Annotated in this window: 56 protein-coding genes (2 of these 56 only partly in view); 24 read left to right on the top strand and 32 right to left on the bottom strand. The window is 70.6% G+C overall.

Annotated features, from left to right (window positions below; translation table 11 throughout):
- Positions 1 to 673, top strand: the 3' portion of a protein-coding gene (locus tag DX116_RS09595) for a response regulator transcription factor (RefSeq protein ID WP_119703870.1). Its footprint begins 8 nt before the window's first position; the window shows 673 of its 681 coding nt (coding positions 9-681); the start codon falls outside the window, past its left edge; it ends in the stop codon at positions 671 to 673.
- Between the two features lie 165 nt (positions 674 to 838).
- Here the strand turns inward: DX116_RS09595 and DX116_RS09590 are convergent, their stop codons facing one another.
- The 4 genes from DX116_RS09590 to mshA are packed head-to-tail and all read right to left on the bottom strand — an operon-like array spanning position 839 to position 3,992.
- On the bottom strand, positions 839 to 1,582 hold the full coding sequence (locus DX116_RS09590; protein ID WP_119703869.1) for a phosphoglyceromutase: 744 nt from the start codon (positions 1,580 to 1,582) through the stop codon (positions 839 to 841).
- 17 nt (positions 1,583 to 1,599) lie between these two features.
- On the bottom strand, positions 1,600 to 2,205 hold the full coding sequence (locus tag DX116_RS09585) for a DsbA family oxidoreductase (RefSeq protein ID WP_158591960.1): 606 nt from the start codon (positions 2,203 to 2,205) through the stop codon (positions 1,600 to 1,602).
- Between the two features lie 60 nt (positions 2,206 to 2,265).
- Positions 2,266 to 2,760 (bottom strand): type III secretion system chaperone family protein, encoded by a 495-nt coding sequence (locus DX116_RS09580; RefSeq protein ID WP_119703867.1) that lies wholly within the window; start codon positions 2,758 to 2,760, stop codon positions 2,266 to 2,268.
- On the bottom strand, positions 2,757 to 3,992 hold the full coding sequence (mshA, locus tag DX116_RS09575) for a D-inositol-3-phosphate glycosyltransferase (protein WP_233556625.1): 1,236 nt from the start codon (positions 3,990 to 3,992) through the stop codon (positions 2,757 to 2,759). Before mshA ends, DX116_RS09580 begins: the two co-directional genes overlap by 4 nt.
- Before the next feature lie 93 nt (positions 3,993 to 4,085).
- Here mshA and DX116_RS09570 point away from each other — a divergent pair, with 93 nt between their 5' ends.
- On the top strand, positions 4,086 to 4,823 hold the full coding sequence (locus DX116_RS09570) for an SDR family NAD(P)-dependent oxidoreductase (RefSeq protein ID WP_119703865.1): 738 nt from the start codon (positions 4,086 to 4,088) through the stop codon (positions 4,821 to 4,823).
- Here the strand turns inward: DX116_RS09570 and DX116_RS09565 are convergent, their stop codons facing one another.
- The 3 genes from DX116_RS09565 to DX116_RS09555 all read right to left on the bottom strand — a co-directional run bounded on the left by DX116_RS09565 (position 4,824) and on the right by DX116_RS09555 (position 8,508).
- Complete coding sequence (locus DX116_RS09565; RefSeq protein ID WP_119703864.1) at positions 4,824 to 6,332, bottom strand: acyl-CoA synthetase; 1,509 nt, start codon at positions 6,330 to 6,332, stop codon at positions 4,824 to 4,826.
- Positions 6,333 to 6,439: 107 nt separating this feature from the next.
- Complete coding sequence (locus DX116_RS09560; protein WP_119703863.1) at positions 6,440 to 8,056, bottom strand: DHA2 family efflux MFS transporter permease subunit; 1,617 nt, start codon at positions 8,054 to 8,056, stop codon at positions 6,440 to 6,442.
- On the bottom strand, positions 8,053 to 8,508 hold the full coding sequence (locus DX116_RS09555) for a MarR family winged helix-turn-helix transcriptional regulator (RefSeq protein ID WP_119703862.1): 456 nt from the start codon (positions 8,506 to 8,508) through the stop codon (positions 8,053 to 8,055). Before DX116_RS09555 ends, DX116_RS09560 begins: the two co-directional genes overlap by 4 nt.
- Before the next feature lie 161 nt (positions 8,509 to 8,669).
- On the opposite strand from DX116_RS09555, the gene typA reads away from it, so the two are divergent.
- Positions 8,670 to 10,535, top strand: a complete 1,866-nt coding sequence (gene typA, locus DX116_RS09550) for a translational GTPase TypA (protein WP_119703861.1) — start codon at positions 8,670 to 8,672, stop codon at positions 10,533 to 10,535.
- A 1,139-nt stretch (positions 10,536 to 11,674) separates the two neighbouring features.
- On the opposite strand, the gene DX116_RS09545 is transcribed toward typA, so the two are convergent.
- The gene (locus DX116_RS09545) at positions 11,675 to 12,298 is read right to left on the bottom strand and encodes an alpha-ketoglutarate-dependent dioxygenase AlkB (RefSeq protein ID WP_119704213.1); all 624 of its coding nucleotides are present in this window, start codon (positions 12,296 to 12,298) and stop codon (positions 11,675 to 11,677) included.
- 60 nt (positions 12,299 to 12,358) lie between these two features.
- Here DX116_RS09545 and DX116_RS09540 point away from each other — a divergent pair, with 60 nt between their 5' ends.
- Positions 12,359 to 12,652 carry a hypothetical protein gene (locus DX116_RS09540; RefSeq protein WP_119703860.1) on the top strand — a complete coding sequence of 98 codons (294 nt, stop codon included), beginning with the start codon at positions 12,359 to 12,361 and terminating at the stop codon, positions 12,650 to 12,652.
- A gap of 27 nt (positions 12,653 to 12,679) precedes the next feature.
- Here DX116_RS09540 and DX116_RS09535 read toward each other — a convergent pair whose 3' ends face one another.
- From DX116_RS09535 to DX116_RS09515, 5 genes are all read right to left on the bottom strand, one after another.
- A complete protein-coding gene (locus tag DX116_RS09535; protein WP_233556623.1) occupies positions 12,680 to 14,344 on the bottom strand; it encodes a BCCT family transporter in 1,665 nt (554 codons plus the stop codon).
- An 80-nt stretch (positions 14,345 to 14,424) separates the two neighbouring features.
- The gene (locus DX116_RS09530) at positions 14,425 to 14,691 is read right to left on the bottom strand and encodes a DUF2516 family protein (protein WP_119703858.1); all 267 of its coding nucleotides are present in this window, start codon (positions 14,689 to 14,691) and stop codon (positions 14,425 to 14,427) included.
- A 71-nt stretch (positions 14,692 to 14,762) separates the two neighbouring features.
- A complete protein-coding gene (locus DX116_RS19925; protein ID WP_158591959.1) occupies positions 14,763 to 15,500 on the bottom strand; it encodes a DNA-binding protein in 738 nt (245 codons plus the stop codon).
- Positions 15,497 to 15,943 carry a helix-turn-helix domain-containing protein gene (locus tag DX116_RS09520; protein ID WP_119703857.1) on the bottom strand — a complete coding sequence of 149 codons (447 nt, stop codon included), beginning with the start codon at positions 15,941 to 15,943 and terminating at the stop codon, positions 15,497 to 15,499. The genes DX116_RS19925 and DX116_RS09520 overlap by 4 nt, the downstream gene beginning before the upstream one ends.
- A gap of 80 nt (positions 15,944 to 16,023) precedes the next feature.
- Complete coding sequence (locus tag DX116_RS09515) at positions 16,024 to 16,953, bottom strand: asparaginase (RefSeq protein ID WP_119703856.1); 930 nt, start codon at positions 16,951 to 16,953, stop codon at positions 16,024 to 16,026.
- A 231-nt stretch (positions 16,954 to 17,184) separates the two neighbouring features.
- Between DX116_RS09515 and DX116_RS09510 the strand changes: the two genes are divergently transcribed.
- From DX116_RS09510 to DX116_RS09500, 3 genes are all read left to right on the top strand, one after another.
- Positions 17,185 to 18,432: an endonuclease/exonuclease/phosphatase family protein gene (locus DX116_RS09510; RefSeq protein ID WP_119703855.1), complete on the top strand. Its 1,248-nt coding sequence runs from the start codon at positions 17,185 to 17,187 to the stop codon at positions 18,430 to 18,432.
- A gap of 203 nt (positions 18,433 to 18,635) precedes the next feature.
- The gene (locus DX116_RS09505) at positions 18,636 to 20,105 is read left to right on the top strand and encodes an endonuclease/exonuclease/phosphatase family protein (protein ID WP_119703854.1); all 1,470 of its coding nucleotides are present in this window, start codon (positions 18,636 to 18,638) and stop codon (positions 20,103 to 20,105) included.
- 4 nt (positions 20,106 to 20,109) lie between these two features.
- Complete coding sequence (locus tag DX116_RS09500; protein WP_119703853.1) at positions 20,110 to 21,186, top strand: mannose-1-phosphate guanylyltransferase; 1,077 nt, start codon at positions 20,110 to 20,112, stop codon at positions 21,184 to 21,186.
- A 1-nt stretch (position 21,187) separates the two neighbouring features.
- Here the strand turns inward: DX116_RS09500 and manA are convergent, their stop codons facing one another.
- The 5 genes from manA to DX116_RS09475 form a co-directional block, all read right to left on the bottom strand.
- Positions 21,188 to 22,393 carry a mannose-6-phosphate isomerase, class I gene (gene manA / locus DX116_RS09495; protein WP_119703852.1) on the bottom strand — a complete coding sequence of 402 codons (1,206 nt, stop codon included), beginning with the start codon at positions 22,391 to 22,393 and terminating at the stop codon, positions 21,188 to 21,190.
- 63 nt (positions 22,394 to 22,456) lie between these two features.
- Complete coding sequence (locus DX116_RS09490; protein WP_119703851.1) at positions 22,457 to 24,304, bottom strand: DEAD/DEAH box helicase; 1,848 nt, start codon at positions 24,302 to 24,304, stop codon at positions 22,457 to 22,459.
- A gap of 170 nt (positions 24,305 to 24,474) precedes the next feature.
- Entirely contained in the window at positions 24,475 to 25,020 is a 546-nt protein-coding gene (locus tag DX116_RS09485; protein WP_199715977.1) for an arsenate reductase/protein-tyrosine-phosphatase family protein, read from the bottom strand.
- Positions 25,017 to 25,964 carry a CAF17-like 4Fe-4S cluster assembly/insertion protein YgfZ gene (gene ygfZ / locus DX116_RS09480; protein WP_119703850.1) on the bottom strand — a complete coding sequence of 316 codons (948 nt, stop codon included), beginning with the start codon at positions 25,962 to 25,964 and terminating at the stop codon, positions 25,017 to 25,019. Before ygfZ ends, DX116_RS09485 begins: the two co-directional genes overlap by 4 nt.
- Complete coding sequence (locus DX116_RS09475; RefSeq protein WP_119703849.1) at positions 25,957 to 26,451, bottom strand: FABP family protein; 495 nt, start codon at positions 26,449 to 26,451, stop codon at positions 25,957 to 25,959. Before DX116_RS09475 ends, ygfZ begins: the two co-directional genes overlap by 8 nt.
- 53 nt (positions 26,452 to 26,504) lie before the next feature.
- Between DX116_RS09475 and dtd the strand changes: the two genes are divergently transcribed.
- Positions 26,505 to 26,927: a D-aminoacyl-tRNA deacylase gene (gene dtd / locus DX116_RS09470; RefSeq protein WP_119703848.1), complete on the top strand. Its 423-nt coding sequence runs from the start codon at positions 26,505 to 26,507 to the stop codon at positions 26,925 to 26,927.
- Positions 26,928 to 26,930: 3 nt separating this feature from the next.
- Here the strand turns inward: dtd and DX116_RS09465 are convergent, their stop codons facing one another.
- The 8 genes from DX116_RS09465 to DX116_RS09430 all read right to left on the bottom strand — a co-directional run bounded on the left by DX116_RS09465 (position 26,931) and on the right by DX116_RS09430 (position 32,703).
- Positions 26,931 to 28,739, bottom strand: coding sequence for a DUF4012 domain-containing protein (locus tag DX116_RS09465; protein WP_147393639.1), 1,809 nt, complete (start codon positions 28,737 to 28,739; stop codon positions 26,931 to 26,933).
- Between the two features lie 29 nt (positions 28,740 to 28,768).
- Positions 28,769 to 29,095, bottom strand: a complete 327-nt coding sequence (locus DX116_RS09460; protein ID WP_119703846.1) for an LPXTG cell wall anchor domain-containing protein — start codon at positions 29,093 to 29,095, stop codon at positions 28,769 to 28,771.
- A gap of 156 nt (positions 29,096 to 29,251) precedes the next feature.
- Positions 29,252 to 29,548 carry a DUF1416 domain-containing protein gene (locus tag DX116_RS09455; protein ID WP_119703845.1) on the bottom strand — a complete coding sequence of 99 codons (297 nt, stop codon included), beginning with the start codon at positions 29,546 to 29,548 and terminating at the stop codon, positions 29,252 to 29,254.
- Positions 29,548 to 30,396 (bottom strand): sulfurtransferase, encoded by an 849-nt coding sequence (locus tag DX116_RS09450; protein ID WP_119703844.1) that lies wholly within the window; start codon positions 30,394 to 30,396, stop codon positions 29,548 to 29,550. Before DX116_RS09450 ends, DX116_RS09455 begins: the two co-directional genes overlap by 1 nt.
- 76 nt (positions 30,397 to 30,472) lie before the next feature.
- Positions 30,473 to 30,913, bottom strand: a complete 441-nt coding sequence (locus DX116_RS09445; protein ID WP_119703843.1) for a DUF4395 domain-containing protein — start codon at positions 30,911 to 30,913, stop codon at positions 30,473 to 30,475.
- Between the two features lie 258 nt (positions 30,914 to 31,171).
- On the bottom strand, positions 31,172 to 31,609 hold the full coding sequence (locus tag DX116_RS09440; RefSeq protein ID WP_119703842.1) for a TlpA family protein disulfide reductase: 438 nt from the start codon (positions 31,607 to 31,609) through the stop codon (positions 31,172 to 31,174).
- A 13-nt stretch (positions 31,610 to 31,622) separates the two neighbouring features.
- Positions 31,623 to 32,432 (bottom strand): hypothetical protein, encoded by an 810-nt coding sequence (locus DX116_RS09435; protein ID WP_119703841.1) that lies wholly within the window; start codon positions 32,430 to 32,432, stop codon positions 31,623 to 31,625.
- 25 nt (positions 32,433 to 32,457) lie between these two features.
- Positions 32,458 to 32,703: a MoaD/ThiS family protein gene (locus DX116_RS09430; RefSeq protein WP_233556621.1), complete on the bottom strand. Its 246-nt coding sequence runs from the start codon at positions 32,701 to 32,703 to the stop codon at positions 32,458 to 32,460.
- Positions 32,704 to 32,857: 154 nt separating this feature from the next.
- Here DX116_RS09430 and DX116_RS09425 point away from each other — a divergent pair, with 154 nt between their 5' ends.
- The 3 genes from DX116_RS09425 to mshD are packed head-to-tail and all read left to right on the top strand — an operon-like array spanning position 32,858 to position 35,873.
- A complete protein-coding gene (locus DX116_RS09425; RefSeq protein WP_119703839.1) occupies positions 32,858 to 33,574 on the top strand; it encodes a winged helix-turn-helix transcriptional regulator in 717 nt (238 codons plus the stop codon).
- A 35-nt stretch (positions 33,575 to 33,609) separates the two neighbouring features.
- Positions 33,610 to 35,034: a carboxyl transferase domain-containing protein gene (locus DX116_RS09420; protein ID WP_119703838.1), complete on the top strand. Its 1,425-nt coding sequence runs from the start codon at positions 33,610 to 33,612 to the stop codon at positions 35,032 to 35,034.
- Complete coding sequence (gene mshD, locus DX116_RS09415) at positions 35,031 to 35,873, top strand: mycothiol synthase (protein ID WP_119703837.1); 843 nt, start codon at positions 35,031 to 35,033, stop codon at positions 35,871 to 35,873. The genes DX116_RS09420 and mshD overlap by 4 nt, the downstream gene beginning before the upstream one ends.
- A 62-nt stretch (positions 35,874 to 35,935) precedes the next feature.
- Here the strand turns inward: mshD and DX116_RS09410 are convergent, their stop codons facing one another.
- Complete coding sequence (locus DX116_RS09410) at positions 35,936 to 36,979, bottom strand: alpha/beta hydrolase (protein WP_119703836.1); 1,044 nt, start codon at positions 36,977 to 36,979, stop codon at positions 35,936 to 35,938.
- 91 nt (positions 36,980 to 37,070) lie between these two features.
- Between DX116_RS09410 and DX116_RS09405 the strand changes: the two genes are divergently transcribed.
- Positions 37,071 to 39,197, top strand: a complete 2,127-nt coding sequence (locus DX116_RS09405; RefSeq protein WP_119703835.1) for an RNA degradosome polyphosphate kinase — start codon at positions 37,071 to 37,073, stop codon at positions 39,195 to 39,197.
- A 16-nt stretch (positions 39,198 to 39,213) separates the two neighbouring features.
- On the opposite strand, the gene DX116_RS09400 is transcribed toward DX116_RS09405, so the two are convergent.
- Positions 39,214 to 40,293 (bottom strand): hypothetical protein, encoded by a 1,080-nt coding sequence (locus DX116_RS09400; protein WP_119703834.1) that lies wholly within the window; start codon positions 40,291 to 40,293, stop codon positions 39,214 to 39,216.
- Positions 40,294 to 40,346: 53 nt separating this feature from the next.
- Here DX116_RS09400 and DX116_RS09395 point away from each other — a divergent pair, with 53 nt between their 5' ends.
- The 5 genes from DX116_RS09395 to pstB all read left to right on the top strand — a co-directional run bounded on the left by DX116_RS09395 (position 40,347) and on the right by pstB (position 45,431).
- On the top strand, positions 40,347 to 41,234 hold the full coding sequence (locus DX116_RS09395; RefSeq protein WP_119703833.1) for an NUDIX hydrolase: 888 nt from the start codon (positions 40,347 to 40,349) through the stop codon (positions 41,232 to 41,234).
- A 134-nt stretch (positions 41,235 to 41,368) separates the two neighbouring features.
- Positions 41,369 to 42,478 carry a phosphate ABC transporter substrate-binding protein PstS gene (gene pstS / locus DX116_RS09390; RefSeq protein WP_233556619.1) on the top strand — a complete coding sequence of 370 codons (1,110 nt, stop codon included), beginning with the start codon at positions 41,369 to 41,371 and terminating at the stop codon, positions 42,476 to 42,478.
- Positions 42,479 to 42,592: 114 nt separating this feature from the next.
- The gene (pstC, locus tag DX116_RS09385) at positions 42,593 to 43,540 is read left to right on the top strand and encodes a phosphate ABC transporter permease subunit PstC (RefSeq protein ID WP_119703832.1); all 948 of its coding nucleotides are present in this window, start codon (positions 42,593 to 42,595) and stop codon (positions 43,538 to 43,540) included.
- Positions 43,540 to 44,628 carry a phosphate ABC transporter permease PstA gene (gene pstA, locus DX116_RS09380; RefSeq protein ID WP_119703831.1) on the top strand — a complete coding sequence of 363 codons (1,089 nt, stop codon included), beginning with the start codon at positions 43,540 to 43,542 and terminating at the stop codon, positions 44,626 to 44,628. The genes pstC and pstA overlap by 1 nt, the downstream gene beginning before the upstream one ends.
- A 23-nt stretch (positions 44,629 to 44,651) precedes the next feature.
- The gene (gene pstB / locus DX116_RS09375) at positions 44,652 to 45,431 is read left to right on the top strand and encodes a phosphate ABC transporter ATP-binding protein PstB (protein ID WP_119703830.1); all 780 of its coding nucleotides are present in this window, start codon (positions 44,652 to 44,654) and stop codon (positions 45,429 to 45,431) included.
- A 197-nt stretch (positions 45,432 to 45,628) separates the two neighbouring features.
- Here pstB and DX116_RS09370 read toward each other — a convergent pair whose 3' ends face one another.
- The 4 genes from DX116_RS09370 to DX116_RS09360 all read right to left on the bottom strand — a co-directional run bounded on the left by DX116_RS09370 (position 45,629) and on the right by DX116_RS09360 (position 49,127).
- Positions 45,629 to 46,657 (bottom strand): inorganic phosphate transporter, encoded by a 1,029-nt coding sequence (locus DX116_RS09370; protein WP_119703829.1) that lies wholly within the window; start codon positions 46,655 to 46,657, stop codon positions 45,629 to 45,631.
- 2 nt (positions 46,658 to 46,659) lie between these two features.
- On the bottom strand, positions 46,660 to 47,277 hold the full coding sequence (locus DX116_RS09365) for a DUF47 domain-containing protein (protein WP_119703828.1): 618 nt from the start codon (positions 47,275 to 47,277) through the stop codon (positions 46,660 to 46,662).
- 86 nt (positions 47,278 to 47,363) lie between these two features.
- Entirely contained in the window at positions 47,364 to 47,516 is a 153-nt protein-coding gene (locus DX116_RS20115) for a hypothetical protein (RefSeq protein ID WP_199715976.1), read from the bottom strand.
- A gap of 171 nt (positions 47,517 to 47,687) precedes the next feature.
- Positions 47,688 to 49,127 carry an MFS transporter gene (locus DX116_RS09360; protein ID WP_233556617.1) on the bottom strand — a complete coding sequence of 480 codons (1,440 nt, stop codon included), beginning with the start codon at positions 49,125 to 49,127 and terminating at the stop codon, positions 47,688 to 47,690.
- 296 nt (positions 49,128 to 49,423) lie between these two features.
- Between DX116_RS09360 and DX116_RS09355 the strand changes: the two genes are divergently transcribed.
- The 7 genes from DX116_RS09355 to DX116_RS09325 all read left to right on the top strand — a co-directional run.
- Positions 49,424 to 50,611: an SGNH/GDSL hydrolase family protein gene (locus tag DX116_RS09355; protein WP_119703827.1), complete on the top strand. Its 1,188-nt coding sequence runs from the start codon at positions 49,424 to 49,426 to the stop codon at positions 50,609 to 50,611.
- Positions 50,612 to 50,669: 58 nt separating this feature from the next.
- Positions 50,670 to 52,259, top strand: a complete 1,590-nt coding sequence (locus DX116_RS09350; protein ID WP_119703826.1) for a phospholipase D-like domain-containing protein — start codon at positions 50,670 to 50,672, stop codon at positions 52,257 to 52,259.
- 27 nt (positions 52,260 to 52,286) lie between these two features.
- Positions 52,287 to 52,973 carry a ferredoxin--NADP reductase gene (locus tag DX116_RS09345; protein ID WP_119703825.1) on the top strand — a complete coding sequence of 229 codons (687 nt, stop codon included), beginning with the start codon at positions 52,287 to 52,289 and terminating at the stop codon, positions 52,971 to 52,973.
- Between the two features lie 62 nt (positions 52,974 to 53,035).
- On the top strand, positions 53,036 to 54,244 hold the full coding sequence (locus DX116_RS09340) for a sensor histidine kinase (protein ID WP_119703824.1): 1,209 nt from the start codon (positions 53,036 to 53,038) through the stop codon (positions 54,242 to 54,244).
- A gap of 251 nt (positions 54,245 to 54,495) precedes the next feature.
- Positions 54,496 to 55,023 (top strand): TasA family protein, encoded by a 528-nt coding sequence (locus DX116_RS09335; RefSeq protein WP_119703823.1) that lies wholly within the window; start codon positions 54,496 to 54,498, stop codon positions 55,021 to 55,023.
- Between the two features lie 60 nt (positions 55,024 to 55,083).
- Positions 55,084 to 55,671, top strand: a complete 588-nt coding sequence (locus DX116_RS09330) for a signal peptidase I (protein ID WP_119703822.1) — start codon at positions 55,084 to 55,086, stop codon at positions 55,669 to 55,671.
- A gap of 322 nt (positions 55,672 to 55,993) precedes the next feature.
- Positions 55,994 to 56,400: the 5' portion of a TasA family protein gene (locus DX116_RS09325; RefSeq protein WP_119703821.1), read on the top strand. Its footprint extends 121 nt past the window's final position; only the first 407 of its 528 coding nucleotides appear in the window; its start codon is at positions 55,994 to 55,996; its stop codon lies off the right edge, out of view.

Below are 56,400 nucleotides of genomic sequence, written 5' to 3'. Positions count from 1 at the left end.
GGTACTGGTCGTCGAGGACGAGACGAGCTACAGCGAGGCACTGTCGTACGTGCTGCGCAAGGAGGGCTTCGACGTCGCCATCGCCGAGACGGGCCCCGACGCGCTGACCGAGTTCGACCGTGGCGGAGCCGACATCGTCCTGCTCGACCTGATGCTGCCGGGCCTGTCGGGCACCGAGGTGTGCCGCACCATCCGGCAGACGTCGTCGGTGCCGATCATCATGGTCAGCGCCAAGGACACCGAGGTCGACAAGGTCGTCGGGCTCGAGCTGGGCGCCGACGACTACGTCACCAAGCCGTACTCGCCCCGCGAGCTCGTCGCCCGCATCCGCGCCGTGCTGCGACGGGGTGCCGGCGACGAGATCGACGACAGCGCCTCGCTCGAGGCGGGCCGTGTGCGCATGGACGTCGACCGGCACCTGGTGACGATCGACGGCTCCGAGACCAAGTTCCCGCTCAAGGAGTTCGAGCTGCTCGAGTACTTCCTGCGCAACCCCGGCCGCGTGCTGACCCGCGGACAGCTCATCGACCGGGTGTGGGGCGCCGACTACGTGGGCGACACCAAGACGCTCGACGTCCACGTCAAGCGCCTGCGCGCCAAGATCGAGCCCGATCCCACCAACCCCGTCACCCTGACCACCGTGAGAGGCCTCGGCTACAAGTACGACAGCTAGGGCGCGCGGCTCACTCAACCCGTTGCCCCAATCACAGGTCGAGCGAGCTCCAGCGAGCGAAGACAGACGCCCGGGCGAAGCCCGGCAGCGGTTGGGGGCACCTCCCGCGAGCGCAGCGAGTGGGGGAGGGACGAACCGCTGGGGCCGCGAGGGACGAGCGGCGCGTCAGCGCCCTTGGTTCGCCACGGCCGCGATGGCGGCCTCGGCGGCGGCGGGGTCGAGGTACTGGCCACCCTTGACGGTGGGACGCAGGTCGGCGTCGAGCTCGTAGACCAGCGGGATGCCGGTGGGGATGTTGAGCCCCACGACCTCCTCCTCGCCCAGCCCGTCGAGGTGCTTGACGAGCGCCCGCAGCGAGTTGCCGTGGGCCGTCACGAGCACGACCTTGCCGTCGAGCAGGTCGGGGACGATCGCGTCGTACCAGTACGGGAGCATGCGGTCGAGCACCTGGGCCAGGGCCTCGGTGCGCGGCAGCAGCTCGTCGGGCAGCGCGGCGTAGCGGGGGTCGGCAGCCTGGCTGAACTCGTCGTCGTCAGCGATCGCCGGCGGCGGCGTGTCGTACGACCGGCGCCAGGTCATGAACTGCTCCTCGCCGTACTGCTCGAGCGTGGCCTTCTTGTCCTTGCCCTGCAGCGCGCCGTAGTGGCGCTCGTTGAGTCGCCACGACCGCTTGACCGGGATCCAGTGCCGGTCGATGCCGTCCAGCACGATCTGGGACGTGCGGATCGCGCGACGCAGCAGCGACGTGTGCGAGACGTCGGGCAGCAGGCCGGCCTCGGCCAGCATGGACGCGCCCTTGTGCGCCTCGTCGACGCCCTGCTCGTTGAGGTCGACGTCGACCCAACCGGTGAAGAGGTTCTTGGCGTTCCACTCGCTGTGACCGTGACGCAGAAGGATGAGAGTGCTCATGCCTTGAGCCTATGGGGTCACGCGTCGGACGAGGAGTCGCCCTGCTGCTCGGAGTACATCTGGCTCAGCGCCTGCACGTAGTCGTTCTGCGACTGCATGCCCTCGAGCGTCCACCGCTGATCGACCACGACGTACGGGAGCGCGTCGATGGCGAGCGACTGGCCCGTCTCGTTCTGCGTACGCACCTCGTCGGCGTACTCCGTGCTGGCCAGCAGCGCCTCGGCGGTCTCGAGCTCGAGGCCCACGAGCGCGGCGCGGGTGGCGAGGGTGAACGGATCGGCGATGTCGGCGCCCTCGAGGAAGTGCGCCCGCCACAGCTGGTGCGCCAGGTCGCGCTGGAAGCCCGGCCCGGCCTCGTCGGCCCAGGTGAGCAGGCGCCACGCGTCGAAGGAGTCGGCCGCGAGGACGTCGTCGAAGTCGAGGTCGATGCCGGTGATCTTGGCTGCGGCCACCACGCGAGCGCGAGCGTCGTCGGAGTCGTCGACGGGCACCTGGAACGCCCGGAACGTCATCTCGACCGGCTCGCCCGTCAGGATCGAGAACATCGCGGCCGCCCGCTCGAATCGCGTGGCCCCGATGTAGGCCCACGGGTCCGTCACGTCGGCGAACACGATGACCTTCACGACGTCAACGCTACGCGACGCGGAGCCGTGCGGCACGGCCCGGTGCGCAGGGCCCGGACCTCAGGGCTTGAGGTGCTTGAAAGCGTCGAGGTTGCGGGTCGACTCGCCCCGCGACTCGCGCCACTGCCACTCCTTGCGGATCGAGCTGGCGAACCCCAGCTCGAGGATCGTGTTGAACGACTCGTCGGCGTACGTCAGCACCGATCCGAGCAGGCGGTCGAGCTCGTCGGGCGTCACCGACTCGAGGGGCACCCGGCCGTCGAGGTAGATGTCGCCCGCCGTGTCGACCGCGAACGCGACCCCGAACATCTTGAGGTTGCGCTCGAGCAGCCAGCGGTAGACGACCTGGTGGTTCTCGTCGGGGTTGCGGGCCACGAAGGCGTGGATGCCGAGCGCGTGCCGGCCGATGTCGAGACGGCACGTCGTCTGCAGCTTGCGCTCCCCCGGCAGCGTCACCTCGAAGACGCCGGTCTGGTGCTCGGTGTAGGCCAGCGACGACGCCTCGAGGGTGTCGATGATGGTGCGGCGGACGTCTGCGGCGGTCGTGTCGGTCATGCGAGTGCCTCCTGGCGGGCGATGACGGCATCGACGTAGACGCCGAGCGTGCGGTCGGCGGTGACGTCCCAGCCGAATCCCTCGGCGTGGCGGACGGCCTTGTGGCTCATCGCCTCGCGCGCGCTGGGGTCGGTGAGCAGGTGGTGGATCGCCGCGGCGTAGTCGACGGGGTCGTGCCCGTCGATCAGCACGCCCGTGACGCCGTCCGACACCGACGTCGACAGCCCGCCGACGCGGGCCGCGACGACGGGCGTGCCACAGGCCTGCGCCTCGATCGCGACCAGCCCGAACGACTCGTTGTACGAGGGCACGCAGACCACCGAGGCCGCGGCGTACCAGTCGGCGAGCTCGCGCTGCGCGACGGTGGGCACGAACCGGACGACGTCGGCGATGCCGAGCTCGTCGCTGAGATCGGCCAGGGCGGTGGGCTGGTCGAGGCCCGAGCCCGAGGCTCCACCGACCACTGCGACGACGAGCCGCGACCGCAGGGCGGGGTCGCGGGCCAGCATCTCCGCGGCGGCACGCAGCACCACGTCGGGGGCCTTGAGCGGTTGGATGCGGCCGGCGAACAGCAGCAGCGCGGCGTCGGGGGCGATGCCGAGGCGACGGCGTGCGTCGTCGTGCCGGCCGGGCGTGAACACCGCGAGGTCGACACCAGGGTGCACCACCGCGACCCGCTCGGGCGCGGCGCCGTACAGCTCGATGAGCTCGCGACGCTCTTCGGACGTGTTGGCGATCAGCCGGTCGGCGAGACGGACGATCTCCTCCTCGCCGTAGACACGGCCGATGGGCTCGGCGGCGTCGCCGTCGGCGAGCATCGCGTTCTTGACCTTGGCCATCGTGTGCATCGTGTGGACGAGCGGGACGTCCCACCGCTCGCGGGCCACCGTGCCGACCTGGCCCGACAACCAGTAGTGCGAGTGGACGAGGTCGAAGTGGCCCGGCTCGCGCTCGACCTCGGCCCGCAGGACGTCACGCACGAACGAGCACAGCTGTGACGGGAGGTCGTTCTTCTCGAGACCCTCGAACGGGCCCGCGGCGACGTGGTGCACGAGGATGCCCGGCTCGACGTCGTGCACGGCGGGCTGGTGCCGCGAGGTGGCGCGGGTGAAGATCTCGACCTCGATGCCCCGCGCCGCGAGCTGACGCGACAGCTCGAGCACGTAGACGTTCATGCCGCCCGCATCGCCGTCGCCGGGCTGCTCCAGCGGCGACGTGTGCGCAGAGAGCATGGCGATTCGCCTGAGCATGTGCACCCACCTTTCGCTCCCATCGTCCCACCTGCTCCTCAGCGTGCACCCGCAACCGTCTGCGACGATGGGTACATGCCTACCGCCGTCGTGACCGGAGCCAGCAGTGGCATCGGCGCCGCCTCCGCCCGTGCCCTGGCCGCCGAGGGGTACCACGTGTTCTGCGTGGCCCGCCGCACCGAGCGCATCGAGGCGCTCGCCGCCGAGATCGGCGGCACCGCCGTGACGTGCGACGTCACCGACGAGACGCAGGTGTCCGACCTGGCGGACGCCGTCGGGCCCACGCTCGACCTGCTGCTCAACAACGCCGGCGGCGCCCTCGGCACCGACCCGGTCTCGTCCGGCGACCCCGCCGACTGGCGCCGCATGTACGAGGTCAACGTGATCGGCACGCTGCTGGTCACCCGCGCGCTGCTGCCGGCCCTGGTCGCCAGCGGCGCCGGCACCCTCATCAACCTCGGCTCCACCGCCGGTCACGTCACCTACGAGGGCGGCGGCGGCTACACCGCGGCCAAGCACGGCGTCACGGCGATGACCGAGACCCTGCGCCTCGAGCTCAACGGCCAGCCGGTGCGCGTCACCGAGATCGCGCCGGGGATGGTCCGCACCGACGAGTTCTCGCTCAACCGCTTCGGCGGCGACACCGCCCGCGCCGACGCGATCTACGCCGGCGTCCGCCAGCCGCTGGTCGCCGAGGACGTCGCCGACACGATCGCCTGGGTCGCCACGCGGCCCCACCACGTCAACATCGACCTGCTGGTGGTCAAGCCGCTCGCGCAGGCAGCCCAGCACAAGGTGCACCGCGAGCCGTAGTCACACGAGGCCGTCGCGCAGCACCCGCTTGAGCAGCTTGCCCGACTGGTTGCGCGGCAGGTCGTCGACGACGTGGACGCTCTTGGGCACCTTGAAGCCGGCCAGGCTCTGCTTGGCGTGGGCGATCAGCTCGTCGGGCGTGACGGGCGCCGACGTGACGACGAACGCCGTGACGGCCTCGATCCACCGGTCGTCGGGCGTGCCGATGACCGCGACCTCGGCCACGGCGGGGTGCGTGTAGAGCACGTCCTCGACCTCCCGCGACGCCACCAGCACGCCGCCGGTGTTGATGACGTCCTTGATGCGGTCGACGACGGTCAGGTACCCGCGGTCGTCGACCCGCACGAGGTCGCCGGAGTGGAACCAGCCGTCGCGGAACGCCTCGGCGGTCTCGTCGGGCTTGTTCCAGTAGCCCTCGCACAGCTGCGGCGAGCGGTAGACGACCTCGCCCGGCTCGCCCACCGGCACGTCGGCGCCCTCGGCGTCCACGACCCTGACCTCGACGAACAGCACGGGTCGGCCGCACGAGTCGGAGCGGTCGACGTGCTCCTCGGGTCGCAGCACGGTCGCGAGCGGACCGATCTCGGACTGGCCGAAGCAGTTCCAGAAGCCCAGGTCGGGCAGCGCCTCCTGCAGCCGGCGTAGGACGGGCTGCGGCATGATCGACGCGCCGTAGAAGGCCTTGCGCAGGCTCGACAGGTCGCGGGTCGCGAAGTCGGCGTGCTGGGACAGCGGCACCCACACGGTCGGAGCGAGGAACAGCGACCTCAGCGAGCGCTCCTCGACCAGGCGCAGGATCTCGGGGATGTCGGGCGCCTCCATGAGGTGGTTGGTCGCACCGACCGCGAGGTACGGCATCAGGAACACGTGCATGCCCGCCGAGTGGTAGAGCGGCATGGGGTGCAGCGGCTCGTCGGCGGCGGCGTAGTCGAGCGCAACGATCGACGAGACGTACTCGTGCACGAGCGCGCGGTGGGTCATCATGGCGCCCTTGGGCTTCGACGTCGTGCCCGACGTGTAGAGCAGCTGCACCAGGTCGGAGTCGGCCACCTCGACGTCGATCACCGGCACCTCGCCGGTCGACGCCTGCTCGAGCAGCGAGCCCGCGAGGTCGCGCAGCGGCAGGACGACCTCGACGTCCACCCCGGCGGCATCGATCGCCGGCTGCAGCGACGGATCGACGAGCACGGCGCGGCTGCCCGAGTCGTCGACGAGGTACGTCAGCTCGTCACCGGTCAGCGCGTAGTTGATCGGCACGTGGACCAGGCCCGCGCGGGCACAGCCGAGATAGGCCAGCAGGTAGGCGTCGGAGTTGCGTCCGTAGGTCGCGACACGGTCTCCGTGGCGCAGGCCCAGGTCGAGCAGCACGCGGGCGGCACGGCTGACGGCGTCGTCGAGCTCGGCGTACGTCCACGTGCGGTCGGCGAACCTCAGGGCCGTCCGGTCGGGGTGGCGGCTGGCGCTGCGCTGCAGCATCCCGTCGACGGTGCTGACGCGTGGGGACGACATGTGACCTCCGGAGCGGCGGCACGGGCGTCCGCCGGCCGTCCCAACCTAGCGTCGGACGCACGACGGCCCCACCGGAGCGATCCGATGGGGCCGTCGTGAATGGTGCGTCAGTGCATCATGATCGGCGGCGTGGCGCCGTCCTGGTCGTCGAGCAGGTGCGACTTCTCGCGCTTGCGCGGCAGGAACGCCACGGGCACGAGCGTCGCGACGAGCACGAAGAAGGCGACCCAGTACGACGACTGGAAGGCGTCGGCGAGGTCCTGGAAGCCCTGCGCCAGCACGTTGGCCGGCACGCCCAGCGCGTCGACCAGCCCGCTGCCCTGCTCGGTGTGCGAGCCGGCCGCCAGCTGGGCCGGCGTCAGCCCGCCCTCGACGCCCGGCAGCTGCTCGGAGCCCGCGATGACCGCGCCGCTCTTCATGGCGTTGGTCAGCACGACCGAGATCGTCGCGATGCCCGTGGCGCTGGCGACCTGCTGCGTCACGTTGAGCAGCGTCGAGCCGCGAGCCACGTCGGAGGCCTTGAGCGTCTTGAGCGCCGAGGTGAACAGCGGCATCATCGTGGCGCCCATGCCGAGGCCGGTGATGAACAGCCAGCCCATGATCGTCCAGTCGGACGTGCCCGGGTCGGTGCTCTGCGCGAGTCCGAACACGCCGATCAGGATGCCGAGGAAGCCGAACGGGACGATGCGTCCGACTGGCATCTTGTCGGTCAGCGCACCGGCGATCGGCATCGTCAGCATCGCGCCGATGCCCTGCGCGGCGATCAGCAGACCGGCCTTCTTGACCGAGTAGCCGTCGACCTGCTGGAAGTAGGTCGGCACCAGCAGCAGCGCGCCGAAGAAGGCTGCGGCGAACAGGAACATCGTGATGATCGAGACCGTGAGGTTGCGGTCGCGGAACAGGCGCAGGTCGAGCAGCGGGTGCTGCGGCTTGAACGACCAGAAGACGAACGCACCGATCAGCAGCACGCCGACGATCGCGGGCAGCAGCACCTTAAGCGCCAGGACGGTGCCCTCCTCGGGGATCGACGAGACGCCGTAGAGCAGCAGCGCGAGGCCGGGCGACAGCAGGATCATGCCGACCACGTCGAGCTTCTCGCTCGGCTCGGGCGCGTCCTTGGGCAGCACGCGCTGCGCGTAGAGCAGGCCGATGATGCCGATGGGCAGGTTGATCAGGAAGACCCAGTGCCACGAGGCCGCGTCGATCAGGACGCCGCCGAGGATGGGGCCGAGGATCGGGCCCAGCAGCATCGGCACGCCGAGGATCGCCATCAGGCGACCCATGCGGTGGGGGCCGGCGGCCTTGGTCATGATCGTCATGCCGAGCGGCATCAGCATGCCGCCGCCGAGGCCCTGGAGGACGCGGAAGCCGATGAGGGCCTCGATGTTCCAGGCCGTCGCGCACAGCAGGGAGCCGATCGTGAACAGCGCGATCGCCGTCATGTAGAGACGCTTGGTGCCGAACCGGTCGGCGGCCCAGCCCGTGAGCGGGATGACGGCGGCCAGCGCCAGCATGTAGGCCGTCGCGGTCCAGGCCACGGTCGAGTAGGACAGCGGCTCGCCGTTGCTGGACAGCTCGGTCTGGAACGTCGGCAGCGCGACGTTGACGACCGTGACGTCGAGGATCGACATGATCGCGCCCAGCACGACGACGCCGGCGATCTTCAGCAGATCAGGGGTGATCTTGTCGTCGTCGGGGACGACGGATGGTTGATCGGTGGTCATGCGGAGAGCTCCTGTTCGAGGGTGCTGCTGCGGAGCAGCGGGATGAGGGCGTCGTGGAGACGGTCGGCCTCCGCGGCGTCGAGCCGGTCGATCTGGGCGCGCATCGCAGCCTTCTTGTGCTCGAGGTGCGCCTCGGTCGCGTCCTGACCGGCCTGCGTGATCGTGACGAGCTTGACCCGGCGGTCGGCCGGGCTCTCACGTCGTTCGGCCATGCCCGCCGTCACCAGCAGGTCGACCGTGCGGCCCGCAGCCCCGACCGACAGCCGGATGTGGTCGGCCAGCACGTGGATCGGGAGCGGCTCCTGAGCCTGGGCCAGGACGAACAGCGCCTTGACCTGGCTGAGGGACAGCTCCATCTCCACGAGGTGGTCGACGGTGTCGGAGTCGCCGGCTGCCATGCACGTGGCGAAGAAGCCGTGGATGGCGTCGAAGAGGCGGTCGTGGCTGTTCACGCCGGAAATACTATCGCATGCGCAACTATTGCGCGAACGAAATGTTTGTCACAACGCAATGAACGGGAGGTTACGCGATTCGTCGCAGCACGCGGTGCACCCGTAGAATGGGAAGGCTCCGTCTCTGTCGAGCATTCCCCCACGCTGAGGACTTCTTTCGCATGCCCATTCGCTCCGACCTGCGCAACGTCGCAATCGTCGCCCACGTCGACCACGGCAAGACCACGCTGGTCGACGCCATGCTCCAGCAGCAGGGACACTTCGATGAGCACCACCAGCTCACCGAGCGTGCCATGGACTCCGGCGACCTCGAGCGCGAGAAGGGCATCACGATCCTCGCCAAGAACACCGCCGTCCGCTACAACGGCCCCGGCTCCCCCGAGGGCGGCGTGACGATCAACATCATCGACACCCCCGGGCACGCCGACTTCGGCGGCGAGGTCGAGCGCGGCCTGTCGATGGTCGACGCGGTCATCCTGCTCGTCGACGCGTCCGAGGGCCCGCTGCCCCAGACCCGCTTCGTGCTGCGCAAGGCGCTCGCCGCCAAGATGCCGGTCGTCCTGGTCGTCAACAAGGTCGACCGCCCCGACTCCCGCATCGCCGAGGTCGTCGACGAGACCTACGAGCTGTTCCTCGACCTGCTCGAGGACGGCGCCAGCGAGGACGCCCTCGACTTCCCCGTCGTCTACGCCTCGGCCCGCGCCGGTCGCGCCTCGCTCAACAAGCCCGAGGACGGCGGCCTGCCCGACAGCGAGAACCTGATCCCGCTGTTCCAGACGATCATGGACGCCGTGCCGGCCCCCGAGTACACCGAGGGCGCGCCGCTGCAGGCGCACGTCACCAACCTCGACGCGTCGCCGTTCCTCGGCCGCCTGGCGCTCGTCCGCGTCTTCCAGGGCACGCTCAAGAAGGGCGCCCAGGTCGCGTGGATGAAGCACGACGGCACGATCGAGAAGGTCAAGATCACCGAGCTGCTCGTCACCGAGGAGCTCGAGCGCGTGCCCGGCGAGAGCGCCGGCCCCGGTGACATCGTCGCCATCGCCGGCATCCCCGACATCACGATCGGCGAGACGCTGGCCGATCCCGAGAACCCCGTCGCGCTGCCGCTCATCACGGTCGACCAGCCGGCCATCTCGATGACCATCGGCACCAACACGTCCCCGCTCGCCGGACGCGAGAAGGGCACCAAGGTCACCGCCCGCCTCGTCAAGGACCGCCTCGACCGCGAGCTCATCGGCAACGTGTCGCTCAAGGTCGTCGAGACCGAGCGTCCCGACGCCTGGGAGGTCCAGGGTCGTGGCGAGCTCGCGCTGGCCATCCTGGTCGAGCAGATGCGCCGCGAGGGCTACGAGCTGACGGTCGGCAAGCCGCAGGTCGTCACCATGGAGGTCGACGGCAAGATCCACGAGCCGATGGAGCGCCTGACGATCGACGCCCCCGAGGAGTACCTAGGCGCGATCACGCAGCTGCTCGCCGTCCGCCGTGGCCGCATGGAGCAGATGATCAACCACGGCACCGGCTGGGTGCGCATGGAGTTCATCGTGCCGGCCCGTGGCCTGATCGGTTTCCGCACCGAGTTCCTCACCGACACGCGCGGCACCGGCATCGCCCACCAGACGTTCGAGAAGTACGAGCCGTGGGCGGGCGAGATCTCGACGCGTCCGTCGGGCTCGCTGGTCTCCGACCGCGCCGGTGCGGCCACGTCGTACGCCATGACCAACATCCAGGAGCGCGGCACGCTGTTCATCGAGCCCGCCACCGAGGTGTACGAGGGCATGATCGTCGGCGAGAACTCGCGCGCCGACGACATGGACATCAACATCGTCCGCGAGAAGAAGCAGACCAACGTCCGCTCCAACGCCGACGAGTTCGAGAAGCTGGTGCCCCCGCGCAAGCTGTCGCTCGAGCAGTCGCTGGAGTTCTGCCGCGAGGACGAGTGCGTCGAGGTCACCCCGGCGTCGGTCCGCATCCGCAAGATCATCCTCGACGCCACCGAGCGCAACCGCGCCAACCGCGGCAAGAAGTAACCCCCCCGGGCGGTGACCTAGCGTCCACCACTCCCCCAGCGCACCGTTCTTGTGTGCGGAGATGGGCCGGAACAGCGACTGCCAGCGATCGGCGAAGACCGGCGGCGGCCCGTCGTACCCGCGTTCGGCGAGAAGGCCGTACACACGTCCGACCATGGCCCGCGGCCGGCTGAGCATCTGATTGGTGATCTGCAGGTAGGCCACCCCTTCGTCGCGAAATCCCGCGTACCGCGCAATGTCCCTGGCGAACTGCTCTCGCGACTCCGCGTGCTGCCGCCCTTCGTACTCCAGCACCAGCATCCACAGCCGGTAGAGCAGGTCGACGCAGCCGAGCCACCGGCCGTTGATGACGAGGTCGACGTTGACCTCCGGCGCTGGCAGCCCGGCGAGGACCAGCAGCATCCTCGTCTCGGACTCCTTCGGCGAGCGGGATGCCGCATCCAGCAGTGGGAGCACTCGTCGCACCTGCGCAGCACCGGGCCTCCAGGCGTCCCGACGCGCCAGCTCGGCGAGCTCTACCGTGGTCATGTAGCGGTAGTGGAGGAGCCAGTCGCCGATCTTCACCGCGTCGATCAGACGAGCAGATGAGCAGACCTGCACGAACGCCGACGCGGGCGTGACCCCGCCGTCGTCCAGCGGCGGGAGAACTTCGGTGCGGTGGACGAAGATGTCGTCGAGCGCTATGTGAAGGTCGCCGGCGACGGTGAAGTGAAACGGCCGCAGTCGTCCAGCGGCGAGACCCAGCGCCTGGATGCGTGTGATGTGGCTCAGCTGCGCACGCGCCGGAACCGCGAGAGCGGCGGCCGCGATCCAGTCGAGATCCGTCATGACGTGCGCCGTCGCGACCCAGACGCGCGGGAAGAGGCGTGTGAACCTCCTGCCTCGCAGCACCTTCTCGCCGATCCCCGCGGCGCGCGCCTCGTACGTGGTGAAGGGACGGTCGAGCAGATGCACCGGCAACGGCGTGGGCGAGGGCATGCCTCACCCTCTGCCATTGCGCCTGCCGCCCGCGATGATGGCCGACCGGGCTGTGGATGCTCGGCGTCTGGCCAGATCCTGTGGACACCCAGCGGTGCGTCAGCGTCCACGATCGCGGCAGCCGTGGACGCCAACTCACCGCCCTGTAGGGGCGGGGTGGGTCAGAGGACGCCGCGGGGGCGGAACTGGATGCTGATGCGGGGGCCGACGGCGCGGGCGGTCTTGAGGATCGCGTGGTCCCAGGTGCGCTGGCACGAGCCGCCCATGACCACCAGGTCGCCATGGCCCAGGGAGAAGCCGACCTGCGGACCGCCGCCGCGCGGTCGCAGCGAGAGCCGGCGGGCGGCGCCGACCGAGACGATCGCGACCATCGTGTCGTCGGTGCGCCCGCGGCCGATGCGGTCGCCGTGCCACGCGACGCTGTCGCGCCCGTCGCGATAGAGGCAGAGCCCCGCCGTGGCGAACCGCTCGCCCAGCTCGCGCTGGTAGTGGTCGCTCAGCCGCTCGCGCGCCTCGAGCAGCAACGGATCGGGCAGCTGGTCGCCGGTGCCGAAGTGGCACAGCAGCCGCGGGACGTCGACGACGCGGTCGTACATCTCGCGCCGCTCGGCCTGCCACGCGACGTCGGACTCCAGCCGCAGGAAGAGCTCGTCGGACGCCGCGACCCAACCGGGCTGGACGTCGACCCACGCCCCGTCGCCGAGCACCGTGCGCCGCGGGGCCAGGGCGCCGAGGGCCGGCTCGGCCCCGACGTCGAGCAGCGAGCCCTGGTAGTAGTCCGACACAGCACGAGCATACGCCTCGTCGAACACATGTTCTAGTGGGTCAGCCACTAGGCTCGACCCATGGAATCAGCCTGGGACCGACTGCTCGACCTCGTCGAGCGGCTCGCCGTCGACCCGGGCCGGCCCCTCGGCCCCGACACCGACGCCGCGCTGGTCGACCTCAGCACGCGCGCGATCGCCGACCGCCACATCGACATCGAGCTCCACGCTCACGACGTCGCTCGATGGCTCTCAGGGCTCGTGACGGCCCACCGCGCCCTGCGCGACACCCATGCCGAGGTCGACGCCGACACCGAGCTCGGCAACCTCCTGCGCATCGTCACCCGCTGGCTGCACCCCGCCCGTCCCCGCTGACGCGAGGACGGACGGGACGACACCAGGTCAATCGCGGTCGCGGTCGTCCGACGACCCCGACGGCTCGGCCGCCTCGACCACGAGGACGAACTCGCCGTCGTGCTCCTCGACACCCGTCAGGACGGCGTCCTCGACCATCTCAGCGCCGAGCCGGTGCCGGACCACCATCGGGTCGGTCTGCAGGTCCTTGTACAGCGAGACGCACAGCGCCGCCATCACCAGGACGAACGGGACGGCCGCGACGATCGTGATCCGCTGGAGCCCGTTGAGCGCGTCGTCGCCGCCGATGATCAGCATGATCGCCGCCACGCCGCCCATGACGCTGCCCCAGAACACCACCGAGCGCTTGCTCGGCTCGGTCGAGCCGCGCTCGCTGAGCGTGCCCATGACGATCGAGGCGGCATCGGCACCCGACACGAAGAAGATGCCGACGAGCACCATGACGAGCACCGTCGTGATGGATGCCAACGGCAGCTGGTCGAGCATCTGGAACAGCGCCGAGTCGGTGTTGACCGCGCCGGCCGAGTCGACGAGCTTGCCGGTGGTGCGCTGGATGTCGATCGCCGTGCCGCCGAAGACCGCGAACCACACCAGGCTCACGAGCGACGGGACGATCAGCACGCCGGTGACGAACTGACGGATCGTGCGACCCCGGCTGATGCGCGCGATGAACATGCCGACGAACGGCGTCCAGCTGACCCACCAGGCCCAGTAGAAGATCGTCCAGCTCGCGAGCCAGTCCTTCATGGCGCTGTCGCCGCTGGCTGCGGTGCGCGACGCCATCTCGGTCATCTGCGAGGCGTAGTCGCCGAGAGCGGTGGGCAGCAGGTTGAGGATCAGCAGCGTCGGACCCGCGACGAAGACGAACAGCGCCAGGATCAGCGCGAGCACCATGTTGGTGTTGGACAGCCACTGGATGCCCTTGGCGACACCCGACACGGCCGAGAAGATGAACGCGATCGTGAGCACGACGATGATGACGACGAGCACGGTCTTGCCCGGGGCGTCGACCCAGCCGTTGAACTTCAGGCCGCTGCCGATCTGCAGGGCACCGAGGCCCAGGGACGCGGCCGAGCCGAAAAGGGTCGCGAAGATCGCGAGGATGTCGATGACGCGGCCCACCGGGCCGTCTGCCTTGGCGCCGATGAGCGGCCGGAACGCCGACGAGATGAGCTGCGAGCGTCCCTTCCGGAACGTGCCGTACGCGATCGCGATGCCCACGACGGCGTAGATGGCCCACGGGTGCAGCGCCCAGTGGAACATCGTGGTCGCCATGGCCGTCTGAAAGGCCTCGTCGGACTGGGCCTTGGACGTGCCCGGCGGCGGCGAGACGAAGTGCGACAGCGGCTCGGCGACGCCGTAGAACATCAGGCCGATGCCCATGCCCGCGCTGAACATCATCGCGATCCACGAGACGGTCTTGAACTCGGGCTCCTCGTCGTCGTCGCCGAGGGGGATGCGGCCGTACTTGCTGGCTGCGAGCCAGATCACGAAGATGACGAAGAAGGTGGACGTCAGGACGAAGAACCACCCGGTGTTGGTGATCACCCACTCCTGGGCCGTGCCGGACGCCTTGCCGAGGCCGGGCGTGCTGACGATGCCCCAGATGACGAAGGCGATGGCGATGGCCCCGGTCACGTAGAAGACCACCGGGTCGATGCGTTCTCGCCAGGTAGGCGTGTTCTCACTCACTTCTTGTCCCCCATCGTTGAGCCGCGCGCTTCTCGACGGCAACGCACGACCCTACGTGACAACGCGGGCGCACCGCGACTTCAGCGGTTGACCGAGCCCCTCACCTGGGCCAGGTAGACCAGCGCGGCGACCGTTCCGACGAGGTTGAGGATGCTGAGCGGGTACAGGAAGAAGACGTGCGCCACGAGTGCCAGCCCGAGGATGATCAGCCACGTCTGCTTGGGCAGCGTGTCGAGCGAGTCGAGCTGCGACGGGCGGCGGGAGACGCAGTCGACCAGCGCGAATCCCTTGACCACGAACAGCGCGATCGTCAGGACCAGCGTCAGGCCACCTTGGAACTCGAACATGACCGAAGGCTACCGGGGAACGACGAGGCGGGCCCCCCGCTGGGGAGCCCGCCTCGGGTCGTGCCGGTCGATCAGGCGTTGTCGGTCGACGCGGGCTTGGGCGCGGACGCCGTCGGCGCGGCGGTCGTCGTGCTGCTGGCGGCCTTCTTGGCCGTGGCGGCGGTCTTGGCCGGCGCCTTCTTGGCAGCGGTCGTCGTCGACGTCGCGGGAGCCTTCTTCGCGGCGGGTGCCTTCTTGGCCGGAGCTTTCTTCGCGGCGGGCGCCTTCTTGGCCGGAGCCTTCTTGGCAGCGGGCGCCTTCTTGGCCGGAGCCTTCTTCGCGGCGGGCGCCTTCTTGGCCGGAGCCTTCTTCGCGGCGGACGTCGTGGAGCTCGACGCGGCGGCCCGCTTGGCCGGCTCGGGCGTGCGCTTGACGGTGGTGTCGACCGTCTCGGCGGCCTTGCGGGCGGTCGTGGGAGCCTTCGAGGTCACCTTGGTGACCTGCGCCTTCGCGACCGACACGTACTCGAACGCACGCTTCTGGGCCTCTTCGACGAGGTCCTCGACGCTGTCCTCGGCCTTGTCGAACAGGTCGTCGGCCGACTTGCGGATGTCGTCGACCTTCAGGCCCTTGGCACGGGAGACGAGGTCCTCGCTCTTCTTGGTGAGGTCGACGTAGGTGCTCGTGGCGGTGCCGACGGCGACCTGGGCGAACTCCTGCGCCTGCTTCTGCAGGTCGGCGATGTCGATGCTCTTGATCGTCGCGGGCAGCCCGCGGACGTCGTCGACGATGGCCTTGACCTGCGTCGTGATGGTGTCGGTGATGGTCATGAGATCTCCTCGGTGGGTGCGGTCCCCGGGCGGGACGCATCCGTGTGGTTGGCGGCTGTCACGGTCGTTGCCAGCTCGGTGTCGGTGGCCTGGTCGGTCCCGACGAACGAGCGGTAGATGTCGAGCAGGGCGCCCTTCTGGCGCTCGGTGAGCAAGGGGTCGAGAGCGATGGCGTCCTCGACCATCCGGGCTCCGTGCTCGTCGGCATCGAGGATGCCGGCCCGCACGTAGAGCGACTCGGCCGAGATCCTGAGCGCCTTCGCGATCTGCTGCAGAACCTCTGCCGACGGGCGACGCAGTCCGCGCTCGATCTGGCTGAGGTACGGATTCGACACGTCCGTCAGCTCGGAGAGCTGGCGAAGCGACATCTGCGCCAGGCCACGCTGCTCGCGCAGGTAGTCGCCGAGTCCTTCGACGGTCCTGTGCATGCTCAGCTTGGCCATGTCTCCATGGTGCTTGCAAAAGTTAGCAATTGCAAGCAGACCAGCTTGCGACCTCGGTCACAACCGCGCATCACCGCAGGTCAGAAGGTCGTGCGCACCTCTCCGACCTGCTGACCGCCGCCCAGCACGCGCGGCCGCTCGCGCAGGATCGGGGCGTCCAGACCCGCCAGCTCGAGCATCCGTGCCATGACGGCGTAGAGCGGCCGCTCGCCCCCGTCCTCGATCTTCAGGGCGAGCGCCGAGCCATCGGTCAGGCCCACCACGTAGACGCTCTCGGCACCCGACTTGGCCACGAGCCCAGGCAGTGCTCGCACGAGCGCCCGCTCGGCCCGGCCCGTGCCGCTGACGTACTCGGGGTGCTCCCGCATGGCACCGACCAGACGGGCGCCGTGCGAGCCCGCGGGCTCCTGCACGATGCGAGAGATCGCGCGCGCCAGCTGCTGCAGCGGCGTCGCGAGCAGCGGCGCGCCGCAGCCGTCAACGCCGACGACGGACGGCGGCCCGTCGGTCAGCTCGGTGAACGTCGACGTGACGAGCTGCTGCAGGGGATGGTCAGGCTCGAGGTAGGTCGTGCTGTCCCAGCCGTTGACCGCGCACGTCAGCAGCATCGCGGCGTGCTTGCCGGAGCAGTCCATGTAGATCGGCTCGCGCACGCCGCCCGCTCGCAGGTGGTCGGCGTGGACGTGCGGGTCGAGCGGGTACGACGGCGGGGTCTGCAGCGCCGTCTCGTCGAGGCCGGCCAGGCCGAGGATCTCACGCACGCCCTCGAGGTGGAAGGGCTCGCCCGAGTGGCTCGCCGACGCGAGCGCCAGCAGACGTCCGTCGAGCGGCAGACCGGCCCGCAGCATGCCCATCGCCTGCAGCGGCTTGTTGGCCGACCGCGGGAAGATGACGGTTCCCGGGTCGCCGAGCGACCAGCTCACCTCACCGTCCGGGTCGACGCGCACGGCGACCCCCCGGTGCCGGCTCTCGACGAGCCCCGAACGGACGACCTCGGCCAGAATCTCCACGGGGGGAGCCTACGCGTGGACGGTTGCGCTTCAACAATGACGGGATCTCGCCTATCCTGACGGGATGGTTGGTCCTCTCGGGCCGCTTGACCGTCCCTTCCCACCGATCGAGACGTCTCGTCAGCAGCGATGTCGCAACGGCCACCAGCTCGACCACCAGCACCATCGGGGCCACCAGCACGCGTGTTGTCGCATCGTGACGATCAGCTGACACCACCTAGAGGTTCATCCATGCGCAGATCCTTCGCCGCCGCCCTGGTCGGCTTCCTCGTGCTCGCCGGGCTGCAGGCCCAGCCTGCGTCCGCCGCCTCCAAGAAGCCCAGCAAGGTCGGGCTCGTGACGTTCGTCAAGGGCGGCTACGACACCGGCAGCAACCGCACGAGCCTGTCGCTCGACTGGCCGGACGCACGTCGTGCCGAGAAGTACGAGATCTTCGTCTCCACGTCGCGCTCCATGAGGAAGGCGAAGGTCTACAAGTCCAAGTCGAGCAAGTCCACGATCAAGAGCCTCTCGCGCGGCAAGATCTACTACTTCCAGGTGCGCGGGGTCAACGGCAAGAAGCGCGGCTCGAAGTCGAGCGTGGTCGCCCGTCCGACCATCCTGCGTCCGGGCACCACGGACGCCAACGCGATGCGCCTGCGCGTCATGACCTACAACGTGTGCAGCGAGGTCTGCGACACCTCGGGCTACGCGCCGTACCCGTGGTCGCCCACGCGCCAGTCCAGCGTCCTCGAGCGCGTGGCCTCCTCCGGTGCCGACGTCGTCGCGACGCAGGAGGCCGGCCGCTTCAGCGTCCCCCCCAACGGTTACGCGCAGGCCGTCCACTACAGCGCCAAGCGGCTGTTCTACAACACGGCGCGCTTCGACCTCGCGCCCGGCGCCGCGCCCAGCACGACCTTCGACCCCGCCACCGGCTGCCGCCTGACGTCCGAGACCGGCCTGCCGACCGGAGTGATCTTCCTCGGCCGCCACGCCGCCGGATGCCGTTACGCCGTGTGGGCCGAGCTCGTCGAGCGCGCCACGGGGCGCAGCTTCATGATGGTCGACGTCCACCTGGTCAGCGGCAAGACCAAGGCCACCGCCGACTACCGCCGCTCCGAGATCTACCAGATGCTGTCGACGGTCAAGCAGACCAATACCAAGGGCCTGCCCGTCATCTACGCCGGCGACTTCAACTCGCACCGCGAGACCAAGCCCAGCGACTCGACCCGCACGCCCATGCAGGGCTCGAAGTACTACGACGCCTACGACATGGCCCGCAAGCTGTCCGGTCAGCACACGAGCAGCTACAACAGCTTCAGGACCACGCCCGTGATCAGCGCCAAGTGGGGCAACCACATCGACAAGGTCTGGGTCGACCCGTGGAAGGTGCGCGTCGACAGCTGGTCCAACTTCGCACTGCTCGACGCCAAGGGCAAGCTCGCGCAGCCCATCGGGTCCGACCACAGCCCGGTGCTGGTCGACCTGCGCATCGGCTGACCTCCTACGGGGCATCGCGGGTCTTCTCGCGCGGTGCCCCGTAGAATTTCCCCGTCCTGTCCGACTGTTCCTGGAGCACTCCCGTCGCCACCCGAAGAAAGATCGCACCACCGCGCCGGCGAGCGGACTCACCCCCGCCACCGACCGGGTCGCGGCGCATCGCCGGGCGGCGCAGACGGCGTGACAGGCGGCGTCTGCTGATCGTGGCGCTCAGCATCGCCCTGCTCGCCGCCCTGGCCGGTGGCCTCGCCCTCACCTACGCCGCGCCCCCCGACGGCCCCGCCCCGCTCGACGCCCCACGCGCCGTCTCGGCCAAGCCGCTGTCGCCCACCAGCGTGCAGCTCGACTGGGCCGGCGCGGGCGACGTCGACTCGTACGTCGTCAAGGTCGGCGACGACCGCGCGCTGCGCACCGCCGTCAGCACCACCGTGCCGGCCAAGGGCACCCAGCTGACCCTCGACGACCTGACCGCCTCTCGACCCGGCAACGATCGCTACTACCGCGTCGACGCCGTCCGCGAGGGCGAGGTCCGCTCGTCGCGCACCGGACGTTTCTCCCTGCCGCCCGGCGAGGTCACGGGGCTCGACGTCGTCACCACCACTGCCGGTGGGGTCAAGGCTGACTGGGACGACGTCGACAACGCGCGCCAGTTCGACGTCGCGATCGCGCGCGACGAAGGCTTCACCCAGGAGGCCCGTGCCGTGCGGACGACCGCGGTCGACAGCCAGTTCGTGGGCAAGGGGCTGCAGCCCGACACCAAGTACTGGCTCAAGGTGCGTCCCGTCAACGGGGAACAGGTCGGTGCGTACTCCGCCCCGGTGGCGTTCAGGACCATGGTCCGCGACACCTCGTTCAAGATCGCCTCCTGGAACGTGTGCTCGGAGAAGTGCGACGGCTACGCGGGCCGTGCCCGCATCATGGCCGACTTCCTGAACGCCAACGAGGTCGACATCTTCGGTCTGCAGGAGGCCGGGGGCGTGCGCGTCGGCGCGGTCACCAACTCGATCTTCTCGGGCGGTGCGCGGGGCTTCGTGCGCGCGAGCGGCGGCGCCAAGGCCCGCTACATCTTCTACCGTCCCGAGCTGTTCGAGCAGCAGGGCGGCGGCAGCTTCGACATCGGCGACGGCCGCGACACGACGTGGGCGCGGTTCAAGGTCAAGGCCACCAAGCGCATCTTCTACTACGTCGACGTGCACCTCGACAACGGCAAGGACAAGGCTGCCAACGCCCGCCGGGCCCGCGAGACCGACCGCATGCTCAGCACCATGCGCGGCATCAACGTCAGCGACAAGCCCATGGTCTACGCCGGCGACTTCAACTCCGGCACCCACCGCGACCAGGACGCGCCCGGCGACAAGATGCGCGCCGAGGGCCTCGGCGACTCCGAGCTGCTCACCGACAACGTCGAGAACACGCGGATGAACACCGGCCACACCTTCAGCACCGCCGTCCCGGCGTCCGGGGCCCACATCGACCACATCTGGGTGACGCCCGAGTTCGAGGTCGACTCGTGGAAGCAGCTGGTGCGCATGAACGGCTCGGTCTACGCCAAGCCCGTCGTCTCCGACCACAACGCCGTCAGTGCCGTCGTGGCCCTCGACGCCCCCCGGAAGTCGATCGGGCCGGCCACTCCTACGACTCCCCTCGGCGCGGACGACTCGCCCCTAGGATGAGCGGATGCCGGATCCTCTCGCGTCGTTCCACGCCGTCATCCCCGCCGGCGGGTCCGGCACCCGGCTCTGGCCCCTGTCGAGAGCGGCGCGGCCCAAGTTCCTGCTCGACCTCGACGGCTCGGGCCGCTCGCTGATCCAGCAGACCTTCGACCGGCTCAACGACCTGATCCCGGCCGAGCGCATCCACGTCGTGACGGGCGCGCGTCACGCCGATGCCATCCGCGAGCAGCTGCCCGAGCTGAGCAGCCTGTTCGTCGAGCCCTCCGCCCGCGACTCGATGCCGGCGATCGGCCTGGCCGCCGCCGTCATCGACGCGACCGACCCCGGCGCCATCATCGGCTCCTTCGCCGCCGACCACGTGATCGACGACCAGGTGTCGTTCGCCGAGGCGATCGGCCAGGCGGTCGCCGTGGCACGCAGCGGCCTCGTGACCACGATCGGCATCACCCCGACCGGCCCCTCGACCGGATTCGGCTACATCGAGTCGGGTGACCGGCTCGACGTCGACGGCGCCGGCTCGGCCCGCGCCGTCAGGTCGTTCGTCGAGAAGCCCGATGCCGCCACCGCGGCGCGGTACGTGTCGGGCGGAGCCCACAGCTGGAACGCCGGGATGTTCGTGACCCGCACCGACGTGCTGCTGAACCACCTCGGTCGCCTGCAGCCCGGTCTCCGCGCCGGGCTCGGGACGATCGCCGCGGCCTGGCCCTCCCCCGAGCGCCAGTCGGTGCTGGACGCCACCTGGCCGAGCCTCACCACGATCGCGATCGACCACGCGATCGCCGAGCCCGTCGCGCTCGAGGGCGGGATGGCGGTCGTGCCGGGCGAGTTCCGCTGGGACGACGCCGGTGACTTCGCGGCGCTGGGCGACATCGGCGCCGTGTCGTCGCCCGAGACGATCTGGGTCGACGGCAGCGGGCTCGCACTGAGCGAGGACGGCACCGCGATCGCGGTCGTCGGTCTCGACGACGTCATCGTCGTGCGCACGTCCGACGCCGTGCTGGTCGTCGACCGCGACAGCGCCCAACAGGTCAAGGACGTCGTCGCCGAGCTCGCCCGTCGCGGCCGCGACGACCTGCTCTGACCTAGCGACCCGCGAAGGGCGTCACGAGGTCGACCAGCCGCCCGACAGGCCGGTCGGCGCCCGGCGTGTAGGCCTGGGCGACCTCTCCGGTGCCCAGCACGCGCAGGTCGCCGTCGCCCGGGCCGGCGTAGACCGAGTCACCGCGGGCCAGCTTCAGGCGCTGGTCGGCGGCGTTGACCAGCTCGACCTCTCCCCCGGTGCACAGCACGATGCGGTGGGGCGCCGGCGGCAGCAACGTCCCCTGCGGCTCGGCGCGCGAGCACTGGCTGACCGCCAGGACGAACTCGTCGACATCGGCGTGGAACACGTCGGTGGACAGGCCGAACGGCTCGGGAGTGACCCGGGCCAGGCGCGACATGCCCTCCTCGAGGCACTGCACCAGCCCCTGCGGGTCGAGGGGCTTGGTCGTGAGGCCGGCCCGCAGGACGTTGTCGGAGGCCGCCATGATCTCGAGGCACATGCCCCTGAGGTGCGCGTGGATGATGCCGGCTCCCAGGAAGGCCGCCTCCCCGGGTTGCAGCGTCAGGCGGTTGAGCGTCAGCGAGATGACGACCCCGATGTCGTCGGGGTAGAACTCGGCGATCTCGACGGCCGTGGCGTAGGCGCGCTTGACGTCGACCCCGGCCTCGGCGAGCTCTCGGCACGCCTCGACGACGGCCGCGATCTCGCCGTCCTCGACGCCGGTCGTCAGCAGGCGCTCGACGAGGCTGACGATGCCGCGAAAGCCCGGAGCACGGTGCAGCTCGGCGGCCAGGCTGCGAGCCAGCGGGGTGTCGATGCCGTGGAGCACCCGCAGGATCTCGGCCGTCGGCCGAAAGCCCACCAAGGTGTCGAAGGTCGTGAGGGCGTAGGCCATCTCCGGCTTGTGGGAGGGGTCCTTGTAGGTGCGGCTCGGCGCGTCGAGGGGCACCCCTGCCGCCTCCTCGGCGGCGAAGCCGGCCCGGGCCATCGCGAGGTTGGGGTGCACCTGCAGCGACAGCGGACGATCGGCCGCGAGGATCTTCAGCATGAACGGCAGGTCGCCGGACACCTCTGACAGCCGGACGGGCTCGTCATCGTCGACGAGGACCGTCGACTGGCCCAGCGGGTGCGTGCCCATCCACAGCTCGGCCAGCCGTCCGCCGTCGGGCCGCCGGCCGAGGAACCGGGGGATGTCGGACGCCGAGCCCCACTCGTACGCACGGGACGCGTTGTCGAGCCGGAACATCACTCACCTCTGGTTCGACGTCGTGGACGAGATGAGTCTAGGCACGCACGGCCCCGTGCGTGGCTACTTGTGACGGGGCTTGCGCTCCGGACGGTCGGATGCGCCCCGGCCCGACGACTTCGACGGACCCGACGACTTCGACGGACTCGACGACTTCGACGGGAAGGGCCGGTTCTCGTGACTCTTCTTGTAGGGCTTGCGGTCCTCGCGGGTGCGGCGGATCGGCGGCCCCGAGTCGCGCTGGAGGTCGATCAGCTTGCCCGAGATGCGAGTGTTCGCCAGGGCCTCGAACACGGCGTCGGGCAGGTCGGCGGGCAGCTCGACCAGGGTGTGGTCCTGGCCGATCGTGATCTTGCCGAAGTCGGAGCGCTTGAGGCTGCCCTCGTTGGCGAGCGCGCCGACGATCGCCGACGGGCCGACCTTGTGCCGCTTGCCCACCGCGACCCGATAGACCGCGGCGCCCTCGGCCGGCAGGCGGTCGCTGCGGCCGAAGCCCGCGGGCTTGCGTCCATCGGGACCCTCGGCGCGAGCCGGACGTTCGCGCGGCGCGGCCTTCGGCGGATCGGGCCGCAGGAAGAACTCCTTGTCGGTCTGGCTCATGACGGCCAGCGCCGCGGCGACGTCGGTCATGGAGACCTCGTTCTCGCTGGCGTACTCCTCGACCAGGGCGCGGAAGGCGTGGAACGTCGGCGAGCCCATGCTCGACGTGATGGCCTGGGCGAACCGGCCGGCCCGACGCTCGTTGACCTCTTCGGCCGACGGCACCGACATCTCCTCGACGGGACGTCCCGAGACCTTCTCGATCGCCGACAGCATGCGACGTTCGCGCGGCGTGACGAACAGGATCGCCTCGCCGGTGCGGCCGGCGCGGCCCGTGCGGCCGATGCGGTGCACGTAGGCCTCGGTGTCGTGCGGGATGTCGTAGTTGACGACGTGCGTGATGCGCTCGACGTCAAGACCGCGCGCTGCGACGTCGGTCGCGACGATGATGTCGATCTGGCCGCTCTTGAGCTGCGAGACGGTGCGCTCGCGCTGGGCCTGCACGAGGTCGCCGTTGAGCGCCGCCGCGGTGTAGCCACGGGTGCGCAGCTTGTCGGCGAGCTCCTCGGTGGCCGACTTCGTGCGGACGAACACGATCATGCCGTCGCCGGTCTCGACCTCGAGCAGACGGGTGAGGGCGTCGACCTTGTGGTGGTGCGAGACCTGGATCCAGCGCTGGCGGACGGTCGCGGTCGACGTCGTGGCCTTGGGCGTCGCGATGTCGACGGGGTCGTGCAGGTACTTCTTGGCCAGGCTGCGGATCATCTTGGGCATCGTGGCCGAGAAGAGGGCGACCTGCTTGTACTCGGGGGTGTCGGCCAGGATGCGCTCGACGTCCTCGGCGAAGCCCATGTTGAGCATCTCGTCGGCCTCGTCGAGCACGAGGAACTCGAGCGCCGTCAGGTCGAGGCTGCCGCGCTCGAGGTGGTCGATGACGCGGCCGGGGGTACCCACGACGATGTGCGCGCCGCGCTGCAGTCCCTGCAGCTGGAAGCCGTAGCCCTGGCCGCCGTAGACGGGCAGCACCCGGATGCCGGGGATGCCGGTGGCGTAGGCCGTGATGGCCTCGCAGACCTGCAGCGCGAGCTCGCGCGTGGGCGCCAGCACGATGGCCTGGGTCTTGCTGTTCCTCGGGTCGATCTTCTGAAGGATCGGCAGTGCGAAGGCCGCGGTCTTGCCGGTGCCGGTCTGGGCGAGCCCGACGACGTCCTTGCCCTCGAGCAGGGTCGGGATGGCGCGCGCCTGAATCGGCGTCGGGGTCTCGTAGCCGAGAGTCGAGAGGCGGTCGACGAGGACGTCGACGAGGCCGAGGTCGGCGAAGGTCGGGGTCGAGTCGGGCTGCGTCTCGGAGGACGGTGCTTCAGTGGTCATGGGTGCTCCTATGGGGATGACGCGGACCGGATCGGCCGGGACCGGTGCAACCTCACAGTCGACAGGCAGTACACGCGCAGGGACAACGGTATCGGTCCCGACCACGATCGGAGAAACCCGCGCGACGTGCTTCGCGCCTCACCGCCGCGTGCTGGGCCGGCACACCGGGCCTACGAGGCGGGTACCAGGGCGTTCAGGCGCTGCGCGACGGTCGCGACCGCCGCGTCGATCTGGTCGGCCGTCGCCCGGTGGACGTCGGGGCCGCGGCGGTAGGGATCGCTCACGTCGACGTCGGCCGGTGCCAGGCTGCGCCGCTGGGCCGCCCGCGACACGAGCGACTGGGGGTCGCCCGCCTCGACCAGCCCCGACAGCGCCGCGAACTCGAGCAGCGTGAAGGTGCGGCGCAGCGCCCGGGGGTTGGTCTCCAGCACGTCGGACCGGTGCTCACGCGTGGCGGTGAGGATCAGGTCGGCCGAGTCGACGAGGTAGGAGTCGATCGGGTGGGAGCGGAACGTGTCGGACCCGTGGCCGAGCCTCAGCAGCTCCGCAGCGGCCATGGGATCCATCGGCTGGCGGTCCCAGCCGCGGACACCGGCGCTCGCGACCTCGAACCGCTGTCGGTCGAGGCGCTCGCGCAGCAGGATCTCCATGACGGGCGACCGGCAGATGTTGGCCGTGCAGACGGCGAGCACCGCGAAGCGTCGGCCGCCCGTCACGACAGGACCGGGCGGACGTGCAGTCCTGCCTCGGGATCGACGAGGACCTGCTGGGCCGCGGCGACCCCGTCGGCCAGCAGCGTGGCGTCGACCGGCACGTTGCGCTTGACCATGGCCAGGGCGATCGGGCCGAGCTCGTGGTGGCGGGCGCCCGAGCCGACGAAGCCGACGACCTTGCCGTCGAGGACGACCTCGGCACCGTGCGGCGGCAGGTGGTCGACCGATCCGTCGAGGTGCAGCATGACCAGCCGGCGGGGCGGGCGGCCGAGCGTGTGCACGCGCGCCACCGTCTCCTGGCCCCGGTAGCAGCCCTTGTCGAGGTGCACCGCGACGCCCAGCAGACCCGCCTCGTTGGGGATCGTGCGGTCGTCGGTGTCGATGCCGACCCGCACCCGCCCGGCCTCGATGCGCAGGGCCTCCCAGGCCCACAGCCCGACCGGGTCGCCGAGCTCGGCGGGCAGGTCGAGCAGCGACGCGCGGGGCCGGATGTCGTGGGTCAGGCCCGGCAGCCCCACGACCGCGAACGTCTCGCTCACGTCGGTGACCGTGACCTGCATGAAGAACTTCATGCGCTCGAGGAACGTCACGAGGGGGGCGCCGGCGCCCTGCTCGGTGTGCGCCCAGAACGTCTCGCCGTCGTCGACCCCGGAGAAGCCGTGCTCGATGCGGCCCTGAGGCGACAGCAGCAGCACCTCGGTGGGCACCCCGGGGGCCAGGCCCTCGAGCAGCTGGGTGGTGAGCGAGTTCAGCCAGGTGAGCCGGTCGGGGCCACTGATCGTCACCACGTCGCGGTGCGACAGGTCGACGAACGTGCCGCCCCCGACGAGCCGGCGCTGCTCGGCAGAGATGGAACCGTAGTGGGCGGCCACGTCGCCGTCAGGAGCGTCGCCCGGCACCGCGCCGGGCAGGCCCAGCAGCGGGCTGGGACGACGATCCTCAGACACGCTTGAGCCGTCCCCAGAGGTGCGACTGCATCTCGTGGCCCTCGGCGGCCATGTCGTGGGCGTACATCAGGTCTCCCTCGACCAGGCCGTACATGCGTTGGCCGGCCGTGTACTCCTTGGCCGTCGACGTGCGCGCCACGAGATCGGTCGCCAGCGTGACCCGCGGGCCGTCGACCTCGCCGTACCAGACCTCGGCGTAGCCGGTGGGGTGCGCGAGGACGAGCTCGAGCTGCTGGTCGCCCGCCGGACGCAGGAAGCCGGTCTCGAGGGCGCCGGGGCGCACCCGCTCGCCGGCCTCGTCGGTGATCCAGGTGCGGCTGAAGTAGTGCAGGAACGGCCGGGTGTCGTGGGCGAAGACGACGTCCTGCTCGTACGAGAACGGCTCGATGGACGGGTAGTCGCCCTGCCCGTTGCCGTGCCAGGTGCCGAGCAGCCACACGACCGGCATCAGGTCGGGGTGGAGGTCGGAGGGGATCTCGAACGGCATGACTCGATTCTACCTATCGGGACCAGCCTGCCGGTCGCCACTAGCCTCGAGGCATGAGAGCAGTCGTGCAGCGGGTGACGGAGGCGCGGGTCGTGGTCGAGGGACGGACGGTCGGCAAGATCGGCACCGGCCTGGTGGTGCTGCTGGGCGTGACGCACGACGACACGACCGCCACCGCCGAGCGCCTCGCCGCCAAGATCCACGGCCTGCGGATCCTGCGCGACGAGACGTCGGTGGCCGACACGGGTGCCGGCGTGCTCGTGATCAGCCAGTTCACGCTCTACGGGGACACCCGCAAGGGCCGCCGGCCCACGTGGACCGCCGCCGCGCCCGGGCCCGTCGCCGAACCGCTCTACGAGGCGTTCTGCGCCCACCTGCAGACCCTCGGGGTCGCGGTGCAGCGCGGCGTGTTCGGCGCTGACATGGCCGTCAGCCTGACCAACGACGGCCCCACGACCCTGCTGCTCGACCTGTAGCCGTCAGCGGCACGCCGACGGAACCGCGACGTCGTTGCGGATCGTCCGCACGCCAGGGGTCGTCGTCAGGACGGGGTCGTCGACCTGGCCCGGACCGGTGATCATCGTCGCGGTGAGGCGTCGCCGCTCGCCCGGGTCGAGCGTGAGCGGGACCGAGGTCTCGGCCCGGCCGCCCAGTGCCGCCGTGGTGATCGTCTGCGGCTCGCCGTCGAGGCGGATGTCGGTGAACCGGCCGCCGTGCGGCGCGTAGAGCCACGTCAGCAGCCTCATCTGGCTGAGCGGGACGCGGGCGTCGGTGCTCGAGACGCCGCGAGGCAGTCGTCTCGGGGCGTCCGAGGCGACGTCGGCCGACACCGTCAGCAGCTGCCGCCCGCCGTCGAGGCACCGTCGCGACGTCGCCCGCACCGTGACGTCGAGGTAGTACTCCATCTTGCTCGCGGTGGTGTCGCCGAAGTAGACGCCGACGTGCGGCGTCGGGCCGGCATCGCCCGGGAACGCCCCGGAGATGCCGGTCGGCGCGATCGCGGCCTGCTCGGCCGGGTGCCGCGACCAGAGCATCAGACGGTTCTCCTCGGCCGCACGCACGAGGCCGGCGACGACCGGCCGCGACGACGCCGAGCCCTGCGTGACGGCGTCGAACACACGGCGTGCTGCGCTGGCGTAGAAGTCGTCCTGCGCGACGGGATCGGCCACGGCGAGGTAGACGCGGTTGAGCAGCAGGTCGACCGCGGTGTCCTGGTCGAGGGTCACGTTGCCGTCGAGCGTGACCGGACCGGTGCCGGCCAGCACGTGGCTCATCGCGACGGGATCGACCGAGAGCACCCCGTCGACGTCGACGCCGAGCCCCTGGCGGGCCATCGCCCGGGCGATCTCACCCGACCGCGGGAAGTCGGGGGTCACGTTGACGTCGCGCAGGTCCTTGACCAGCTGGTCGGTGAAGACCGTCTTCTCGTCCGGCCGCATCGGGAGCACGCCGCGGTCGAACGGCTCCAGGTCGAGGTTGGAGCCCTGCTCGCCCATCGACAGGCGCCCGTTCTTGGCGGTGACGATCGCGTACGAGCCGGCGATGCCTCCGCTGGCCCGCACCTCGGCGTTGTTCTGGATGAGCAGCAGGTAGCGTCTCGTGCCCTCGCCGCCCAGCATCGTGGGCATCAGCCGGGCTGCGACGTGGCCCGCCGCCGCCGCCGACTGGGCCCCCGCGACCTGCTGCTTGATGATGCCCACCGGTCGGCGCAGAGGAGCGAGCAGGCTCTGGGGGTCGACGTCGGCCAGCGCGTCGCGGGCCTCGGTCAGGGCGGTGTCGGCCCTCGCGACGGCGGGGGCGACGGCGGCGACGTCCGCGAGGTCGATCGTGCCGTCGCGGGGGCTGAACACGTCGAGATCGACCTTCGTCGACACGTCGACCACCGGCGGCAGCGCCTCGCGGGCGACCAGGTCGAGCGCACGCGCCGTCGTGCGGACCGCCCTGACGTTCTCGCCCAGCACGGGCAGGTGCGAGCCGAGCGACCACAGCAGGCCGTCGGTGCGCGACTCGGCCGACGACGTCGACACGCGCAGCCCCCGCAGGGTCTCCTTCGCCCCGTCGCCGCCGACGACGACCTGCTCACGCAGCTGGGCCGCCTGCCGCGCCGCCTGACGGAGGTCGGACGCGGCCCCCACCGCCTGGTAGGTGAAGACCACGAGACCCAGGGTCACGACGACGGCCACGCCGATGCCGACCAGTCGAGGCGTGCCTTGGCGCCGGCGCCACCTCGCCATCCGGCGACGGCGTCGCCGCGCCCACCGGCGCACGCGGTCGGGCGTGGGTGCCACCGTCCACCTCCCGGGCGTCCGGATGCGCCTCAGGACGCCGTGCGGCGACGTGACGAGTGGACGATCGAGCCGCCGACGACCAGCAGCACGCCGGCGGCCAGCAGCACGTAGACGCTGACGCCGCCCGTGCCGGGCAGGATGCCGTTGTCGTCGGCCCGCTCGGCGTCGTCGGGCCGGCTGCCGCGATCGTCCGGAGCGGCACCGTCGTCGGGCGCGATGTCGTCACGCGGAGCCGCGGACGGCGTGGGCGTCGGGGTGGCGACCGGGTACGGATCGGCCGCCCGGGCGGCGGAGGTCGTGGCGGCCAGCATCACGCCGACGAGCAGGGCGGTCACGGCGAGGCGAACGTGGGTCATGCGGCACTCCGGGCTCGGGTCACGCTGCCGCGCGGACGCACGACACCAATCCCTACAACGACCTGCGATGACGGTGGTTATGCCTTCGTCCGTGCCCGAGACGACCGAAGGTCCGCCCGGGCGTGCCGGACGGACCTTCGGAGCATGGGCGAACCGTCAGACGGCGACCGCGACCTCGGCGACGACGCCCTTGGCAGCCGTCACGGCGTTGTCGACCGACACCGCTTTGGGCGCCAGCGTGCGCAGCGTCCACTCGCCGGGACCGGCGAAGAAGCGGAACTGGCCGGTGGCCGAGGTCGGGACCTCGGCCGTGAACTCGCCCGTGCGGTCGAGCAGGCGCACGTACGCGTTGCCGACGGGCTGGCCGTCACGCGTGACGATGCCCTGGATGACCGCCTGGTTCTCGACGTCGACGCCCTCGAGCGAGGGGCCGCCCTTGACCGCGCCGCACATCAGGCAGCACCCGGCTCGTCGCCGAGGGCGACCGGCACGCCGCGCAGCGAGCCGTATTCGCTCCACGATCCGTCGTAGTTCTTGACGTTGTCGTAGCCCAGGATCTCCTTCAGCACGAACCACGTGTGCGAGCTGCGCTCGCCGATGCGGCAGTACGCGATGGTGTCCTTGCCCTCGTCGAGGCCGGCGTCGGCGTACAGCGCCTTGAGCTCGTCATCGCTCTTGAACGTGCCGTCGTCGTTCGCGGCCTTGCTCCACGGGACGTTGCCGGCCGTGGGGATGTGACCGCCGATCTGCGCGGCCTCCTGCGGCAGGTGCGCGGGGGCCAGCAGGCGGCCGGCGAACTCGTCGGGGCTGCGGACGTCGATCAGGTTCTTGGTGCCGATCGCGTCGATGACCTCGTCGCGGTAGGCACGGATCGAGGTGTCGGCGTCCTTGGCCGTGTAGGTCGTGGCCGGACGCTCGGGGACGTCCTTGCTCAGCTCGCGGGCGTCGAGCTCCCACTTCTTGCGGCCGCCGTCGAGCAGGCGCAGGTTCTCGTGGCCGTAGTAGGCCAGGTACCAGTAGGCGTACGCGGCGAACCAGTTGTTGTTGCCGCCGTAGAACACGAGGGTGTCGTCGTTGGCGATGCCCTTGGACGACAGGAGCGCCTCGAGCTTCTCCTTGCTCACGAAGTCGTGGCGCACACCGTCCTGGAGGTCCTTCTTCCAGTCGATCTTGATGGCACCGGGGATGTGGCCGGTGTCGTATGCGCTGGCGTCCTCGTCGACCTCGACGAGCACGACCTTGGGGTCGTCGAGGTTGGCCTCGACCCAGTCTGCAGTGACGAGCGCGGATTCGCGGCTCATGAGTTACCTCCGTTGTGCCCGATGGGCGTTGGTTGTGTCTGGTTGGTCGGATCGGTCTTGGGGATGGATCGTGCGGTCAGGGGCCGGCCGGCGTGAGCCGGCGCAGGGCCAGGTACATCTCGCAGCCCAGGCACAGGCCCACGACGGCGTTGAGCAGGGCCGCCACGAGCGCGAACGCCGTGGCGACGAGGGCCACCGTGGTCGCCCCCGCCAGCAGCGAGACCAGCGCGACGCTCGTGAACACGAGGCCGACCAGCTGCGCGAACCGCGGAGGACGGGCGTCCTCGAGCTCGGACGGCGGGCCGATGCGCGGGCGCACCAGCTTCGCGAACACCAGGGCCCAGGGCGACGCGCCGAGGCTGACGAACGCGGCGATCGCGAACACGGCCACCTGCACGCCCAGCAGCACGATGCGCACCGGCTCGGACGGGATCGCCAGCACCAGCGCCAGGACCGTCGCGGTCAGGCCGGCGACGACCCGGAGACCGCGTGGGTCGACCTGGGTGGGCTGGGACATGGATGCTCCTGCACTGGGACGGACGGCACGACGGGCCCGCCCGGGCGGGCGGGGGCGTGCGGCACTGACGGACGTTCGGTCAGCGCGTGCGACACAGCGACGAGCGCGTGCGGCAGTTGTCCACTGCACGTCGGCGCGTCAGGTGTGTCGTCCGGAACATGGCACCAGACTAGGGACACCGTGCTCGCCGGACACCCGCGAGTCTCACGATGTGGATACCGGTCTCACCATGTGGCGCGCTGTCAACGGTGGCAGCAGTTATTGACGCTCGGCGGTGGCCCGGTCGAGGGCCGCCAGCACCTGCTCGCGACGGGGCAGACCCGAGGCGCGGGTCGTCACGGCGCCCTCGGCGTCGAGCACCAGCACGGTCGGCGTGCGCATCACCGACAGGTCGCGCACCAGCTGCAGGTGCGACTCGGCGTCGATGTCGACCGTCACGACGCCCGGTGCCGACGCCGCCACGTCGGCCAGCACGACGCGGGTCGCGCGGCACGGGCTGCAGAAGGCGCTGGAGAACTGCACCAAGGTGGCCCGCTCACCGAGTGGCGCGCCGATCTGCTCGGCCGTGAGCCGCTCGACCGTGTCGTCGTCCTCGTCCGCCACCGCGGCGGAGAACCGGCCGTTCTTCCAGCGCATGAGAAGCGCGACGGCGACCGTCGCCACGAGGGCGACGCCGAGCAGCACGGGACCGGTCACGCATTAAGCCTAGCTAGCGCAGCATGGGTACCGTGATGAGCTGACCGCCGAGGTAGACGATCGGGGCGACGAACGCCACCGCCATCGCCCCCGGGAAGCCCCACGCGACGGCCGGGTGGGCGGTCGGGCCGACCATGATGCGTCCGACCAGCTGGCCCAGCACGGCGAGCACGGCAGCGCCGGCGCCGACCAGCACGCCGAAGAACACCGTCATGGCCGCGTCGACGACGGCGGCGACCGCGGCACCGCCGGCCGCGCCCGCGAGCGTCGACAGGCTGAGGCAGATCCACCGGTCGACCGGCAGCAGCCAAACGAGCAGCCCCGCGCCGAGACCCGCGGCGCCGACGGCGACGACGTCGGCGTCGCCCAACGACTGAACCGCCCCGAGCCAGCCGGCCGCGAAGGCCGCCACGACCGCGAGGGTCACGGCGTACCCGACCGACGACACCAGCTGGCCACGACCGTCCTTGCGCAGCATCTGCGCCACCAGGGCGACGAACACGGCTGCCATGACCGCCGGCAGCACCCCGGCGAACATCCCGGTGTCGGTCGCCCCGACGACGTCGGCCGAGTTGCCCCCGGCCCCCTGCAGCAGATCGGGCTGGTAGGTCAGCACCGTGGCGACGACGCCCGCGACCGCGGCAGCGGCGAAGCGCGGGGACCCGATGACGTCGCCGGTGGCCGACGTCAGCGGCGGTGAGGCCGCGACCAACAGCTGCACGAGCACGACGACCGCCGCGACCATCAGCTCGTCGGCGTGGGCCGCGAGCGTGATGACGCCCGCCAGAGCAAGGGCGAGCAGCGTGGATCCGAGTCGTGACACCCCACGCATGATGCCAGTCGCCGGCTCAGCCGCCCGCGAACGGTGGGAGGAACTCGACGTTGACCCCCGCCGGCAGCCGGACGTCCGCGGGCTCCTTGGCGCCCACCGGCACCTCGCCGACCAGGATCGAGCAGAAGTCGATCACGTCGTCGAAGCGGTCGCGATGGCCGTGACGACGGTGGATCTCGGCCAGCAGCTCGGCCAGCGTGGAGGCGTCGACGTGCTCCTCCGCGAGCCCCGCGGCGGCCTTCGCGGCGGCCCAGTAGTGCACTGTGACGTCGTTCTCATTCTCGTCACCTCGTGGCAATTGATCCGTCACATGTCGTATTCTCGACCATGCGACGAGGCCACGGTGACTCACCATGGCCTCGACGCATAACTGCACACTGTGCCCCGCACGAATCGCAGCACCGGAGGTAGCGACGATGTCCCATCTGCTCCTGCTCACCAAGAGCACCCAGTCCTCGGTCGAGGTGCTGCCCGCGCTCGCGCTGCTCCCTCATCACGTCAAGATCCTCCCGGCCGAGGCCAGCGCCCTGCTCGACGCTCCCCCGTGCGACGCCGTGCTGGTCGACGGGCGCCACGACCTCGCCCAGGTGCGCAGCCTCACCCGTGTCATCCGCACGACGGGCATCGAGTGCGCCCTCATCCTGATCCTCACCGAGGGCGGCCTGGCCGTCGCGGCGTCCGACTGGGGCATGGACGACGTCATCCTCACCACGGCTGGCCCCGCCGAGCTCGAAGCCCGCCTGCGCCTCGGCATCGGCCGGGTCGCGGCCGCGCTCGACGGCGGCGACCCCGAGAGCCACGTCATCTCGTCCAGCGGACTGGTCGTCGACGACGCCACCTACACCGCCAAGCTCGAGAACCGCACGCTCGACCTGACGTTCAAGGAGTTCGAGCTCCTCAAGTTCCTCGCTCAGCACCCGGGTCGCGTGTTCACCCGCCAGCAGCTGCTGCAGGAGGTGTGGGGCTACGACTACTTCGGCGGCACCCGCACGGTCGACGTCCACGTGCGGCGCCTCCGCGCCAAGCTCGGCACCGACAACGAGACGCTCATCGGCACGGTGCGCAACGTGGGCTACCGCTTCGTGGCGACCACGTCCGAGCCCGCGCGCCAGACGGCCGACGCCGAGGTCTGAGACACCCTCGTGACCCTCACGCGCGGGGCGGGTCCGTGGCGCACCTGACGGCGCACGACCTGCTGGCGCTGGTGCTCGACGAGGGGTCGTTCGAGTCGTGGGACGAGCCGATCGACCACTCGAGGCTCGACGCCGGCTACCGGCAGGAGCTCGCGGCAGCCGCGAAGCGGGCCGGCACCGACGAGTCCGTGCTGACCGGCCGCGGGCTGATGCACGGCCGTCCCGTGGCCGTCGTCGTCAACGAGTTCCGCTTCCTCGCCGGGTCGATCGGGCAGGCCGCCGCCGCACGCATCGTGGCCGCCGTGCGCCGAGCCACCGCCGAAGGCCTTCCGGTGCTCGCCACCACAGCATCGGGCGGCACCCGGATGCAGGAGGGCACCCCGGCGTTCGTGCGGATGGTCGACATCACGCGGGCGATCATGGACCACCGCGCCGCAGGCCTGCCATACCTGATCTACCTGCGGCACCCCACCACCGGCGGCGTCTTCGCCTCGTGGGGCTCCCTCGCGCACATCACGATCGCCGAGCCCGGCGCCCTGATCGGCTTCCTCGGCCCCAAGGTCTACGAGCTGCTCGAGGGCAGGCCGTTCCCGCCCGGCGTCCAGACCGCCGAGAACCTCGCCGACCGCGGCATCATCGACGCCGTCGTCCTGCCCGACGAGCTGCCGCTCATGGTCGACCGGGCCCTGGGTCTGCTCGTCGACCCGCCGTCGGCTCGCACGCGCACCCGGCGCACGTCCGAGGTGCGGCGCGAGCGGACGGCGTGGCAGTCGATCCAGATCACCCGCGGGCCCCGTCGTGCCGGCGTCCGCGAGGTGCTGCGCTACGGCTCCGACGCCACCGTGCGCCTGCAGGGCACCGAGAGGGGCGAGCGCGACTCCGCCATGATCGTGGCGCTGGCCCGCATCGACGGCCAGCCGTGCGTCGTCATCGGGCAGGACCGCACCACCCAGACCCGGCTCACCCCGATGGGTCCGGCGGCGCTGCGCGAGGCCCGGCGCGGCATGCGGCTGGCCAACGAGCTGCGGCTGCCGCTCGTGTCGCTCATCGACACCCCCGGTGCCGAGCTCTCGCCCAAGGCCGAGGAGGGCGCGATCGCCGGCGAGATCGCCCGCTGCGTCAGCTCGATGTCGACCATGAGGGTGCCGACCGTCTCGGTCCTGCTGGGGCAGGGCTGCGGCGGCGGCGCCCTGGCCCTCCTGCCGGCCGACGTCGTCATCGCCACCGAGAACGCGTGGCTCTCGCCGCTGCCGCCCGAAGGGGCCAGTGCCATCGTCCACGGCGACCTCGACCATGCTGAGCAGATGGCACACGACCAACACGTCACCGCACACGACCTGCACGCCGCGGGCACGGTGCACCACATCGTCCCCGAGCCGGCCGGCGACACCGTCGAGGGCCTGGCCACGGCCGTCGCCGCCGAGATCGGCGCGCAGCTCGAGGCGCTGGTCGCGCGATGAGCCTCGTCAAGCTCGCCGACCGCGCCGCCGCCGTCGACGGCGTGGCACCCTTCAACGAGGCCACGCTCTTCGCGCTGCGCGACCGCGTCCGGGCGCGGGTGCTCGTGCACCAGTCCGACCCCGACGGTCGCGTGATCGCCGCCGCCTACGCCGCCGGTGACGCGCCCGTCGAGATCGTCGTCGATCCCGACCGACGACGCGAGGGCATCGGCCGCCGCATCCTCGACGAGCTGCTGGCCGACGGCGAGCACGACTTCTGGGCGCACGGCGACCTGCCGGCGGCGCAGGCGCTCGCAGCGTCCGCCGGGCTCGTCGCGGGGCGCACGCTGCTGGCGCTGCGCCTGACGTTCGACGGTCCCCCGGCGTCCGAACGCGTGTCCGAGGGCGTCACGCTGCGCACGTTCACGCCGGACGACGTCGACCAGGTCGTGGCCGTCAACGCACGGGCCTTCGCCCACCACCCCGAGCAGGGCGCGATGGACCGGGCCGACATGGAGCGCCGCATGGCGTCCGACTGGTTCGACGCCGACGGCTTCTTCGTCGCCGAGCGGGACGGGCGCGTGATCGGCTTCCACTGGACCAAGGTCGAGGACTCGGTCGGCGAGGTCTACGTCGTCGGCATCGACCCCGACGCCCAGGGCGGCGGCCTGGGCACGGCGCTGACCGCGCGCGGGCTCCGGCACCTGTTCGAGCGCGGGCTGCCCGTCGTCGACCTCTACGTCGAGGGCGACAACGACCCCGCGCTCGCGGTCTACCGCAAGCTCGGCTTCGTCGACCACGCCCGCGACACCCTCTACGTCCTGCCCCCGACCGCTGACGAGAGACATACGCACCCCTGACGAGAGGCTCCGGGCGCCGGGACCATCTCGACGGCGCTGCGCGAGTCTCTCGTCAGCGGGGGCTAGGAGAGTCCTCGCTGGAGTGCGGCGGCAGCACGACGGGACGCCTTGGGGGCGACGCTGCCCAACCCCACCATGTTGATGAAGCCGTGGATCAGCCCGTCCTCGCGGACGTGCTCGACCCGGACGCCGGCGGCGCGCAGCTTGGCGGCGTAGGCATCGCCCTCGTCGAGCAACGGGTCGAAGCCGGCCGTGACGACGTACGCCGGCGCCACCCCCTCCACGTCTCCGTGCAACGGGGACAGGCGCGGATCGGTGCGGTCCTCGCCACCGACCAGGTAGTTCTCCTCGGCCAGGTCCATGAACGCCTGCGTCAGGAAGAAGCCCTCGGCGTACCTCGCGCGGCTGGGCGCCTTCTCGGCGAAGTCGGTCGCCGGGTAGATCAGCAGCTGGAAGGCCGGCGACGGACCACCCGTCGCGACGGTCTGCTGCGCGACCACGGCCGCCAGGTTGCCGCCCGCGCTGTCGCCGCCCACCGCGATGCGGGCCGGATCGATGGCGAGGCCCTGCGCGTGCTCGGCGATCCAGCCCCACGCCGCCAGGGCGTCGTCGACCGCCGCCGGGTAGGGCGCCTCGGGGGCGAGCCGGTAGTCGACGGCCACGACCCGCACCTGCGCCTCCTCGGCGAGGAAGCGGCACGTCGCGTCGTGGCTCTCGAGTCCGCCGTAGATCCATCCGCCGCCATGGAAGAACACCAGCGCCGGCGACCTTCCCGACAGACCTCGGGGCGTGTAGAACCTCAGCCGCAGCGGTCCGCCCGGGCCGTCGATCGTCCGGTCGGTCACCGCGCCGATCGACTGGTTGCCCCCGGCAAGCCGTGACGACGACACGATGATCCTGCGACCGCGGCTGATCGACACCGACTCGGCGGCCGGTCCCTCGAGGCGCTGCAGCTTGAGCATCAGCTGCATCTCGGGGTGGAGCGTGCGCCCGTCGATCGTGACGGGGGCGCCGGCCAGCCGGGACAGCACCGGGCGCGGGAGCTGCATGAGGGAGCGGGCCGCGGCGCCGCGCACGGCACCGATCGCGGCGGGTACGAGAGCCATGCGGACACGCTATCGGCCTGCGCGGTCCAGGACGCTCGTTCAGACGGTGTTCACCTTGATCTGCCACTGTGGACATGTGGACACACACGACATGGCGGTCGCCGCGCTCGAGGACCCGGCCTCCCCCGACGAGTTCGACGTCGACCCACCGTTCGACCCGGCGCAGAGCGCCCTGCCCGCCGACCGCTTCCTCGACCGCGAGCTGTCGTGGATCGCGTTCAACTCCCGCGTGCTCGAGCTGGCCCAGGACGAGAGCCTGCCGCTGCTCGAGCGAGTGCGCTTCCTGGCCATCTTCGCCAGCAACCTCGACGAGTTCTTCATGGTGCGCGTCGCCGGCCTCAAGCGCCGCATCGCCGCCGGCGTCGCGGTGCCGTCGGCGAGCGGGCTCAACCCCCGCAACGTGCTGACGCGCAGCCTCGAGGCCACCCAGGACCTCATGGTGCGACACGCCGAGACGTACCACGACCACCTCGTCCCGGCCCTGGCCGCCGAGGGCATCGAGCTGCTGCACTGGGACGCGCTGCGCCCGTCGGAGCAGGAGCAGATCAGCGCCCTCTACCGCGACCGCGTCTTCCCGGTGCTGACCCCGCTGGCTGTCGACCCCGCCCACCCGTTCCCGTACATCTCGGGGCTCTCGCTCAACCTGGCGCTCGTGATGCGCAACCCGGCGACCGGCAAGGACCACTTCGCGCGCGTCAAGGTGCCCCCGATCATCAACCGCTGGATGGAGGCCGACCCGGGTCGCTTCGTGCCGCTCGAGGAGGTCATCGCGGCCCACCTCGACCTGCTGTTCCCGGGGATGGAGGTCATCGCCCACCACGCGTTCCGCGTCACCCGCAACGAGGACCTCGAGGTCGAGGAGGACGATGCCGAGAACCTGCTGAAGGCGCTCGAGAAGGAGCTGCTGCGACGCAAGTTCGGCCCGCCCGTGCGGCTCGAGGTCGAGGCCTCGATCGACGAGGACGTGCTCGACCTGCTGGTCTCCGAGCTCGGCGTGCGCGCCGACGAGGTCATCCGGCTCAAGGGTCCCCTCGACCTGCGCAGCCTCAACGAGATCGCCGACCTCGACCGTCCCGAGCTGCGCTACGACCCGTTCGTCCCGGGCACGCACCAGCATCTCGCCGAGGTCGAGACCGCCAAGCCGGCCGACCTGTTCAGCGCCCTGCGCAAGCGCGACGTGCTGGTGCACCACCCGTACGACTCGTTCGCGACGAGCGTCCAGCGCTTCATCGAGCAGGCCGCGGCCGATCCGCACGTGCTGGCCATCAAGCAGACGCTGTACCGCACGTCGGGCGACTCGCCGATCATCGACTCGCTGGTCGACGCGGCACGCGCCGGCAAGCAGGTGCTGGTGCTGGTCGAGATCAAGGCCCGGTTCGACGAGCAGGCCAACATCCGCTGGGCGCGCAAGCTCGAGCGCGCCGGCTGCCACGTCGTCTACGGCCTCGTCGGCCTCAAGACGCACTGCAAGCTCGCCCTGGTGGTGCGCGACGAGGCCGACGGCCTGCGCCGCTACGCCCACATCGGCACCGGCAACTACAACCCCAAGACCGCCCGGCTGTACGAGGACTTCGGCCTGCTGACGTCCGACCCCGCGATCACCCACGACCTGACCGATCTGTTCAACAACCTGTCGGGCTTCGCGCAGGACTTCTCGTACCAGCAGCTGCTGGTGGCTCCGGCCGGGCTGCGCGACGGCATCGTCGAGCGCATCGACGCCGAGATCGCGCACCACCGCGCCGGACGGGCCGCCAGCATCCGCATCAAGGTCAACTCGCTGGTCGACGAGGCCGTCATCGACAAGCTCTACGAGGCGTCCCGCGCGGGCGTCGAGGTCGACCTCGTCATCCGCGGCATCTGCACGCTGCGGCCCGGGGTCGAGGGGCTCAGCGAGAACATCCGCGTGCGCAGCATCCTCGGCCGGTTCCTCGAGCACAGCCGCGTGTACTGGTTCGCCGGCGGGGGCGACCCGGAGGCGTGGATCGGCTCGGCCGACCTGATGCACCGCAACCTCGACCGCCGCGTCGAGGTGCTGGTGCGGGTGCCGAGCCCCGAGCACACGCAGGCACTCGGCGACCTGCTCGCGCGGTCGGCCGATCCGGAGACCACGTCGTGGCACCTGGGCGGCGACGGCAGCTGGACCCGCCACGTCGGCAGCTCCAACCTGCAGTCGGTGCTGATCGATCGTGCTCGGTCGCGGCGGTCCCGCCAGCCCTGACGGCGTCCGCCCGGTCTCAGCCCCGGCCCACGGGGCAGCCGGCGAACAGCAGAGGCCCCTCGCCGCTCATGTAGGCGGCCCGCTCCGGGTCGACGGCGAAGCGCAGCGTCGCGACGGTGCCGTCGACCGAGGCGCCCGTCAGGTCGAGGGTGTCCTCGACGCGTCCGGTGCGACCGATGAAGGGGCCGGTCGTGAGCGCCGAGCGCACCCGCAGCTGGTCGACGGCCTCGGCCGGCGAGGCGAAGGCAGCGGCGAAGCGGATGGTCTGGTCGCGTCGGCCGTCGACCAGGCCGCGTCCGGTGTACGTCGGCGACGTCAGGGTGCCGGCCCGGGCGACGGCCGCGGTGGCCTGCGCGCGGAGCGTCGGGTCGGAGCCGTCGACCGCCGTCGCCCGGCAGCCGAAGGCCCTCCCCTGCAGCACCGCGGTGTCGGAGCCGGCGAGGGCCCGCGCGACGTCGGCCAGCGGACGGTTGGTGAGCGCCGAGGGCGCGTCGCCCCGCACGGTCGCCAGCACGTCGCGCACCGGCGCGGGACGATCGGCGGCGACGACGAGCCGCCGGTCTCGGACGACCGAGACGACCGCCAGGGTGTCGGCCGCCTGAGGGCTCAGCACCGCAGCGTCGTCGGGAGCCAGCATCCACAGGCCGTCGCGGCGGGTGTAGCCGAGGCGGTCGAGCCGGTCCTCGACCTCGTCGAGCGAGACGTCGTCCGACAGCCGGGCGGCCATCGCCGAGCCAGAACCGGACCGGCTGTACGCCTCCCAGTCGACGTCGGCGGCCGACCACCCGAGCTTGTCGTGCATCTCCTCGACCAGGCCGCCGAGGACGGAGCGGGTCGTGAGGTCGCGCAGCGACCCCTCGTCAGCGAGCGTCGCCCGCGCGGCGGTGGTGCCGGCCCGGCCGACCCCGAGCCGCGCGCGGACGGAGCGCCAGTCGGTGAAGCCGGCGTCGAGCGTGGCGTCCGGCATGACGTCGAGCGCCTGCGTGAGCGGCGAGCGGGTGTCGGCGGCGCGGCCGGAGGCCAACGAGGCGACGCCCAGCGCGAGGGCGACGACCACGAGCGGGGCCAGGACGAGGCCGACGAACCGACGACGCACGTCGTACCTCCCTCGACATCGTCCGTTCACCTTCCCAGGGGACAATACGCACCATGGCAAGTGAACGGACGACGACGGCTGCGGGTGGAGTCGTGTGGCGCAAGCGACCCGGTCCTCGCCGGCCCGAGCCCCGGGTCGAGGTGCTGGTGGTCCACCGGCCGTCCTACGACGACTGGACGTTCCCGAAGGGCAAGACCGACCCCGGCGAGACCCTGCAGCAGACCGCGGTGCGCGAGATCGGCGAGGAGGCCGGGGTGCGCGTGCGCCTGGGCCACCCGCTGCGTCAGGTCAGCTATCCGATCAGCGGCGGCACCAAGGTCGTCGCCTACTGGTGCGCGCGCGTCACGGGGCCGGACGACGACACGCCCTTCCGGCCCAACAAGGAGGTCGACGAGATCCGTTGGGTCGGCCTCGACGAGGCGGCCGCACTGCTGACGTACCACCACGACCTCGGCCTGCTCGAGGAGTTCCGCGAGCTGCACGCCCGCCAGGCGCACCGCACCCGCACGCTGGTCGTGCTGCGGCACGGCAAGGCCCAGCCCCGGTCGTCCGACGTCGACGACCTCGCTCGTCCGCTGACGCCCACCGGACGCAAGCGCGCCGACGCGCTGGTGCCGGTGCTCGAGGCCTATGGCGTGCAGCGGGTCGTCAGCAGCCCCGCCACGCGCTGCACCCAGACCGTCGAGCCGTACGCGCAGTCGGTCAGCACGTTCCTCGAGATCGACGACCGCCTCTCCGAGCAGACGCGCGCGAGCCAGGTGCGGCGGTCGGTCGACACCTTGATGGATCGCAAGAAACCCGTCGCCCTGTGCTCCCACCGACCGACCCTGCCGTCGATCTTCGACGCCATCGGCCTGGCGGTGGCCGACCTCGCGCCCGGCGACGGCGTCGTCGTGCACCACCGCGGCGGCGTGATCGAGGCCACAGAACGCCTGGCCTGACAGGCAGGAACCGCGGCACGCGCCCCAGCGTTACGGCACCGTTCACCTTGTGTTCACTCGGGCGCGCCGATCGATACACCTGCGCTCCATACGTTCACGGAGTACGCATCATCTGATCCCAGAGAGGGACCCCCGTGAACCGCAAGAACCTGCGCATCGCCGCTCCGGCCGCCATGCTCGCCCTCGCACTCGGCCTGAGCGCCTGCGGCGCCGGCAACGAAGACTCCTCCTCCGACGACGCCGGCAACGGCGGAGGCTCCGGCGCGAAGGTGTCGGGCACCCTCAACGGCGCCGGTTCGAGCGCCCAGGAAGCCGCCGTCGCCGCCTGGAAGGCCGCGTTCCAGACCACGAACTCCGACGCGACCGTCAACTACGACCCGGTCGGCTCGGGTGGCGGACGCGAGCAGTTCATCGCGGGCGGCGTGCAGTTCGCCGGGTCCGACGCCTACCTGACGGACGAGGAGCTGGCCAGCGCCAAGGAGAAGTGCGGCAGCGACATCGTCGAGGTCCCGACCTACGTCAGCCCCATCGCCGTCGTGTACAACCTGAAGGGCGTCGACGACCTGAACCTGTCGGCCAAGACGATCGGCCAGATCTTCGAGGGCAAGATCACCAAGTGGAACGACGCCGCCATCAAGGCCGACAACCCGGACGCGACGCTGCCTGACAGCAACATCACGGCCGTCCACCGCTCGGACGACTCGGGCACCACCAAGAACTTCACCGACTACCTCGACAAGGCCTCCGAGGGTGGCTGGAGCGGCGGCGTCGTCGAGACGTGGCCCCTGAAGGGCGGCGAGGCTGCCGAGGGCACCTCGGGCGTCATCTCCGCGGTCTCCGGCGGCGACGGCACCATCGGCTACGCCGACGAGAGCCAGGCCGGCGAGCTCGGCAAGGCCAACGTCAAGGTCGGCGAGGAGTTCGTCGCGCCGACGCCCGAGGCTGCTGCGAAGGTCCTCGACACGGCCAAGCCCGTCGAGGGTCGCGACGCGACCGACATCGCGGTCGACATCGACCGCACGACGACCGAGTCGGGTGTCTACCCCATCGTCCTGGCGTCGTACCAGATCGCCTGCCAGACGCAGAAGGACGCCGCCACGGCTGACCTCGTCAAGGGCTGGCTGACCTACGTCACCAGCACCGAGGGCCAGGAGGCCGCTGCCAAGACCGCCGGCTCCGCGCCGCTCTCGGGCGACTTCGCCTCGAAGGTCCAGGCCGCGGTCGAGACGATCAAGGCTGGCTGACCCCCTGCTCCCCGGGCTGGTCGGATACTTCTCCGACCGGCCCGGGGAGCGCCTAGGTGGCTCCTCGGAGCCACCTCCTTCCACGTCCGTACCCTTCGCTGAAAGGCACCGCCTGTGACCAGCACGCTGGCACCCCGTCGCAAGCGTTCTACCGTCGTCCGACCGGGTGATCGCATCTTCTCCGGCCTGTCGACCAGCGCCGGCATCCTCATCCTGATCGTGCTCGCCGGTGTCGCCGCGTTCCTGACCATCGAGGGCATCCCGGGCATCACCGCGAGTCCCGACGAGGTCAAGAGCGGCCAGAGCTTCCTGCCCTACGTGTGGCCCTTGGTCTACGGCACCCTGCTCGCCGCCGTCATCGCCCTCCTGATCGCCGTCCCCGTCGCGATCGGCGTCGCGCTGTTCATCTCGCACTACTCGCCCCGCAAGCTCGGTCAGGTGCTCGGCTACCTGATCGACCTGCTCGCGGCCGTCCCGAGCGTCGTGTACGGCCTCTGGGGCATCGGCTTCCTCGCGCCCAAGATGGCGCCCATCTACCAGTGGCTCGAGAGCAACCTGGGCTTCATCCCCTTCTTCGCCGGCCCGGCCTCGGCCACTGGCCGCACGATCATGACCGCCTCGATCGTCCTGGCCGTCATGATCCTGCCGATCATGACCGCGATCTGCCGCGAGATCTTCCTGCAGACCCCCCGCCTGCACGAAGAAGCAGCTCTCGCCCTGGGCGCCACCCGGTGGGAGATGGCTCGCATGGCGATCTTCCCGTACGCGCGATCGGGCATCGTCTCTGCCGCCATGCTGGGCCTCGGCCGCGCCCTCGGCGAGACCCTCGCCGTCGCGATGGTGTTGTCCGTCAGTGCGGGCACCGTCACGGCGAACCTGATCAGCAGCACCAACCCGAGCACGATCGCCGCCAACATCGCCCTCAGCTTCGGCGAGGCGAGCGGCAAGACCGTCAACGCGCTGATCGCCAGCGGCCTGGTGCTGTTCGTGATCACCTTCCTCGTCAACTTCGCCGCACGGGCCGTCGTGGACCGTCGCAAAGACTTCTCCGGAGCCAACTGATGACGACCCTGACCCCGACCCCCGAGTCGCCCGGGAACCGCGGCGCCGTCGACGTCCAGAAGGAGCTGTACGGCGGGCAGCTGCCCGAGCGCGCTCCCCTGCTGGTCATCGGCGCGGCTGTCGTCGTTGCCGCAGCCCTGTACCTGGCAGCCGGCGTCAACCTCATGCTCGCCGCCCTGGTCGTGTTCGCGATCAGCCTGGCCCTGCCTGTCTGGTCGGTCGCGGTCGAGGGACGCCGCAAGGCCACGGACCGCCTCGTCACGGTGCTGGTGACGTCCTCGTTCGTCCTGGCGATGTTCCCCCTGTTCAGCATCCTCGTGACCGTCATCGGCAAGGGCACCAAGGTCCTGGGCATCGACTTCTTCACCTTCTCGATGCGCAACGTCGTCGGTGAGGGTGGCGGCATCTACCACGCTCTCGTCGGCACCCTGATCATCACCGGTGCCGCGACGGTCATCTCGGTGCCCATCGGCCTGTTCGCCGCGATCTACCTCGTCGAGTACTCCGAGGGAAACCGGCTGTCTCGATGGATCCGCTTCCTCGTCGACGTCATGACCGGTATCCCGTCGATCGTGGCCGGTCTGTTCGCCTACGCCCTGTTCGTGCTGTTCTTCGGCGAGGGCGTGCGCATGGGCATCGGCGGATCGGTCGCGCTGTCGGTGCTGATGATCCCCGTCGTCGTCCGCTCGACCGAGGAGATGCTGAAGCTTGTGCCCAACGAGCTGCGCGAGGCGTCGTACGCACTCGGCGTGCCCAAGTGGCGCACCGTCTCGAAGGTCGTGCTGCCCACTGCGCTGGCCGGCATCGTCACGGGCATCACGCTCGCCATCGCCCGCGTGATCGGCGAGACTGCGCCTCTGCTGATCATCGCCGGAGCCACCGACTCGGTGAACTTCAACCCGTTCGACGGGCGCATGGCTTCGCTGCCGGTCTTCGCCTACGCATCGCAGCGCAACCCGGGCATCCCGCCGGAGTTCAGCATCGACCGCGCCTGGGGTGCGGCGCTCACGCTGTTGCTGATCGTCATGCTGCTCAACCTGATCGCCCGTCTCGTCTCCTACTTCTTCTCGCCCAAGGGCGAGCGCTAAACCGTCCAGGAAGGACACCCACCATGGCCAAGAGCATCGACGTCTCCGACCTGAACATCTACTACGGCGACTTCCTCGCCGTCGAGGGCGTGACCATCCCGATCCCCGCGAAGTCGGTCACCGCCTTCATCGGCCCGTCCGGCTGCGGCAAGTCGACCTTCCTGCGGTCGCTCAACCGCATGCACGAGGTCATCCGCGGCGCTCGGGTCGAGGGCAAGGTGCTGATCGACGGTCAGGACCTCTACGCGTCCGACATGGACCCCGTGAACGTCCGCCGCATGATCGGCATGGTCTTCCAGCGGCCCAACCCGTTCCCGACGATGTCGATCTACGACAACGTCCTGGCCGGGCAGAAGCTCAACAGCAAGCGCATGAAGAAGTCGGAGTCCGACGACATCGTCGAGCGGTCGCTGCGCAGCGCCGGCCTGTGGGCCGAGGTCAAGGACCGCCTCGCGCGTCCCGGCTCGGGTCTGTCGGGCGGTCAGCAGCAGCGTCTGTGCATCGCCCGTGCGATCTCGGTCGAGCCCGAGATCCTGCTGATGGACGAGCCCTGCTCGGCTCTCGACCCCATCTCGACCAGCGTCATCGAGGACCTGATCCACGAGCTCAAGGCGCAGTACACGATCGTCATCGTCACCCACAACATGCAGCAGGCCGCTCGCGTCTCGGACGAGACCGCCTTCTTCAACCTGTCGGGCGTCGGCAAGCCGGGACGGCTGATCGAGGTCGGCCGCACCGAGACGATCTTCTCCAACCCCCAGGACCCCGCCACCGAGGCCTACATCCAGGGCCGGTTCGGGTGAGGTCGAGCGAGCGCAGCGAGCGAGCGCCGAACCCAGGCTAGCGAAGCGTGAGCGTTCCACGCGCGGAGCGCGTCAGCTGCGAAGCCAGGTGAGCGGAAGGGCTCGGGTGACCACTGGTCACCCGAGCCCTTCGACGTAGGTGAGCCCCTTCGCTCCGCTCACGGTCGGCCGCGGGCGGCCTCCCTAGGGGCCGCGCGCTAGTTGCCGGGGATGAAGATCCGCAGGATGACGTACGTCAGGGCGCCGACGGCGGCAGCGGCCGGGATCGTGATGACCCAGGCGGTGATGATGCCGCGCGCGACGCCCCAGCGGACGGCGCTGAAGCGCTTGGTGGCGCCCGCGCCCATCACGGCGGACGTCATGGTGTGGGTGGTCGAGACCGGCGCGTGGGCGCCGATCGCCATGCCGTAGAGCACGATCGCGGCGGTCGACTCGGCGGCGAACCCGCGCGGCGGGTCGAGCGCGATGATGCGACGACCCATGGTGCGCATGATGCGCATGCCGCCGGACATCGTGCCCAGCGAGATCGCGCCGGCGGCCGACAGGATGACCCACAACGGGATGTCGTCATTGGCCGACGTGTGATAGCCGCCGGCGATCAGCGCGAGCACGATGACGCCCATGGTCTTCTGCGCGTCCTGCAGGCCGTGGCCCAGCGAGAGCGCCGCCGCCGACACCGTCTGCGAGAGCCGAAAGCCGCGGTTGACGGTGTGCGGGTTGGCGCGCCGGAACAGCCACATGATCGTCGTCATGATGATGAAGGCGCCGCCGAAGCCGAGCGCGGGGCTCAGCACCATCGGGATGGCGACCTTGTCGACGACCTTGTCCCAGTCGACCGTGACGCCGGCGGCCAGCCCGACGCCGATGAGGCCGCCGATCAGCGCGTGCGACGACGACGACGGGATGCCGAAGTACCAGGTGATGAGGTTCCAGACGATCGCGCCCACCAGGGCGCTCAGCACGACGGTGAGCGCGTGCGACTGGCTCTGGGCCGTGATGTTGTCGAAACCGCTGAGGATGTCCTTGATCGTCTTGGCCACGCCGACGCCGAGGAGGGCGCCGACGAAGTTGAGGATGCCGGCCATCGTCAGGGCGATGCGGGGGGTCAGGGCGCGGGTCGAGACCGAGGTCGCGATCGCGTTGGCGGCGTCGTGGAAGCCGTTGGTGTAGTCGAAGAACAGGGCGATCGCGACGGTGGCGATCACCAGGACGAGGACGAGGTCCACCCTCAGGACTCCTTGACGGCGATCTGCTCCACCGTGTTCGCGACCGACTCGAGGGCGTCGATCGCGTGCTCGAGCGAGTCGACGACGTCCTTGAGCTTGAGCACCTCGAGCGACTTGTAGCTGCCGCCGAACAGGTGGGCCACGATGCGGCGGTACGAGCGGTCGCCCTGGTTCTCGAGGCGGTTGATCTCGATCCAGTACTCGTCGAGGTCCTTCATGGTGCGCAGCCGCGGCATGGCCTCGGCCGTCAGCTGGGTGGCACGCTGCAGCACCTCGACCTGCGGGGCGAAGTCGGCCGGCAGGTCGCCGAGCTCGTAGAGGCCCACGAGGTCGACGGTCTCCTCCATGAAGTCCATGACGTCGTCGAGGCTGCTCGCGAGGCGGTAGATGTCCTCGCGGTCGAAGGGCGTGATGAACGTCGAGTTGGCCCGCTTGACGATCTTGTGGGTCGTCTCGTCGGCCTGGTGCTCGGCCTCTCGCATCTGTTCACCGAGAGCCTTCTTGTCGGTGCTCGAGTCGAGCATCTGCGCCAGCAGATTCGCGCCCTCGACGAGGTGGTTCGCCATCTCGGTGAACAAGTCGTAGAAGGATGTCTCAACTGGTCGGATGCGAAAACGCACGACTAGCTCCTGTCAATGCTGAGTAGGGCACGCCCATGCTAGAGGCACGTCGTTCACCGGTGTCAATCGCGGGTGTCACCGGGCGTTCACTGGGACGTGGCGATGCCCAGGATCTCGTCGACCTCGCTCTGGGAGAGCGGGCAGTCCTTGGCCGAGGCGGCGATGATCAGGCGGCTCGTCAGCTCGATCTCGTCGAGCGCCTGGTCGTCGCGCAGGCGACTGTCCAAGGGCTCGGGCATGGTGCGCACTCCAGGGTTCGGTCTCGTCTACGGCTGTCCACCTCTGCCGCACCGCGGGCGCAGCAGGCATGGTGTGTCCCCCGGGTACGAGGCTAACCGGTGCCTCCACGTCCGCGCAGCACTATCCCCTTGTCGCTCGTCACAGCCCCTGTCGTGGCCCTGTCGCGCCCGTCACGACCGGGCGTCGCGGGCCCGGCGCACGAGGTCGAGCACCCCCATCGCCAGAGCGACCAGCACGAACGCGATCGTGACGTGCAGGCTGTACGAGAGCGCGTCGGCGAAGTCGCCGTCGCTCGACCGCACCCGCTCGAAGAACAGCGCCAGGACGACCGCCACGCCGATCGCCGACCCGACGCGCTGCGCGGTCTGCAGCAGCCCGCCTCCGGCACCGGCGCGGGCCGGCTCGACCTCGTCGAGCGACAGCGTGATGTTGGGCGCGATGACGAGCCCGCCGCCCAGGCCGGCCAGGAGGAGGACGGGCGCGAGCTTGAGGCCCACGTCGCCCGTCAGATGAGGCACGAGAAGATCGACGGCGACCAGTGCGACGCTGATCAGCAGCAGTCCCGTGACCACCAGCGCGCGTCCGAGGCGTTCGACGAGTCGCCCGCCGAGCAGCGAGGACGTCGCCGATCCCACCGCGAACGGCAGCTGCGAGAGGCCGGCCTCCAGCGCCGAGTACCCCAGCCCCTGCTGCAGGTAGAGGGTCAGGACGATGAAGATCGACGTGAAGCCCGCGAAGTAGAAGGTGCCGAGCCCCAGGCCGAGGACGAACGAGCGCACCTTCACGAGCGAGAGGTCGAGCAGCGTCTCGCGACCCGTCGACGTCCAGCGCCGCTCCCACAGCACGAACGCCGCCAGCAGGACGGCGGAGACGCCCAGCAGCCACCACGGACGCTGCGACAGCGAGGCGTCCTGGCTGCCCGACACGAGCGGCAGCAGGACGAAGAGCATCGCCGTGCCGAACAACAGCACGCCGACGGGGTCGAGCGACTGCTTGGGGCCGCGCGTGGCCACTGGCAGGTAGCGCCGGGCCAGGACGAGCAGCAGGATGCCGATCGGGACGTTGACGTAGAAGACCAGGCGCCAGCCCGACTCCTGCCCGCCGAGCTGGATCAGCAGCCCGCCGAGCACCAGCCCGATGGCGGTGGACACCCCGATGGTCGCGCCGAACAGGCCGAACGCCCGACCCCGCTCGGGCCCCTTGAACAGGTTCTGGATGAAGCCCGACACCTGCGGCGTGATGAGCCCGCCGCCGATGCCCTGCACCACGCGCGCGACCGCGATCCACAGCGGCTCCTGCGCCGCGCCGCACACGGCACTCGCGATCGTGAACAGGGCGACGCCGGCCATGAAGACCGACCGACGGCTACGGGCGTCGCCGAGGCGCCCGGCGGGCACCAGCACGATGCCGAAGGCGAGCGCGTAGCCCGCCACGACCCACTGGATCGTCCCGTTGCCGGCGTCGAGGCCCTCGCGGATCGACGGCAGCGCGACGTTGACGATGCTGACGTCCAGCAGGGTCATCGCTCCCGCGAGCAGGCACACCGCCAGCGCGTGCCACCGCCTCGAACGCTCCTCGGGGGTCAGCTCGGGCGCGTCGGTCTCGGTCACGCGTCCACGGTAGGGCTGGGGCGGGCTCGACGCTCGCGGACGATCGCCGGCTTCTTCGACGCCCGTCCGACGTGCCGGCGTGACAGCCAGGACCGGCACACGTCGGGTGGGCAGCTCCGGGCATCACACAGGTTCCCGGCGCAACCACGCTGGCTTCGCCGCCGGACCTCACGGCTGCCATCAGCAGCGAGGCCGGATCTTTTGTGACCCCGGTCACAAGATTCTCTTGACACCGGTCCCGGGGTGGACTTGCATGCCAGGAGCGACACCGTGTCGTCGCACCTGAGGAGACCCGCATGAGACGAGTTCTGGCCGCAGCCGTCACGATCGCGATCGGCGCGGCCGTCATGCCGGCGACCGGTGCCGCGTCCGCCGCCGCTCCGAACGGCGTCGTGTTCGACCACGGCCCCGGCGGCGAGCGGTACGTCGCGCTGGGCGACTCGGCGGCCGCCGGACCCATCATCCTGCCGCAGCGCACGGGCGGCCCGTGCTTCCGCAGCGAGCGCAACCTCGCGACCTACACGGCCGGCGCCCTGAACGTCCAGGCCTTCACCGACGTCACGTGCTCCAGCGCCAAGGTCGACAACATGACCCAGCCGCAGGAGTCGGAGCCACCGCAGCTCGACGCGCTGACCGCCGACACGACCCTCGTCACGCTCGGCCCGATCGGCGCCAACGATGCCGGCATCGTCAGCACCGTCACGGGCTGCCTGGTGCCGGGATGCAAGCAGCGCGACGGCAGCACCGTGCACGACAAGATCGATGCCATCCGCCCCGAGCTCGCGGCGACGCTGGCCGAGATCAGGCGCAGGTCGCCCCGCGCGGCGATCGTCGTCGTCGGCTACGGCCTGTACGTGCCGAAGGGCGGGTGCCCCTTGACGCAGCCCGTGACCCCCGACGACGCGGACTACGTGCAGGGGCTGGTCGACCACACCAACACCGTGTTGGACGAGGCCGCGCGCAACGCCGGGGCGGTGTTCGCCGACCTCCGCACGACTCCTGGCGCCATCGACCACACCGCCTGCGCCCCTGCCGGGCAGCGGTGGGTCGAGGGGGTCGTCCCCGCGAGCCTCGACGGCGCGATCCCGTTCCACCCCACGGCGATCGGCATGCAGGCCTTCTCCACGACGATCGCCGCCTCCGCCCGTCAGGCCATCGCGGCCCAGCGGAAGGCCGAGCGCCAGGCCGCCGACCGGGCCCGCCTGACGTCGTCGGCGAAGAAGCTGCGTGCGCAGGCCGTGTGCCGTGGCTCGCGCGTCCGTGTCCGCGTGAAGACCAGGGGCGCCCCGGTCACCCGCGTCGAGTTCAGGGTCGGCAGCAAGCGGATCGCCCGCGACACCAAGGCGCCGTTCTCGCGGTCCATCAAGAGGTCCTCGATCGCCAAGCGCCAGGGCGCGCTCAAGGCCCGGGTGCAGCTGGTGCTCCCGAACGCGTCGAAGACCGTCTCGATCACCATCCGTCGCCCGTCGTGCGTGAGGCGCTGACGAGCGCGGGCACCGTCCCGGCTCGGTCACGCGACCGCGCACAGGGCACAGTGAACGGGTGACCGCCGAAGCCCCCGACCCGACGAGCTGGCTGCTGACGCCCGACGAGCGCGGCAACCCGCACACGCGTCTCGACGACGCCCACCCCGGACGCGCCTGGTCGGGCGGCAACCTCGTCCGTCCCCTCGTGCACGGGGCGACGTACTTCGCCGAGCTGTTCGAGCGCATCGAGGCCACCCGGCGGGGCGACCTCATCTTCTTCACCGACTGGCAGGGCGACGCCGACGAGCGGCTGACCGGCGAGCCGGGCAGCGAGGTCGTCGAGGTGCTCGGCCGGGCCGACGAGCGCGGCGTCGACGTGCGCGGGCTGGTCTGGCGCTCGCACTGGGAGGGGTTCGGGTTCACCGCCCGCGAGAACCGCCACCTCGGCGAGCAGCTGCAGGCCCGCGGCGCCGAGGTGCTGCTCGACATGCGGGTGCGTCTCGGCGGGTCGCACCACCAGAAGATGGTCGTGATCCGGCACCAGGACGACCCCTCGCGCGACATCGCGTACGTCGGCGGCATCGACCTGTGCCACTCCCGCCGCGACGACCGCGATCACCACGGCGATCCCCAGGCGCTCGAGATGGCCGACGAGTACGGGCCGACACCGCCGTGGCACGACGTGCAGGCCGCCATCACCGGGCCGGCCGTGCACGACGTCGAGACCGTGTTCCGCGAGCGGTGGGAGGACCCCACCCCGCTCAGCCGCAGCCCGATCAACCTGGTGTCCGACCTCGTCCACCGGCTCGACCGCAGCCCCGACCCGCTGCCCGAGCAGGCTCCTCCCCCGCCGGAGGTGCCCGGGGGCACGCACGTCGTGCAGCTGCTGCGCACGTACCCCGACCTGCGCCTCGACCGCGACTATGAGTTCGCCGTCGGTGGCGAGCGCAGCGTCGCGCGGGGCTACTCCAAGGCCCTGCTGCAGGCCCGACACCTCGTGTACGTCGAGGACCAGTACCTGTGGGGCACGCACGTCGGCGACGTCTTCACCGAGGCGCTGCGCCAGCACGACGACCTGCACGTCGTCGCCGTCGTGCCCCTGCACCCCGACCTCGAGGGATCGTCCCGCACGGCGCAGCTGCTCGGGCGGCGACGCGCGATGCTCGAGATGCAGCGGGCCGCGCCCGACCGCGTCGCGGTCTTCGGCATCGAGAACCACGAGGGCACGCCGGTCTACGTCCACGCCAAGACGTGCATCATCGACGACGTCTGGTCGACGATCGGCTCGGACAACTTCAACCGTCGCTCGTGGACGCACGACTCCGAGCTGTCGGCCGTCGTCGTCGACACCGCCGGCACGGCCGACGGGTACGCGCGACGGCTGCGCCTGACGCTCGCCGCCGAGCACCTCGACCGAGACGAGGACGACCCGCTCGACGACTGCGCCGAGGCCCGCGACATGTTCGCGGCCTACGTCGCCAGCGCGGAGCGACTCGACGCCTGGCACGCCGGTGGCCGCGTGGGCGCGCGCCCACCCGGGCGCCTTCGCCGGCTGCACCCGCCGCAGCTGAGCCGCCGCCGGCGCGCCGCCGCACTGGTGCCCTACCTGCTGCTGCACGACCCCGACGGCCGCCCGCGGCGCCTGCGGGGCACCGAGGAGTTCTGACCTCCCGACGCACGAGACACTGGGCGCGTGGCACATCAGCTGGTCGACATCGAGCTCACCGTCAAGCACGTGCGTCCCGAGACGGCGCAGCACCTCAGCGTCGTGTTCGAGCGTCCCCGCGGCTTCGACTACGAGCCGGGCGACTGGGTCGACCTCGCCTTCGCCGGCGAGCTGCGCGGCGGCCGGACGTACTCGCTGTCGTCGTCCCCGACCGAGCCCGACCTCATGATCACGTTCAAGGAGGGGCAGAGCGAGATCAAGCGGGCCCTGGCAGCAGCCGTCCCCGGCGAGACGATGCGGATCACGGCCTTCGGCAACGACTACGAGTTCCAGCTCGACGAGCACCGCGACAGCGTCCTCATCGCCGGCGGCGTGGGCGTGGCCCCGTTCCGCAGCATGCTCAAGGAGATGCTCGACGCCCGTCGGTCGGGATCGGTGGTGCTGGTCTACCTCAACGCGACCGACGACTTCCTGTTCAGGGACGAGCTCGACGCATGGCGGAGCGAGCTGCCCGAGGCCCGGGTCGAGTACCTCGTCACCCAGGGCGTCAAGCGCAAGGACCGCGAGCGGCTGCTGCGCGGCGTGATCCCCGACGACGCCCACCACTACTACGTCGCGGGTGCCGAGGGGATGATCGAGTCGACCGAGGCGCTGCTCGACACGATGGGCGTCGACCACGACGACATCCGCATCGACAGCTTCGGCGGGTACTGAGTCGGGTCCCCACGAGCCACATCACGTGAGAGACTGGGACCTTAGTCCCAAGGGGGGATTGCATGTCGCAGGATGTCATCGACGCGACGGTCGTCGACCACGAGCTCGAGCGCTACCGCGCGCTCGACCAGACCCCCGGTCGCGACCTGCAGTCGCTGGTCGACCTGATCGCGCAGATCTGCGACGTGCCGCACGCGGCCATCAACCTGATCAGCAGCACCGCCCAGCACCAGATCGTGGCGGCGGGCTTCGAGCCCTCGGTCTGCGCGCGCGACGACTCGATGTGCGCCATCGTGATGGGCGCGCCCGACGCCATCGTGGTCGCCGACGCCAGCGTCGACGAGCGGTTCAAGCACAATCCCTTCGTCACCGGCGAGATCGGCTCGGTGCGGTTCTACGCGTCCGCCCCGATCATCACGCCCGACGGGGTGCCGATCGGCCGGTTGTGCGTGTTCGACCTCGTGCCGCGCGAGCTCAGCCCGGTCCAGCGGCAGGCGCTCGGGGTGATGGCCTCGCAGGTCATGGACCTGCTCGAGCTGCGGTTCCGCAGCCAGGCCCTCGAGGAGTCCCTGCAGGAGCTGACCCGGGCACAGGAGAACCTCCGTCGCTCGAACGAGCACCTGAGCCAGTTCGCCGACCAGGTCAGCCACGACCTGCGCACACCGCTCACCGCGATCCTGGTCAACGCCGAGCTGCTGGCCACCGAGCCCGTCATCGAGGGCGACGCCGACGTGGCGCAGATGGTCGAGGCCGTCGAGCAGGCCGGTCACCGCATGGACGCCATGATCCAGCAGATGCTGTCGTTCGCGCAGCAGGGCGGACGACCCCGCAACGCCGACGTCGACCTCGCGCACGTGCTCGACCTCGTGCTCAAGGACGTCGCTCCGCTGTCGCAGCGCAGCGAGGCCCAGATCGTGGTCGGCGAGCTGCCCCGGGTCGTCGGCGATGCCGACCTGATCTACTCCGTGCTGCTCAACCTCATGACCAACGCCATCAAGTTCGCCCGCCCGAACCAACGTCCCGAGGTGACGGTCCGGGCCGAGCGGCGCGATCGGCACTGGCGCATCCGCGTGGACGACAACGGCATCGGCGTGGCCGAGGACCGGCGCGAGTCGATGTTCGAGATCTTCACGCGTGACGACCACGACCGGATCGGCCACGGCATCGGGCTGGCGACGGCTCGCCGCATCGTCGAGGCCCACGACGGGACGATCGGGATGGACGCCAGCCCCTCGGGCGGCACCAGCGTCTGGTTCGACCTGCCGCTGTAGACGTCGCGCACCTCTTCTGCCCACGGGCCCGGACCACTGGTCCGGGCCCGTGGCGCGTCCGGGCCCGGACGCTGCGACGCTGCGACGCCGCGACAGATGAGTCCGAAGTGTGGAGATCGTGGGGACGTCGTGGGGAGATCGCGTGGATCTCGGCTCCATAAGTTGGTGTCACAAGCCGCGGAGCACTCCCGGCCACAGACCTCCTCCACACCACACCGGGCCCCACGGCCCACCACCCGAAGGGCCCCACCATGAAGACCAAGAAGATCCTCCTCCCCCTCGCCACCCTCGTCGCCGCCGGCGCCATCGCGGTCGGCTCGGGAGCCACCTTCACCTCCACCAGCGCCAACACCATCAGCTCGGTCACCTCCGGCACGCTGACGCACAGCAACTCCAAGGCCAACGCCGCAGTCTTCAACCTGACCAACATCAAGCCCGGCGACGTCGTCAACGGCAGCCTCACCATCAAGAACACCGGCAGCCTGCCCGCCACCTTCTCGCTGACCGAGACCTCCTCCGTCAACGGCTTCGCCGCCGCCAACCTGACGCTCGACATCACCAACACCACGACCGGCACGAAGGTCTGGTCGGGCACGTTCGGCGACCTGGTCGACGGCACCAAGACCCCGCTCGGCCTCGTCGAGCCCGGCGTGTCGAACGTCTACACGTTCAGCGCCAAGCTGGCCACCACGACGCCCAACACCGACCAGGGCAAGACCGCCTCGGCCGCCTTCCAGTGGGACTCGGTCCAGGCCGACGCCACCACCACCAACCAGTAAGCCCCTCCGGGGTGCCGCCCGGCACCCCGGCTCGATGACCGGTCTCGAAAGGACGACATCATGAGCCGCACCCTTCGTCCCCGCCGCAGCGTCGCCTCGCGCGCCGGCTCGTGGCTGGTCAACATCGTCATGATCGTGGCGACCGTGGCCGGCGTCGCCTACCTCGCCCCCAGCCTGTTCGGCTTCGAGCGCTACGTCATCACCGGCGGTTCGATGTCGGGGACGTTCGAGAAGGGCTCGATCGCCTTCGAGCAGCGCGTGCCGGTCGAGGACGTCAAGATCGGCGACGTCATCACGTACCTGCCGCCCGCCGACAGCGGCACGAACCACCTGGTCACCCACCGCGTCATCTCCGACACGATCCTGCCGACCGGCGTCCGCCAGCTGCAGACCAAGGGTGACGCCAACCCCGATCCCGATCCGTGGAAGTTCAGCCTCACCGAGGCGACGCAGCCCGTCGTCCGCACGACCGTGCCGCACGTCGGATGGGTGTTCGTCGGCCTGGCCGACCGCGAGCTGCGCATGATCGTCATCGGCGTGCCGGCTGCGCTGATCGCCCTCGGCAGCCTCGTCGAGCTGACCCGCGGTCTGCGCGGGGCACGCGGCGAGCGCCGCGAGAAGCGCCACGCGGCGCTCGTCACCGCCTGACGGAGCAACGCCCCTCGAGCTCTTCGCTCGCACACGCCCCGTGAGCTTGGTCGGAAGGCCCTTTCGACCAGCTCAAGGGGCGTTGTTGCGCTCACGGGGCGTTGCTGCGCTCGAGGGACGTTGTCGCGCTCGAGGGCGGTTTCTCCGCTCCCGCATCTCCCGCAGAACCGACACCAAACCGTGTACTTCGTGGGGACGTCGTGGGGAGATCGCGTGGATCTCGGCTCCATAAGTTGGTGTCACAAGCCGCGGAGCACTCCCGGCCACAGACCTCCTCCACACCACACCGGGCCCCACGGCCCACCACCCGAAGGGCCCCACCATGAAGACCAAGAAGATCCTCCTCCCCCTCGCCACCCTCGTCGCCGCCGGCGCCATCGCGGTCGGCTCGGGAGCCACCTTCACCTCCACCAGCGCCAACACCATCAGCTCGGTCACCTCCGGCACGCTGACCCAGAGCAACTCCAAGGCCAACGCTGCGGTCTTCAACCTGACCAACATCAAGCCCGGCGACGTCGTCAACGGCAGCCTCACCATCAAGAACACCGGCAGCCTGCCCGCCACCTTCTCGCTGACCGAGACCTCCTCCACCAACACGTTCACCGCCGCGAACCTGTCGCTGACGATCACGAACACCACGACCAACAAGGTCGTCTACACCGGCACCTTCGGCGGGCTCGTGGACGGCGCCAAGAACGACCTCGGCCTCGTCGCGCCGGGCGTGGCCAA

The organism is Aeromicrobium endophyticum (assembly GCF_003586285.1).
Classification (GTDB): domain Bacteria; phylum Actinomycetota; class Actinomycetes; order Propionibacteriales; family Nocardioidaceae; genus Aeromicrobium; species Aeromicrobium endophyticum.
Note: the sequence above shows the minus strand (reverse complement) of the source record. Positions and strands in the feature narration are given on the sequence as shown.

Bases quoted from the DNA above. Each gene is read 5' to 3' on its own strand.
- DX116_RS09590 (WP_119703869.1), bottom strand. From the start codon at position 1,582: ATGAGCACTCTCATCCTTCTGCGTCACGGTCACAGCGAGTGGAACGCC.
- DX116_RS09355 (WP_119703827.1), top strand. From the start codon at position 49,424: ATGAGACGAGTTCTGGCCGCAGCCGTCACGATCGCGATCGGCGCGGCC.
- DX116_RS09570 (WP_119703865.1), top strand. From the start codon at position 4,086: ATGCCTACCGCCGTCGTGACCGGAGCCAGCAGTGGCATCGGCGCCGCC.
- DX116_RS09445 (WP_119703843.1), bottom strand. From the start codon at position 30,913: ATGTCCCAGCCCACCCAGGTCGACCCACGCGGTCTCCGGGTCGTCGCC.
- DX116_RS09490 (WP_119703851.1), bottom strand. From the start codon at position 24,304: ATGACCACTGAAGCACCGTCCTCCGAGACGCAGCCCGACTCGACCCCG.
- DX116_RS09410 (WP_119703836.1), bottom strand. From the start codon at position 36,979: ATGGCTCTCGTACCCGCCGCGATCGGTGCCGTGCGCGGCGCCGCGGCC.
- mshA (WP_233556625.1), bottom strand. From the start codon at position 3,992: ATGCTCTCTGCGCACACGTCGCCGCTGGAGCAGCCCGGCGACGGCGAT.
- DX116_RS09475 (WP_119703849.1), bottom strand. From the start codon at position 26,451: ATGCCGTTCGAGATCCCCTCCGACCTCCACCCCGACCTGATGCCGGTC.
- DX116_RS09395 (WP_119703833.1), top strand. From the start codon at position 40,347: ATGGCAAGTGAACGGACGACGACGGCTGCGGGTGGAGTCGTGTGGCGC.
- dtd (WP_119703848.1), top strand. From the start codon at position 26,505: ATGAGAGCAGTCGTGCAGCGGGTGACGGAGGCGCGGGTCGTGGTCGAG.
- DX116_RS09450 (WP_119703844.1), bottom strand. From the start codon at position 30,396: ATGAGCCGCGAATCCGCGCTCGTCACTGCAGACTGGGTCGAGGCCAAC.
- manA (WP_119703852.1), bottom strand. From the start codon at position 22,393: ATGTTCCGGCTCGACAACGCGTCCCGTGCGTACGAGTGGGGCTCGGCG.
- DX116_RS09530 (WP_119703858.1), bottom strand. From the start codon at position 14,691: ATGTTCGAGTTCCAAGGTGGCCTGACGCTGGTCCTGACGATCGCGCTG.
- DX116_RS09335 (WP_119703823.1), top strand. From the start codon at position 54,496: ATGAAGACCAAGAAGATCCTCCTCCCCCTCGCCACCCTCGTCGCCGCC.
- DX116_RS09460 (WP_119703846.1), bottom strand. From the start codon at position 29,095: ATGACCCACGTTCGCCTCGCCGTGACCGCCCTGCTCGTCGGCGTGATG.
- DX116_RS09580 (WP_119703867.1), bottom strand. From the start codon at position 2,760: ATGACCGACACGACCGCCGCAGACGTCCGCCGCACCATCATCGACACC.
- DX116_RS20115 (WP_199715976.1), bottom strand. From the start codon at position 47,516: ATGCCCGAGCCCTTGGACAGTCGCCTGCGCGACGACCAGGCGCTCGAC.
- pstA (WP_119703831.1), top strand. From the start codon at position 43,540: ATGACGACCCTGACCCCGACCCCCGAGTCGCCCGGGAACCGCGGCGCC.
- pstB (WP_119703830.1), top strand. From the start codon at position 44,652: ATGGCCAAGAGCATCGACGTCTCCGACCTGAACATCTACTACGGCGAC.
- DX116_RS09565 (WP_119703864.1), bottom strand. From the start codon at position 6,332: ATGTCGTCCCCACGCGTCAGCACCGTCGACGGGATGCTGCAGCGCAGC.
- DX116_RS09455 (WP_119703845.1), bottom strand. From the start codon at position 29,548: ATGTGCGGCGCGGTCAAGGGCGGCCCCTCGCTCGAGGGCGTCGACGTC.
- DX116_RS09540 (WP_119703860.1), top strand. From the start codon at position 12,359: ATGGAATCAGCCTGGGACCGACTGCTCGACCTCGTCGAGCGGCTCGCC.
- DX116_RS09405 (WP_119703835.1), top strand. From the start codon at position 37,071: ATGGCGGTCGCCGCGCTCGAGGACCCGGCCTCCCCCGACGAGTTCGAC.
- DX116_RS09510 (WP_119703855.1), top strand. From the start codon at position 17,185: ATGCGCAGATCCTTCGCCGCCGCCCTGGTCGGCTTCCTCGTGCTCGCC.
- DX116_RS09330 (WP_119703822.1), top strand. From the start codon at position 55,084: ATGAGCCGCACCCTTCGTCCCCGCCGCAGCGTCGCCTCGCGCGCCGGC.
- DX116_RS09425 (WP_119703839.1), top strand. From the start codon at position 32,858: ATGTCCCATCTGCTCCTGCTCACCAAGAGCACCCAGTCCTCGGTCGAG.
- DX116_RS09340 (WP_119703824.1), top strand. From the start codon at position 53,036: ATGTCGCAGGATGTCATCGACGCGACGGTCGTCGACCACGAGCTCGAG.
- DX116_RS09500 (WP_119703853.1), top strand. From the start codon at position 20,110: ATGCCGGATCCTCTCGCGTCGTTCCACGCCGTCATCCCCGCCGGCGGG.
- DX116_RS19925 (WP_158591959.1), bottom strand. From the start codon at position 15,500: ATGACCATCACCGACACCATCACGACGCAGGTCAAGGCCATCGTCGAC.
- DX116_RS09520 (WP_119703857.1), bottom strand. From the start codon at position 15,943: ATGGCCAAGCTGAGCATGCACAGGACCGTCGAAGGACTCGGCGACTAC.
- typA (WP_119703861.1), top strand. From the start codon at position 8,670: ATGCCCATTCGCTCCGACCTGCGCAACGTCGCAATCGTCGCCCACGTC.
- mshD (WP_119703837.1), top strand. From the start codon at position 35,031: ATGAGCCTCGTCAAGCTCGCCGACCGCGCCGCCGCCGTCGACGGCGTG.
- DX116_RS09560 (WP_119703863.1), bottom strand. From the start codon at position 8,056: ATGACCACCGATCAACCATCCGTCGTCCCCGACGACGACAAGATCACC.